Here is a 54011-nt window from a genome sequence, read left to right on the forward strand (position 1 = left end):
GGGTGAGCAGGAACGTGCGCAGCGCGCTGGGCAGGTGGGTGCTGATCACCGCCAGGACGGCGAGCGCGAAGGCGATGTCGGTGGCCGACGGGATCGCCCAGCCCCGCAGTGCGCCTTCGGCCCCGCCCAGGTTGAGCAGCACGAAGAACAGGGCGGGTACCGCCATCCCACCGACGGCCGCGGCGATCGGCAGCGCCGCGCGGCGTGGCTCGCGCAGGTCACCGGCCACGAACTCGCGCTTGAGTTCCAGGCCGGCGACGAAGAAGAAGATCGCCAGCAGGCCGTCGGCGGCCCACGTGCCCAGCGTCAGGTCCAGGTGCAGGGCGGACGGCCCGACACGCGCGTCGCGCAGCGCCTCGTAGGACTCCCCCCAGGGCGAGTTGGCCCAGATCAGCGCGATCGCCGCGCCGATCAGCAGCAGGGCGCCGCCGACGGTCTCCTTGCGGAGGACCGAGGCGACCCGCTGCGCTTCGGCCCAGGAGCCGCGACCGAAGAGGCGGGCGGGGGCGGGAGGGGTCACAGTGCGGCTCCGGTGATAGGGGTCGGCGAAAAGACTGCCGACCAGACTTCCCGGCTCACCTGGTTCCCAAAGCTACCGGGCCAGCAGCTCCCGGACCCGTCGGGACAGGCCACCCTCCCCGCGGCGGACGCCGTCGACGGTGTGCACGACGGCCACACCGCGCACCCCGGAGAGCAGCCAGACGGCGTCCGCGGCGTGCAGGTCGCCGACCGTGCCGGGCGTGACCGACGTCGACCAGCCGTCGTCCTCGGCCTGCGCGAACAGCCGTGCCTGCGTGGTACCGGGGAGGATCCCGGATTCGACCGGGGGAGTGTGCAGCGTGCCGCCGGCCGCCCAGACCACCGTGGAGGTCGGGCCCTCCAGCAGGCGCCCCTCCAGGCTGGTGAAGACGACGTCGTCGGCGCCGAGGTCGTGCGCGTGCCGCTGGGCCGCCATGTTCACCGCGTACGAGAGGGTCTTCGCGCCCCCGAGCAGCCAGGGCGCGCCGGCCCGGAAGTCGGCGGGCACACCGAGGCCCAGGGTGACCACCGAGATCCCCTCGGCGCGCTGGCGGAGCGTGTCGGCGGGGACGGGGGCGAGCAGCGCGAGCGCGGTCGGCGGCGTCCCGTCCCCCAGCCCGCGGGTGAGGAAGAGCCGGCAGACCCCCTCGAGCGCGGCCGGCCAGTCGGCGAGGACCGCCGCCACCATCTCCATCCAGGCCTGGTCGCCGGGAGCGGGCAGCCCGAGCAGGGCCGCCGAGCGGGTGAGCCGGGTCAGGTGGGCCGCCAGGTGCGGTGTGCGGCCGGCGACGACGGCGACGGACTCGAAGACGCCGTCGCCGCGCCCCAGACCGAGGTCGAAGGCGGTCACCACCGGCTGGTCGGCAGGGACGATCACGGCCGCCCCGTCCCGCCAGATGGCCACGCTGCGCTGCTCGCTCACGGATCCTCCTCGCTGTCCCCCGCAAGCGGGAGGTGCCCCAGCTGGTCGTCCGCGTTCGCGGCGCTGCTGTGCTCCTGGTGAGCTCGCGAGCTCGCTGACGGGCCCAGCCTGCCGCACGCCCGGCATAGGCTCCTCCCATGGGCCCCCACGACATCGCGGCGCCGCTCGCCGAGCAGTTGCGGGCCCGCGGTCTCCGGCTGACACCGCAGCGGGCCCGGGTGCTGGCCGCGGTCGCTGCGCTGGCCCACGCGACGCCGGAGGCGATCGGTGCGCGGCTGCGCGAGGAGGCCGGGCCCGGCGGCAGCGCGCCTGACACCTCGACCGTCTACCGCACGCTGGAGCTGCTGGAACGGCTCGGGCTCGTCTGGCACACCCACCTGGACCGCGGCGCGCCGGTCTACCACGCCGCCGAGCGGCCGCACCTGCACGTCGTCTGCGCGTCCTGCGGGCAGATCTCCTCCGTGGCGCCGGACCTCCTCGACCAGGCGGCGGAACGTCTGGCGGCGGATCTGGGTTTCACCGTCGACGTCGGTCACGTCGCCCTCTCCGGCACGTGCCGCGCCTGCCGAGAACGCGCCGGAACGGAGTCCTCATGACCACGCCCTCGCCCCTCCTCTCCCGTCCGGGGGCGGTGCCCGTCGAGGTCGCGCCGGACGTCGTGCGCGTCGTGGCCGCCCACTACGGCGATCCGCTGCGCGAGCAGCGGGCGCTCGCCGAGGGCGCCGGTCTGGTCGACCGCAGCGACCGCGACGTCCTCGCAGTGCCTGGTGCCGACCGGCTGTCGTGGTTGCACAGCATCACCAGCCAGCACTTCGAGCGGCTGGGCGACGGCTCCGGCAGCGAGGCCCTGGTGCTCAGCCCGAACGGCCACGTCGAGCACCACCTGGTCGTGACCGAACTGGGCGGCACCACGTGGGCCGACGTCGAGCCGGGCACCGGCGCGGCGCTGCACGCGTTCCTCGAGCAGATGCGCTTCATGCTCCGGGTGGCGCCTGAGCTGTCGACCGGCACCTGGGCGGTGCTCACCCTCGCCGGGCCGCAGGCTCCCGGGGTGCTCGCGAGCGCCGGCCTGCCGGTGCCCGGCAGCCCCTACGCCGTCGCGGCCGCCGACGGCGGTTGGGTGCGGCGGATGCCGCCGATCGGGGACGGCGGTGCCGCCGTGTTCGATCTCCTGGTTGCGCGCGCTGGGATCGCGGCCACCGCCGACCGCCTGCTGGCGGCGGGTGCGAGCCCGAGCGGCTTCTCGGCGTACGAGGCGTTGCGCGTGGAGGCCCGGCGTCCGCGGATCGGCGTGGACAGCGACCACCGCACGATCCCGAACGAGCTGGAGTGGCTGCGCACCGCCGTGCACCTGGAGAAGGGGTGCTACCGCGGTCAGGAGACCGTGGCCCGGGTGCACAACCTCGGCCGTCCGCCGCGGCGGCTGGTGCTGCTGCACCTCGACGGCGTCAGCGAGGACCTGCCCGCTCCCGGCGAGCCGGTCCTGGTCGGGACCCGCACGGTCGGCCGGGTGGGCAGCGTCGTCCGGCACCACGAGCTGGGTGTGGTCGCGCTGGCGCTGGTCAAGCAGTCCGTGGCGCCGGACGCGGCGCTGACCGTGGGGGGCTCGACGGCCGCGATCGATACCGACGACGCCCCCGCCGGGCCGGACGACACCCAGGCCGCGGTGCGCGACCGGGTCCGGGCGGTCCGGTCTGCGACGATCGGGTGAGCACGCCGGTCACCCGGCTCCGGCTGGGCAGGCCGGACCTGCTGACCTACGCTCCGCCCAGCGCCCGTCGATGACCACCGCCGATGCCCGGATGCCGGGCGTCCCGCACCTGGAGGCCACTTTCGTGAGTACCCAGCCGTCCCCCGCCGGGGGTGCCGCCGTCGATGCGCTGCTGGACCCGTCCTTCCTCGAGGACGCCGTGCGGCGGCCCATGGCCGACGTGCGGCGGCTGCGTCGTGAGGCGGAGCAGGAGGAGGTCAACCTCTCCTACACCCGCCGGCTGCTGCAGGGGCGGCTGGACATCGTGAAGCGGGAGCTGCAGCGGCGGGCCGAGCACGACGGGCGGTCGCTGGTCGACCTGCTGCCGGAGATCCTGGCGGAGAAGGGGCGCGGGCCGGCGCACGGCCTCGGTCGGCACCAGACGGTGCAGCCCGCGCGCCCGGAGGAGTACGAGTCCTGGGTGAACTCACTGACCCGTGGGGCAGACCTGTCGGCCATCACCGAGCTGTCGGACGAGCTGCTGGAGAGCGCCGCGCGGTCGCTGGCCGAGGCCGAGAAGGGCCTGTCGGAGCGGCGGCGGGGCGTGCAGCAGGTGATGGACGGGCTGGCCGCGGAGCTCGGCCGGCGCTACCGCGACGGCGAGGCCGACGTGGCCGCGCTCCTGGCGGACGAGGGACGATGACGGGAGAAGGACCCCGTCCTCCTCACCACTCGCAGGCTCGTGGCGAGCCTCGGGACGGGGCCCTCGAGCACTCGCAGGCTCGCGGTGGGGCCCTGCAAGGGGGCCGTTCCAGTGCGTCACCATGGCCGGACAACCCCGTCCTGGTCGAGGTCTGGCGGTCGGGGTTCCTGGAGTCGGTGCACCGGGGCGCGCTCGTGGTCCTCGGCGCCGACGGCGCGGTGCAGTTCGCCCTGGGCGACGTCGATCGGCCGGTGCTGCCGCGCTCGGCGAACAAGCCGGTGCAGGCCACCGCCATGCTGGCGGCGGGCTGGGAACCCCGGTCGGGTGCGGAGCTGGCCATCGGTGCCGGCTCGCACAGCGGTGAGGACGGCCACCGCGAACTGGTCGCGGGGATGCTCGCGGCCGTCGGCCTCGGCCCGGACGACCTGGGCTGCCCGGCGGCGCTCCCGCAGCACGAGGCCACCCGGGCCAGCTGGCTCGCGGGCGCCCGGGCGGCCGAGCGGCTGGCGATGAACTGCTCCGGCAAGCACGCCGCGATGCTGTCGGCCTGCGTGGCGGCGGGCTGGCCGACTTCGGGGTACCTGGACCGGCAGCACCCCCTCCAGCAGGCGGTCGAGACCCGGCTGGCAGAGGCGGCGGGGGAGCCGGTGCGCGCCGTCGTCGTCGACGGGTGCGGCGCGCCGCAGCACGCGCTGTCGCTGACCGGGCTGGCGCGCGGTGTCCTCTCCCTGGTCGAGGCGCCCGAGGGGTCCCGCGAGCGGGCCGTCGCCGATGCCGCGCGCGCCCATCCCTGGTTCGTCGCCGGCACCGGCCGCGAGGACACCGACCTCATGGGCGCGGTGCCCGGGCTGCTGGTGAAGGCCGGGGCCGACGGCGTGCACGTGGCGGCGCTCCCGGGCGCCGGGGCCGTGGCGCTGAAGCTCGACGACGGCGGGGACCGGGGCCGGACCCCGGCGCTCAGCGCCGGGCTGCGCCGGCTCGCTGTTCCGGCCGAGGTGCTTGCTCCGTGGGCGCGTCCGGGGGTGCCCGGCGGTGACGGCGTCGTGGGTGAGGTCCGGGAAGCAGCAGCGCTAAACCTCTGAGCTGCATCTACGCACTGTGAGGGGGTTCACGCCCGGGTGCTAACCGATCCGCTTGCAACAGCTAGCACCCAGGGTTAGCGTCGTACCCGTGCAGACCCCTGGTGAGTTCGTCCGCGAGCAGGTGACCACGGTCCGGGAAACGGTGGACCGGGTCGCCGGCAGCGTGGCGGAGTCGGTCGCCGAGGCGCCCCGCGTCTCGTCGGTCGGCTCCTCGGTGGGCGACTTCATCCGCGAGCAGCGCAGCGCCGCGCGTGTCTCGCTGCGCGAGCTGGCCCGCACGGCCGGCGTCAGCAACCCCTACCTGTCCCAGGTGGAGCGGGGCCTCCGCAAGCCGTCGGCGGAGATTCTCGCGTCGATCGCCCGGGGCCTGAAGATCTCGGCCGAGACGCTCTACGAGCAGGCAGGGATCCTCGAGCGGCGTACCGGGAACCCGGACACCGTGGCGGCGATCCGCAACGACGACGCACTGTCCGAGCGGCACAAGGCCGTCCTGCTCGAGCTCTACGAGACCTACGTCCGTGAGCACCGGACCGCTCCCCCGGCCGCCAGCTGAACCTCCCCCCACCCCCCACCCCCCACTCCGAAGGAGTCGGCATGACCCCCACCCAGACCGTGAAGCAGTACGGCGAGTTCGCCGTGGCCCAGGGCCGCACGTTCGCCGAGCAGGCCCGCACCCCTCTGCTGGCCTTCGTCGGCGCCGGTGACCTGGCCGTCGAGCGGACCCGCACCGCCGTCGCCTCGTTCCGCTCCAAGGCCGAGGCGCTGCCGGGCGAGGCGACCGTGCAGGCCGATCTGGCCGTCAAGGAGGCCCGGACCCGGGCCACCGAGGCCGCCGGCGCCGCGCGCACCGCGGCCCAGCAGCTCTCGACCGTCGTCCGCCCCGAGACGCTGCGCAGCACCGTGACCGGGCTGGTCGGGACCGCCCGCACCCAGGCGGCCACCACCGTGGAGACCCTCGCCGGTCGCGGCGCGGAGGTCGTCGAGGAGCTGCGTCGCCAGCCGGGCTTCCGGCGGGTCGCGCGGCGCGCCGAGCAGGCCGTCGACACCGTCGAGGAGACGCTCGAGGAGGCCATCGAGGACGCTGCCGGAGCCGTCTCCGAGGCGTCGGACGAGGTCACCTCGGTGGCGCAGAAGACCGCGGCCAAGGCCGGCAAGGCTGCCGCCAAGGCCGAGGAGACCGTGCGGGAGACCGCCGACTCCACCAAGGCCACCGTGGGCGAGGTCGCCGAGCAGCCGGCGCCGGCCCCCAAGGCCAAGTCGGCGGCCAAGAAGAACAGCGCCGCCGCCAAGAAGTCCCCGACGACCTCGGTGCGGGTCACCCGCGCCCGCACCGCCCGCCGGTCGGACCCCACCGCTGTGCCGGCGAAGAAGAACTGACGGCACAGCCTTCGACCAGGGCCCCGGAGCTGCGACCAGCGCTCCGGGGCCCTGTCGCGTCCGGGCAGCTGCCCCGTCCGGGCGAGTCGGCCGGCGAGCGGGTCGGTGTGCCGCCCGGCGCGGGTAGGCTGGCCCCATGGGCGTGTTCGACGGGTGGCTGCTGTTCATCCTGTACGTGGCGTCCCAGGCGTTGACCGTCTGGGCGTTCGCGGACGCCCTCATCCGGCCCGCCGCCGGGTACGTGGCGGCGGGCAAGCTGACCAAGCCCGGCTGGGCGGCCATCACCGGACTGGCCGTGCTGATCATCTTCTGGATGAGGACCCCGATGTCGCTGCTGGGCCTGCCCGCGGTGATCGCCGCGACCGTCTACCTGGTCGATGTGCGCCCCGCCGTCCGCGGCCTGCCCCGCGGCAACAGCTGGTAGCCAGGCGTCCCACACGTCCGAGCCGCCCGGCGCCGACCGGGTCAGCGGCTGAAGACGCCCTCGGGAGGCTCGGGCGAGGGCGTTGCCTCGGCATCGTGCACCGGCTGCGCCGTGCCGGTGAAGCGGTCGAGCTCCGCCCCGTCGACGACCCGCGAGGGCATCGGGTCGCGGGCGCATGCGCGGCTGAGCGCGGCCAGCGGCAGCTCGGCGTCGGAGGCGACCGCCACCAGGTTGCCGAAGCGGCGGCCGCGCAGGATGCCCGGCTCCGCGAGCAGGCAGACGTGCCGGAACGCCGTCCGCAACGTGGCGGCCTGCGCACGGGCGAAGCGCAGCGGCGGGCCGTCGGCGACGTTGGCGGCGTAGACACCGCCCGGTCGCAGCACGTGCGCGACTTCGGCGGCGAACTCGACGGTCGTCAGGTGGCCGGGCGTGCGGGCGCCGGCGAAGACGTCGGTGACGACGGCGTCCGCGCTCGCCCCGCGCATCGACTCCAGCGCCTCGCGGGCGTCGGCGGCCCGTACCCGGATGCGGGCGTTGCGGGGCAGCGGCAGGTGGTCGCGGACCAGGTCGGTGAGCGGCTGGTCGATCTCGACGACCCGCTGACGTGATCCGGGCCGGGTGGTGGCCACGTAGCGGGGCAGGGTCAGCGCGCCGCCGCCGAGGTGGACGACGTCGAGCGGGATGCCCGGCTCGGCGGCGAGGTCGAGCACGTGACCCATCCGGCGGACGTACTCGAACTCCAGGTGCGCCGGGTCCTCGAGATCGACGTGCGACTGCGGGGTGTCGTTCACCAGGAGCACCCAGGAGCCGTCGCGGTCGGCGTCGGCGAGCAGCTCGGCGGTGCCGCCGGCGACGGGTACCGGCCCGGGCGGCGTCCTCATCGCTGCACCGGCGCGACCGCCGACCAGCGCACCGTGACCTCCCCGTGCCGCCACCGTCGGCTCGACCCGACCAGCGGCCAGCCCTGCTCGCCGAGGGATCCCACCGCCGCGGTCCACCGCTGGCGCGGTCCGAAGGCGCTCATCCCGGCCGCGGCGGCCCACGCGGCGTCGAAGGCGCGCAGGAACTCGTGCACCGGCTGGCCGGGGACGTTGTGGTGGATCAGCGCCTTCGGCAGGCGCTCGGCCAGGTCCGACGGCGTCGCGATGTCGGAGACCCGCGCGGCGAGCGTGAGGGTGAGCGGGCCGCCCGCGTCCAGAGCCACCCACGCCGAGCGCCGTCCCCACTCGTCGCAGGTGCCCTCGACGATCAGCCCGCCGGGCGCCAGCGCCGCGCGCATGGTGTCCCAGGCCCGGGCGGCGGACTCCTCGTCGTACTGGCGCAGCACGTTGAAGGCGCGCACCAGCACCGGCCGGAGATCGGCCAGCTCGAAACCGCCCACCCGGAAGTCCACGCGGGGCGGATCGCGGTCGGCCTCGACCGCCGTCACCCGCTCGGGGTCGATCTCGAGCCCGACCACCTCGAGCCCGTTCACCTCCGGGCCCAGGCGGCCCACCAGCTCCAGCGTGGTCACCGCCGAGGAGCCGTAGCCGAGGTCGACGACCAGCGGGCGCGCGGCGTCCCGCAGCCGCGGCACCTGGGTGGCCAGCAGCCAGCGGTCCACCCGGCGCAGGCGGTTGGCGTTCGTGGTGCCCCGGGTGGGCAGGCCCAGCGCCCGGGCCCGTCCGGCGGCCAGCCGGGGTGCCTTGCGCTGCGGCTGGGGGGACAGCGACGCCCGCCGCTTGTGCTCGCTGCCAGGCTCGCTCACCGGGGCGAAGCGTAGTCCCGGCTACCGTCGACCCGTGCAGCTGCGATCCGACGTCCCGCTCGCGGAGCTCACCACCCTCGCCGTCGGCGGGCCGGCCGAGCGGCTGATCGAGGTGGAGACCGCCGCGGAGCTGGTGGCGGCGGTCCGCGACGCCGACGAGGCCGGCCGCCCGCTCCTGCTCCTCGGCGGGGGGTCCAACCTGATCGCCCCGGACGGGGGCTGGCCCGGTGACGTGGTCGCCGTCCGCAGTCGCGGCATCGAGCGGCACGGCGACGCCGAGCTGACCGTGCAGGCAGGGGAGAACTGGGACGAGCTGGTCGCCTACACGGTCGCGAACCGGCTGGCCGGCATGGAGGCGCTGTCGGGCATCCCCGGCTCGACCGGAGCCACACCCGTGCAGAACGTCGGCGCGTACGGGCAGGAGGTCGCCCAGACGATCACCGCCGTCCGCGTGTACGACCGCGCGGAGAAGGCCGAGCGCACCCTGACGCCCGACGAATGCGGGTTCGCGTACCGCGACAGCCGGCTCAAGCGCGAACCCGGCCGCTTCGTCGTCCTCGAGGTGGGCTTCGCGCTGCACCCGGGGCGGCTGTCCCGGCCGGTGGGTTACGCCGAGCTGGCGCGCTCGCTGGGCGTGGAGGTCGGCGGGACGGCGCCGCTGACGGCGGTCCGCGAGGCCGTGCTGGCGCTGCGCCGCGGCAAGGGCATGGTCTGGGGCCCGGCCGACCCCGATTCCCGCAGCGCCGGGTCCTTCTTCACCAACCCCATCGTGCCGGCCGGGCGTGCCGTCGAGGGCTGTCCCAGCTGGCCGGCCGGTGAGGGGCGGGTCAAGCTCAGCGCCGCCTGGCTGGTGCAGCACGCCGGTTTCGGCCGCGGCACCCGCGAGGGGCGCGTCGGGACGTCGTCGCGGCACAGCCTCGCCCTCACCACCGAGGACGGCGCCACCGCGGCCGAACTGCTGGCCTTCGCCGAGAAGGTCGTCGCCACCGTGCAGGAGAAGTTCGGCGTCACCCTCGACCCGGAGCCGACAACACCGTCGCCCTACCGGGCGACACCGCCTCCAGCTGCCGTCCCCCCATTGCCCTGAGCCGCTGAGTCGCGCTTGCCCGGGACCCTCCGGGCCCCACTCGGCGCGACCGCGCGGTCAGCCGGTGCGCAGGTCCAGGTACATGACGTGCAGCCCGACGAAGTCGTGCTCGGGGTCGGCCACCGATGGACCCGGCGAGATCCTCGAGACGGTCGAGCGCCGCGCGCCGATCACGACGTCGAAGCCCTCGGCCGCGAGGCGGGCCGCCGTGGCGGCGCCGATCCCGCTCGAGGCCCCCGTGACGACGGCGGTGCGACCGGCACCGGGCAACGGGCGGGAGCCGGTCTGGGCAGGGTCGGGCATGCGGGCCAGCCTCGCGCTGTTGCAGGATGATGACCAGACGGGGGTGCCGGTCCGCACCCAGCCAGTGCAGCGCAGAGCGGAGGTTCACGTGCCCGCTCGTCGCTTCCCGAGCTCCGGGCTGCCCTCCCGGGTGGCCACGCTCTCGGTGCACACCAGCCCGCTGGACCAGCCCGGGGCCGGTGACGCCGGGGGCATGAACGTCTACGTCGTCGAGGTCTCCCGCCGGCTGGCCGCCCGTGGCATCGCCGTCGACGTCTTCACCCGCGCGACCTCCAGCGATCTGCCGCCGGTGGTCGAGATGAGCCCGGGGGTCACCGTCCGACACGTCAGCGCCGGCCCGTTCGAGGGCCTGGGCAAGGAGGAGCTGCCCGCGCAGCTGTGCGCCTTCACCGCCGCGGTGCTGCGCGAGGAGGCCCAGCACGAGCCCGGTTACTACGACGTCGTCCATTCGCACTACTGGCTCTCCGGCCAGGTGGGGTACCTCGCCCGCGACCGGTGGAGCGTGCCGCTGGTGCACACCGCGCACACCCTCGCGAAGGTCAAGAACGAGGCGCTGGCCGCCGGTGACCGCCCCGAGCCCCGGTCCCGCGTGATCGGCGAGGAGCAGGTGGTCGCGGAGGCCGACCGGCTGATCGCCAACACCGACGAGGAGGCGCGCCAGCTGGTGCGCCTCTACGGCGCCGACCCGGCCCGCACGCTCGTCGTCCCGCCCGGTGTCGACCTGGACCGGTTCACCCCCGGCAGCCGGGGCGCGGCCCGTCGCGCGGTCGGGGTGCCCGACGACGCCGTCGTCCTGCTGTTCGTCGGACGGATCCAGCCGCTCAAGGCGCCCGACGTCCTGCTGGGGACCGCTGCGCGGATGGTCGCCGACGATCCGGCGTTGCGCGCTCGCTTGCAGGTGCACGTCGTCGGCGCCCCCAGCGGCACCGGTCTGGACGCGCCCCGTCAGCTCGAGCAGCTGGCGGCCACCCTGGGCATCGCCGAGCTCGTCCGGTTCCACCCGCCGCAGCCGCCCGACCGGCTGGCCGACTTCTACCGGGCCGCCGACGTCACCGTGGTGCCCAGCCACAACGAGTCCTTCGGACTGGTCGCGCTCGAGTCGCAGGCCTGCGGGACCCCCGTGGTGGCGGCGGCCGTGGGCGGGCTGCCGACGGCGGTGCGCGACGGCGTCTCCGGCGTCCTGGTGGACGGTCACGGCCCGGCGGACTACGCGGCCGCGGTGCGTGCCGTCCTCGCCCGTCGGGAACTGCTCGCCGCCGGCGCACGCCGGCACGCCGCCCGGTTCTCCTGGGACCGGACCGCCGACGCCCTGGTCGATGCCTACGTCGCCGCCGCGGGGGAGATGGCGGCCGCACCGCCTCGGCCGGCCCGCGAGCGCCGGGGAGGCCCGCTGCGTGCTCTCCCCGGGATCTCGGTGGCCCGATGAGCCGACCGGACGGGGCCAGGGCGACGGCGGAGCTCGACGCGGTCATCGAGCAGACGCTGCGCGACAGCGAGCTGGTGCACGAGCACCCGCGGCCGGGCACCTGGGTGGTGGACCTGCCGGGCACCAAGAAGCTCAAGACGGTGTGCGGGTTGATCGTCGGTGAGCACTCGCTGCGCGTGGAGGCCTTCGTCTGCCGCCAGCCGGACGAGAACCGCGAGCAGCTGTGGACCTACCTGCTGCAGCACAACGCCCGCATGTACGGCGTCGCCTACTCCGTCGACGGCGTCGGCGACGTCTACCTGACCGGTCGGCTGCCGCACGCCGCCGTCACCCCCGAGGAGCTCGACCGGATCCTCGGTGCGGTGCTCACCTACGCCGACGACCACTTCAACACCATGCTCGAGATCGGGTTCGGGACGTCGATCCGCCGCGAGTGGGACTGGCGGGTCAAGCGGGGGGAGTCCCTGCGCAACCTGGAGGCCTTCGCCGCCTTCGCCGACCCCACCCGCCGCCCCGGCACCGATCCCAACCCCAGGGCGTGACGGCGACCGACAAGTCCCGGCCGGGCGCGGTGCCGCCCGGCGACGAGCTGCCCCCCGGCTACGCCCGCCGCTGGTGGGTGCTGGCCACCATGACGGTCTGCCTGCTCGTGGTGATCATGGGGAACACGATCCTCAACGTCGCCATCCCGACGTTGCAACGGGAGCTCGGGGCCAGCCAGGGCGAGCTGCAGTGGGTGGTGGACGCCTACATCCTGGTCTTCGCCGGGCTGCTGTTCTCCTGGGGCGTCGTCGGTGACCGGATCGGCCGCCGGCGGGTGCTGCTGATCGGGCTGGGCATCTTCGCCGTCGGGTCGGTGTTCGCCGCGTTGAGCGACAGCCCCCTGGAGCTCATCGCCTGGCGGGCGGTGATGGGCATCGGTGGCGCGGCGGTCCAGCCGACGACGCTCGCGGTCATCACCAACGTCTTCCCGCCCCGCGAGCGCGGGCGGGCCATCGGCGTCTGGGCGGGGACGGCGGGGATCGCGGTGGCGGGCGGCCCGCTGGCCGGGGGCGCGGTCCTGGAGCACTTCTGGTGGGGCGCGGTCTTCCTCGTCGGCGTCCCCGTGGCGTTGCTCGGCATCGTTGCCGTGCTGGCCTTCGTACCGGACTCGAAGGACCCTCACCCGGGGCGGCTGGACCTGCCCGGCGTGCTGCTGTCGATCGTCGCCCTCGCCGGCCTCGTCTACGGGATCATCCACGGCGGCAGCGGCGCCGGGTGGACGACGCCCGGCGTACTCGTGCCCCTGCTGGGCGGCGTCGTCCTGCTGGCCCTGTTCGTCTGGCTGCAGCGCCGGTCGGCCCATCCGGCTCTCGACGTCTCGCTGTTCCGCAATCCGGCGTTCTCCGCGGCCGCGGGCGCGCTCGGGTTGAACTTCTTCGCCCTTCTCGGCGCCACGTTCTACCTGGTCTTCTACCTGCAGGGCGTCCGCCACTACTCGCCGCTGCAGAGCGGCGCGGCGCTGATCCCCGTCGCCCTCGGCATGGCGTTCACGGCGCCCCGGAGCTCCGGCCTGGCCGAGCGGTTCGGGGCCAAGGCCGTCTGCGCGACCGGCTTCTTGCTGATCACCCTGTCCTTCCTGGGCGTGCAGTTGCTCGACCTCACCTCGCCGGTGTGGCTGCTGCTCGCGGTGCTGTCGGTCCAGGGCGTGGGCATGGGCATGGTGATGGCGCCGGCGACCGAATCGATCATGTCCGTCGTCCCGCGGGAGAAGGCGGGTGCGGGCGCGGCGGTGAACAACTCGGTGCGCCAGGTGGGCGGGGCGCTCGGCGTCGCGATCCTCGGCTCCCTGCTCGCCGGCACCTACGCGGCCTACCTGGGTGCGGGGGTCGACGGGCTGCCCGCCGGGGCCCGGGGCGAGGCCAGCCAGTCGATCGTCGCGACGCTGGAGGCGGTGCGGCAGGTGGAGGCCGACGGGACGCCCGAGGAGGTCCGGATGGCCGCCGACGTGGTGCAGCCGGCGCGGGAGGCGTTCGTCTCGGCCATGCACACGACGGCGATCGGCACCGCGGCCGCCACCCTCGTCGCGGCCGGCGTGGTGCTGGCGTGGCTGCCCGGCCGACGCCGCGAGGCGTCCTCCGTCCCCGGGTGACCCATGGGAGCACGGAGCCGGGCCCGTGGGCACCGGCCGACGGGCGGCGCTGCCCGCGAGGGTGCCGTCGGGCAGGATGATCGCCGTGACGACCTCCCCGGGAACCCTGGTGCTGCTCCGCCACGGCGAGAGCGAGTGGAACATGGCCAACCTCTTCACCGGCTGGGTGGACGTCCCGCTCACGGAGAAGGGGCGCGAGGAGGCCGCCCGCGGCGGCCGGCTGATGGCCGAGCACGGGCTGCTGCCCGACGTCTCGCACACCTCGCTGCTGCGCCGGGCGATCATGACCGCCGAGCTGGCGCTGCACGAGGCCGACCGGCAGTGGATCCCGGTGCTGCGCTCGTGGCGGCTCAACGAGCGGCACTACGGCGCGCTGCAGGGCAAGGACAAGGCCGCCACGCTCGCCGAGTACGGCGAGGAGCAGTTCATGACCTGGCGCCGGTCCTACGACACCCCGCCGCCGCCGATCGAGCCCGGCAGCGAGTTCTCCCAGGACGGCGACGCGCGCTACTCGTTCCTGCCGCCGGAGGCCCGCCCGACGACCGAGTGCCTCAAGGACGTGGTCGTCCGGATGCTGCCGTACTGGTACGACGCGATCGTCCCCGACCTGCGGCAGGGGCGGACGGTGCTCGTCGCCGCGCACGGCAACAGCCTCCGCGCCCTGGTCAAGCACCTCGACGGCATGGGTGAGGACGAGGTCGTGGGGCTGAACATCCCCACGGGTATCCCGCTGCGCTACGACCTGGACGCCGACCTGCGACCGGTGACGCCGGGCGGGCAGTACCTCGACCCCGACGCCGCCGCAGCTGCCATCGAGGCGGTCAAGAACCAGGGGAAGAAGTAGTCACACGGTCCGGTGGGGAGCCGGAGCCTGCGGCGCGACCCCGGCGGCAGTCACACCGGGGCTGATGGTGAGCCGTGCCACGGCACGGCTCACCATCGGGTGACGCGGCGTCCCTCTACCACTCGAGCGGCTCAGCCGACCGGGGGACGGCACCTGGAGGCGGTTGGAGCCCGGAGGGCGACATCAGGCGGGGTAGCGCTCGCCGGTGACCAGGTAGACCACCCGCCGGGCGACGCTGACCGCGTGGTCGGCGAAGCGCTCGTAGTAGCGGCCGAGCAGGGTGACGTCGATGGCGGTCTCGATGCCGTGCGGCCAGTCGTCGCTCAGCAGCTGCCGGAACAGCCCGCGGTGCAACTTGTCCATGGCGTCGTCGTCGGTCTCGAGCTCCCGTGCCGCGTCCAGGTCCCGCTTGGCGATGACCGTGGCGGCTTTCGTGATCAGCAGCTCGGCGACCTGCCCGGCCTCCAGGAAGGCCGGGCGGACGTCCTGGGGTACGGCGTGGTCCGGGAACCGCATCCGCGCCACCTTGGCGATGTGCTCGGCCAGGTCCCCCATGCGCTCGAGGTCGCTGACGATCCGCATCGCGGTGGTGATGACGCGCAGGTCGCCGGCGACCGGCTGCTGGCGGGCCAGCACGGTGAAGCAGCGCTGCTCGATGCTCTCCCGGGTGGCGTCGATCTCCTCGTCCCCGGCGATCACCAGGTCGGCCAGGGAGACGTCGGCGTCGAGGAGGGCCGTCGTCGCAGTGCTCATCGCCGACCCCACCGAGTTGGCCATGGCCACCAGGCAGTCGTTGATGTCGTCGAGCTCCTCGCGGTAGCTGTCCCGCACGGTCGTCCTCTCGTCGTGATCCAGGTCGACAGTAGGCCCGTCGGGGACCGGGCCGGTCGCCACGAGGTGAACGTCGGCCCACCCGACGGTGAACACTGCCCCGTACGGGCGGTGAACCTCTCGCCGATAGCTGTTCAGGGTGGCCTGCGGACCTAGCATCTGAGCCGTGAGTCCACTGGTCGCCCTGGTGGTCGGCCTCCTCCTGGGTGGGGTGGTGGTCGCCACTGTCATCATCCGCTTCCGCTCCATGTTCGGGGAGGCCCCCGACGGGGTCGTCGCCGGGCCGCCCGAGGCTGCGCTGGCGCGGCGGCTGGTGGACCTGATGGATCCGGCGATCGTGGTGGTCGGCGTCGACGACGCGGTCATCCTGGCCAACCCGGCGGCACGGGCGCTGGGCATCGTGCGCGGCACCCGGCTGCTCGTCCCCGACCTGCTGGCCCTGGCACGCGCGTCGCGGACCGGCGGTAGCCGGCGCGGCGACATCCGCCTCCCCGGCGACCTGGTCGGCGCCGGTCCCCGGCTGGTCGGGGTCCACGCCGTCCGGCTGGAGAGCGGCACGGTCCGGCCGCCCGGTCCGGTGGCGCTCGTCCTGCAGGACATCACCGAGGCCCGGCGGGTGGAGGCGGTGCGCCGGGACTTCGTCGCCAACGTCGGCCACGAGCTGAAGACGCCGGTCGGTGCGCTCACCCTCCTCGCCGAGGCCATCGAGGGCGCGGCCGACGATCCGGAGGCGGTGCAGCGGTTCGCCGGGCGGATCGCGGTCGAGGCCGACCGGCTGGCCCGGTTGGTCCGCGAGCTGATCGACCTCTCCCGGCTGCAGGGTGGGGAGCCGCTGCCCGAGCTGGTGCCCGTGGAGGTGGACCGGGTGCTCGGCGAGGCGGTCGACCGGACGCGCACGGCGGCCCGCGCCAAGCAGCTGGAGATCGTGCTGGGTGGCCAGCACGGACTGGTCGTGCGCGGGGTGGAGAGCCAGCTGGTCACCGCCGTCACCAACCTGCTGGCCAACGCGGTGGCCTACAGCACCGGGAGCAGCCGGGTGGCCGTGGGTGCCCGCGCGCGCTCCGGCTTCGCCGAGATCGCCGTCACCGACAGCGGCATCGGCATCCCGCGCGCCGACCGGCACCGGGTCTTCGAGCGGTTCTACCGGGTGGACCAGTCGCGGGCCAGCAGCACCGGCGGCACCGGGCTGGGGCTGGCCATCGTCAAGCACGTCGCAAGCAACCACGGCGGTTCGGTGGCCGTCTGGAGCGAGGAGGGGCTGGGGTCGACGTTCACCCTCCGCATCCCGCTCGCCGGGACCGGCGGACAGCCGGTGGCCGATCCGTCCGCCGTCCCCCAGGAGAAAGTGGAGATCGAGCGCTCATGACTCGTGTGCTGGTCGTGGAGGACGAGGAGTCCTTCTCCGATGCGCTGTCCTACATGCTGCGGCGGGAGGGGTTCGACACCGTCGTGGCCGCGACCGGGCACGACGCCCTGGCGGAGTACGACCGCGGCGGGGCCGACATCGTGCTGCTCGACCTCATGCTCCCCGGCCTGCCGGGCACCGAGGTCTGCCGGGCACTGCGGTCCCGCGGCAACGTACCGATCATCATGCTCACGGCCAAGGAGGCCGAGATCGACAAGGTGGTCGGGCTGGAGCTCGGCGCCGACGACTACGTCACCAAGCCGTACTCGGCGCGCGAACTCGTCGCCCGCATCCGCGCGGTCCTGCGCCGGCGTGGCGAGGTGGCCGACGCAGCCCCGGACGACGGCGGCGTGCTGGCAGCCGGGCCGGTCCGGATGGACGTCGAGCGGCACATCGTCGCCGTCGACGGCGCTCAGGTGGCGCTTCCGCTCAAGGAGTTCGATCTCCTGGAGTTCCTGCTGCGCAATGCGGGCCGGGTGCTCACCCGGGCACAGTTGATCGACCGGGTGTGGGGTTCCGACTACGTGGGCGACACGAAGACCCTCGACGTCCACGTCAAGCGGCTGCGCGCCAAGCTCGAGCCCGACCCCGCGAACCCGAAGTACCTGCTGACGGTGCGGGGTCTGGGCTACAAGCTGGAGGCTTAGGCCCCGTTCCGGGTCCCGCCCTGGGCCTGCGAGCGGTGAGTGGGACGGGGCCCTTTCTCAGCCGTCGTTCTTGAGGTCGTCGATCTTCTTCGACGCGTCGGCCTTCGAGATGTCCTCGGAAACCTCCTCGTCCGTGCCACGTGCCAGGGTCTCCAGGTAGCTCTTCTGCGCCCCCGTGGCCGGCTCGTCGCCGGTGACCCAGTCGTCGGGATTCTTCTCGGTGGTCTGCTCGGGGGAGTTCGACTCGCTCATGTGTTCGATCCTAGGCGCGGGTGAGCTCCCGCGCCTCCGGAACGGCCGGCTGCGTGCGCGCCGCGCGCGCAGCCTCCCAGCTGCGCCCGGTGCGGTAGACGTGGACGCCTGCGCAGGCGGGGCACGCCACGTGCAGGGCGATGTGGGTCGGGTGGTTGACGACCGACCGGATCCGCCGGTCGGCGACCAGCTCCTCGGACCGGGTGACGGGGCAGGTGATCAGCAGCATGGCTGCAGCCTGCGTCCGCGGGATCGCGCAGACGAGTGGCAGGAGTGACCAGCAGCGCAGCATTTCTGCCATAGTTCCGGCATGACCGTCGCGCCCGACCCCGTCGTCGTCAGCATCGTGGTCGCCGACGGGCTGGTCGGGAGCTTCGGCCTCGGGGTGGCTGCCGAGGTCTTCGGCTACGACCGCCGGTCGATCGGGCTGCCGGCCTTCGACTTCGCCCTGGTCACCGAGCGGCCGGGCGTCCTGCGCACCGACACCGGCATCCCGATCACCGTGGAGCACGGGCTGGACCGGCTCGATCGCTCGGACATCGTGCTGATCACCGCCTGGGAGGTGTTCCACGAGCTCCCGTCCGAGGCGCTGCTCGGCGCCCTCCGGGCGGCCGCCGCGCGCGGGGCGATCCTGGTCAGCCACTGCACCGGAGCCTTCGTGCTCGCCGCCGCCGGGCTGCTCGACGGCAAGCGGGTGACGACGCACTGGAAGTACGCCGGCGAGCTCGCTGCGCGCTATCCGGAGCTGGACGTCGACCCGTCGGTCCTCTACGTCGACAACGGCCCGATCATCACCGGCGCGGGCACCGCGGCCGGCGTCGACGCGCTGCTGCACCTCCTCCGGCGGGAGTGGGGCGCCGCGGCAGCCAACGCCCTGGCCCGGGAGATGGTCGTGCCCCCGCACCGCGACGGCGGGCAGGCGCAGTTCATCGACGCACCCGTACCGGCCTGCCGGGACGACCTGCTGGGCGTCGCCCTCGACTGGGCCGCCGGTCACCTCGCCGAGGACATCAGCGTCGACGACCTGGCCCGGCGGGCCCTGATGAGCCCGCGCAGCTTCGCCCGCCGTTTCAAGGCCACCACCGGCACGACGCCGCACGCCTGGCTGCTCGCCCAGCGCCTGGCCGCGGCCGAGGAGCTGCTCGAGAGCAGCGACGCATCGATCGAGGAGGTCGCCCGCTTGGTGGGCTTCGGGACGGCGGCCGGTCTGCGCGAGCAGTTCACCCGCCGGCGGGGCGTCTCCCCCCGCACCTACCGGCAGACCTTCCGGGCCGCCGGGGGAGCGCAGCCTGCCGGGACCTCACCCGCCGGGGCGGCGCCGGTGCAGCTCGACGGGCACCGGCCGGCCGGGCAGCGGGGGACTGGCGGGATGGGGCGCGACCAGACCCTGGTCGAGGCGGGCCTCGGTCAGCCGGCGTAGCTCTGCGTACGCCGCGGCGCCCAGCAGCGCGGTCAGCTCCGCGGCGTAGGTGAGCACCAGGGGCTCGGGCGAGACGTGCGCCGTCGGCGATCCGGTGCACCACCAGTGCAGGTCGGCGCCTCCGGGGCCCCAGCCGCGCCGGTCGAACTCCCCGATGCTCGAGACCAGCACGCGGCTGCCGTCGGGGCGCTCCTCGTGCTCTTGTTCGCGCCGCACCGGGAGCTGCCAGCAGACGTCGGGCTTGGCGGTGAGCGGGTGCAGCCCGGTGCGCACCGCCATCCGGTGCAGCGCGCAGCCGCTGCCGCCGGCGAAGCCCGGCCGGTTGAGGAAGACGCAGGCGCCGTCGACGACCCGCGTGCGCAGCGACCGGACGGCGTCGGGCTCGTCGGGGGCCACCCCGTCATCTGCCCGATCCTCCTCCGTCCAGGCCGCGCGCCCCACCGGGGCCAGCTGCCAGTCCTCGTCGGTCAGGTCGGCGACCGCCGCGGTGACCCGGTGCAGGTCGTCCTCGTCGGTGAAGAAGGCCCCGTGGCTGCAGCACCCGTCGTCCGGACGCGCCTCGACGACGCCGGCGCAGCCACGCCCGAAGACGCACGTCCAGGCCGACGTCAGCCATGTCAGGTCCGCCCGGACCAGGTGCTCGGGATCGGCGGGGTCGGGGAACTCCACCCACTCCCGCGGGAAGTCCAGGCCGACCTCCTCGGGGGGCTCGTTCCGCACCGGGCCAGCCTAGTGAAAGAACCCCTGCCCGCCTCCGCTCGCAAGCTCGCGGTGGGACCCTGCAGGGGGCCGTCCGGCAGAATCGGCGCATTCACCTGGGGCTGCTGGACGTCGGCTCCCCCTCCGCTCGCAAGCTCGCGGTGGGACCCTGCAGGCGGCCGTCCGGCAGACTGACGGCATGCGACTCGGGGTGCTGGACGTCGGCTCGAACACGGTGCACCTGCTGGTCGTGGAAGCGCACCGCGGCGCGCACCCCACCCCGATGCACGACGACAGGTCCGTCCTGCGCCTGGCCGAGCACGTCGGAGCCGACGACATGCTGTCCAAGGCGGGGGAGAAGGCCCTGCTGAACGCGGTGCACGACGCCCGCAAGCAAGCCGAGAAGCGGGGCTGCGACGAGTTCATGGCCCTGGTCACCTCGGCGATCCGGGACGCGGTCAACGGCCTGGAGGTGCTCGAGCGGGTCCAGGACAAGACCGGGGTCGAGCTCCAGGTGCTCAGCGGGGAGGACGAGGCCCGGCTGACCTTCCTCGCCGTGCGTCGCTGGTTCGGCTGGAGCGCGGGCCGACTGCTCGTGCTCGACATCGGGGGTGGTTCCCTCGAGCTCGCCGCCGGCATCGACGAGGACCCCGAGGTCGCGCTCTCCCTGCCGCTCGGCGCGGGCCGGATGACGCGGCGGTTCCTCCCGGCGGCGACCGGGGGCGGGCGCCCCGACCTCGCCGCGCTGGACGACCTGGCCGCGCACGCGAGCGACCTGCTGGCGCCGGCTGCGGAGAAGATCGCGGCCGCCGGACCGCCCGACCTGGTCGCCGCCACGAGCAAGACCTTCCGCACCCTCGCCCGGCTGGCCGGCGCCGCGCCGTCGTCCGCCGGACTCCGCGTGCCGCGCGAGCTGAGCGCCACGGGGCTGGGCCAGCTGGTGGGCTTCGTCTCCCGCATCGGGTCCTCGGCGCTGGCCGAACTACCGGGCGTCTCGGCCGACCGGGCGCACCAGGTTCCCGCGGGCGCCGTGGTGGCTGCCGCAACTCTGCGTGCGCTGGACGTACCGTGCGTGCGGATGTGCCCGTGGGCGCTGCGCGAGGGAGTCATCCTCCGCAGGCTGGACTCGTTGGGAGGGGCGTGATGGCCGAGCCGGACTGGAACCCGGACACGGGAGGACGATCCCTCGCCGAGATCCTGCGCGAGGCCGGCGTCGAGTCCGCTGCCCGCACCGCCCGCCGCCGCCGTCCCGACGACGACACCGGCATCCGTCAGCGGCGGGCCGACGACGACACCGGCATCCGTCAGCGGCGGGTCGACGACGCCGCGGCCGCCGATCGCGCCGGCTTCAGCCGGCGCCGCAGCGATCAGGAGCCGGCCGTCGCCGCGCCGGTCCGCGAGCGACGCGCCCCCCGGCGCCCGGCGCCGGACCCGGTCACCGCCGCCATCCCGGGGCTGCGGCCGGACCGCAAGCCGGGGGTTCCGCACCCCTCCGCGCCGGTGCCGCCGCTGCGGCGCCCGGCCGACGCCGCCGGAGCGCAGCGCACGGCCGATCGCACCGCCGGCCGCGCCGGTGACCGCGCGGCAGCCCGGACGGCCGACCGCCCGGAGGCGCGCACCGCGACCTCCCGTACCGGCCACGCCTCCACCGGCCCGATCCCGGTGGTCCGGGCCGACGATCTCGGCGACAGCGATCTCGATGCCACTCCCCGGGAGAGCGCGCTGGCCTGGCTGCGCTTCGCCGGCGAGCTGGTCATCGCGCTCGTGGCCGGGGTCGGCATCTACTTCGCTGCCACCGTGCTGTGGGAGATGCTGCCGCACCTGGCGGTCTTCCTCGCCCCGCTGGCGGTCACCGGCCTGGTCGGCGGGGTGAACCTCTGGCGGCAGCGGCAGGGCGCCGAGCCGGCCGGGGCGCGACTGCTCGCCGTCCTCGTCTTCGCCGGCACCCTGCTGACCATCGCGCCGGCCGCCGGGCTGCTCGCCACGTCCTGACCACCGGGGTCAGGCGTCCACGGACTCCTCGTCGCGCGAGGCGGCGAACTCCTCCACGACCGTCGATCCGAAGGCGTCCAGGTCGTCGGGCTTGCGGCTGGTGATCAGGTTCCCGTCCACCACGACCTCCTCGTCGACCCACGTGGCGCCGGCGTTGCGCAGATCCGTCTGCAGCGACGGCCACGACGTCATGCGCCGGCCGCGGACCACGCCGGCCTCGATGAGCACCCACGGTGCGTGGCAGATGGCGGCCACCGGCTTGCCGGCGTCGAAGAACGCCTTGACGAAGGTCACCGCGTCGGCGTCCGCGCGGACGAAGTCTCCGTTGATGACCCCGCCGGGCAGCAGGAGGGCCGCGTAGTCGTCGGGGTCGGCAGATCCCAGGTCGGTGTCGACCGTGCGCCGATCCCCCTTGTCGATGTGGTCGTAGGCGGTGATCGTGCCCGTGCTGAACGAGACCAGCTCCGGCTCGGCGCCGGCCTCCTCGAGGGCCTGCCACGGCCGGTCCAGCTCGACCTGCTCCACTCCGTCGGTGGCCAGCACGGCCACCCTCATCCCGTCCAGTTCTCCTGCCATGAAGCGGCGCTACCCGGCCCCCGGAGCGCACACACCCGGGAGCACTACGGTTTCGGACGTGCCCGTCGGTCCGCGCTCCCGCCGCCTCCTCGGCCGGCTCGCGCGCCGCGCGCTGGGGGCGGAGGACGCCGTCCGTGCCGCCGGCGACCTCGCCGCCGCCGGGTGGCAGGTGTGCCTGGAGGTCCACGGACCGGCCGGCCGGCGGCATGTCGCCGAGCTGGCCGGCCGGGTGGCCGACGCGGGGCTGGCCGCCCGGTGCGAGGTCACGGTGCCGGTGGGGCGGGGGGACGGCGCCCTGGTCGGGGTCCTCAGCGATCTGCCCGTCGAGGTGGCCCTGGCCGGCGCGCCCGGCGACGTCGACCCGCTGGCCCGCGCGCTGCCGCGGGCGCGGGTGGTGGTCGGTGCGGGGGAGCCGTGGGCCGAGGAACGCTGCCGGGCCTCCGCCGGGCGGCGGGTACGGCTGGTCGCTGCCCGGGGTCCGGCTGCGGAGCTGGCTTTCGTGCGGTGCCTGAACGTCCTGATGGCCGGCGAGGGGCGACCCGCCGTCGCGACCGTGGATCCACGACTGATCGCCATCACCGGTGAGCGTGCGGCCTGGAACGGCCGCACGACCGAGAGCTGGGAGTACGTCATGCCCTGGGGAGAACCGACCGAGGACCAGCGCCACCTGCTGGCCGCCGGCCATGCCGTGCGCGTGCTCGTGCCCGTCGCGGGGGAGCGGGCGTGACCGCCACCGGGCGGCGCGGCCTGGCGATCATCGGCGGGGGGAAGATCGGCGAGGCGCTGTTGTCGGGCCTGATCCGGCGCGGGGGAGCCGACGGCATCCTGGTCGTCGAGCGCAGCCCCGAGCGGGCGGCGCAGCTCACCGAGCGCTACGGCGTCCCGGCGGTGGAGCTGGCCGACGCCGCCGCCCGGGCCCGTGTCCTGCTCTTCGCGGTCAAACCGCAGGACATCGACACGCTCCTCGGGCTGGTCGCCGGGCACGTGGACGACGGCCACCTGGTCGTCTCCGTCGCCGCCGGGGTGCCGACGAAGCGGATCGAGGCGGCCCTGCCGACCGGCGTGCCGGTGGTGCGGGTCATGCCGAACACCCCGGCCCTGGTGGACGAGGGGATGAGCGTGCTCTCGGCCGGGGCGCACGCCGGTGAGCAGCACCTCGACGAGGCGGAGGCGCTGCTGGCCGCGGTCGGGCAGGTCCGCCGCGTGCCCGAGGCCCAGCAGGACGCGGTCACGGCGCTGTCCGGCAGCGGCCCGGCCTACTTCTTCTACCTCGTGGAGGCGATGGTCGACGCCGGCATCCTGCTCGGCCTGCCCCGGGCGCTGGCCGCCGACCTGATCGTGCAGACCGCGCTCGGCGCGGCGGTCATGATGCGGGACACCGGCGAGCACCCCGTCCAGCTGCGCGAGGCGGTGACGAGTCCGGGAGGGACGACGATCGCCGCCATCCGGGAGCTGGAGCGGCACGGGGTGCGGGCGGCGCTGATCGCGGCGATCGAGGCGGCGCACAGCCGCTCGGTCGAGCTCGGGGGCGACGCAGCCTGACGACAGCCGAGGGAGCATCGCAGCGAGGGACGAGCGAGGAGCGGACCGAGGCGCGGAGTCGGGCCCGTGGACACAGCCTGACGTCGACACGTCGACCGCACGGACCGTGAATGGGCGAACACGCTAGCGCATTGATGGCCGAAAGTCCGCGACACAGCGTCATCGGGCGTGCACCGGGTCGCGAAACGCGCCGGGACGGATGTGCACCGTGTTGCATAGGTGTAGTTCTGCCTAGGACGGACCGGTCCGCCTGTTTGTTTCACCCATCGCTTCAGTCACGCCCGTCCCCTTACTCTCAGTACCAGCGCGTGCGTGTTCAGTTGCCGGTGGGGAAGCCGGCGCCACGACGCGCGCTAGGTACCGGAGACGAAGACATGACCATGCCCCAGCGCCACGCTGCCGCCACCGTCGTCCGTCCGGGGATGCCCATCCCCCGCCCGATGGGTCGCCCGATGAACGCCGCCGCCATGGCTCGCCCGGTGCCGGCCCAGCACCCCGCAGCCATGCCGATCGGCCGCCCGGCCGTCCCGGCCCCCCGCGCCGCCGTCACCTTCCTGACCGTCGCCGAGGTCGCCTCGATGATGCGCGTGTCGAAGATGACCGTGTACCGCCTCGTGCACGCCGGCGAGCTCGCCGCCGTCCGCGTCGGCCGCTCGTTCCGCGTGCCGGAGCGTGCCGTGCAGGACTACCTGCGCGACGCCTACACCGATATCGCCTGAGAAAGGACCCCGTCCTCCTCACCCCTCGCAGGCTCGGGGCGAGCCTCTGGACGGGGCCGACGGCCGGCTCCACCTGGCGGAGGCGGCACCTGGCCGCGGTGTCGCCCGGAGGGCGACGGTGTCATGGCCCGCGGTGTCGCCCGGAGGGCGACGGTGTCGTAGCGGCAACGTCGCCGCGGGGTGGCTCGGGTACGCTCGGTCGCCGAGCGACACCCGGGGAGATCCCCGCTGTCGCGCTCGAGCTGACATTCGTGACGACGTCGGGAGCAACACGTGGGTTCGGTCATCAAGAAGCGACGCAAGCGGATGGCGAAGAAGAAGCACCGCAAGCTGCTGAAGAAGACGCGCGTCCAGCGCCGCAACAAGAAGTGAGCTGACGCTCGTGCCGCCCGCGGTCGTCCTCGTCACCGGCGTGAGCCGGTGGCTGGGTGGTGCGCTGGCGGCCGAGCTCGCAGCAGACCGGGGCATCGGGCGGGTCATCGGGGTGGACACCGTTCCGCCGTCGCCGGAGATGCTGCGCCGGCTCGGCCGCACGGAGTTCGTGCGGGCCGACATCCGCAACCCGCTGATCGGCAAGGTCATCGCCGCGGCGTCGGTGGACACCGTCGTCCACATGAACATCAGCTCCACCCCCGCCGGGGCCGGCGGTCGGGTGCCGATGAAGGAACTCAACGTCATCGGCACCATGCAGCTGCTCGCCGCCTGCCAGCGGGCGCCGTCCGTGCGCCGGTTCGTGCTCAAGTCCACCAGCGCCGTCTACGGCGCCTCCTCCCGCGACCCTGCCGTCTTCACCGAGGCGATGCAGGCGCGGCAGGTCCCCTCCGGTGGGTTCGCGAAGGACAGCGTCGACATCGAGGGCTACGTGCGCTCGTTCGGCCGTCGGCGTCCTGATGTGGACGTCGCCGTGCTGCGCTTCACCAATTTCATCGGTCCCCGGATCGACTCGCTGCTCACCGGGTTCCTGCGCATGCCGCTGGTGCCCACCGCGCTGGGTTACGACGCCCGGGTGCAGCTGCTCCACGAGGACGACGCGCTCGCCGTGCTCAGCCGTGCCACCACCGGCGGGTTCGCCGGGACCGTCAACGTGGGCGGGGACGGGACCCTCCTGCTCTCCCAGGCCATCCGCCGGCTGGGCCGGGTCGAGGTGCCACTTCCGTCACCGACGCTGGGTTCGGTCGGGCGGCTCTCCCGCCGGTTCGGGTTCGTCGACTACTCGCCGGAGCAGATGCGCTTCCTGAACTTCGGGCGGGTCGTGGACACCACGGTCCTGCGCACCGAGTTCGGCTACACCCCCCGCTACAGCACGGAGGCGGCGCTGGCCGACTACGCCCGCACCGTGGCCCCGGTCGTCGCGCCGGAAGCGGTGCACACGGTCGCCGGGGGGCTGCGCTCCCTGCTCGGCCGGGTCGGCGACACTGCTGCGGCGGTGGAGCAGCGGTTCCGGCCGGCGCCCCCAGTCCCCGGGCTCCGGGCGGTGCGTGATGCCTGAAGCGCGTGTGATTCCCCTCCGCCCGGACGACGACGAGCCGTTCGTCTCCCCGGCGCCCGCACCGGGATGGGAGGAGCAGCTCGCCGGCGGGCTGGAATTCGTGGAACGCCGATTGACCGGCGCGTACGAGACCGACGAGTTCGGCTTCGACGCCGACCTGACCGACCACCTGCTGCTCCCCGCCCTGCGTCCTCTCTTCCAGAAGTGGTTCCGCGTGGAGACGATCGGCCTGGAGAACGTGCCGGGCGACAGCGGGGCCCTCGTGGTGGCCAACCACTCCGGCACCGTGCCGATCGACGCGCTGATGACCACGGTCGCGCTGCACGACGAGCACCCCGCGTCGCGGCGTCTCCGGCTGCTCGGGGCCGACCTGGTGTTCGACCTCCCCGTGGTCGGTGCGATGGCCCGCAAGCTGGGCGCGACCCTGGCCTGCAACGAGGACGCCGAGCGGCTGCTCACCGAGGGGGAGCTGGTCGGCGTCTTCCCGGAGGGGTTCAAGGGCATCGGCAAGCCGTTCCGCGAGCGTTACACCCTGCAGCGCTTCGGCCGGGGTGGCTTCGTGTCCGCCGCGCTGCGCACCGGGGTGCCCATCATCCCGTGCGCCATCGTCGGTGCCGAGGAGATCTACCCGATGATCGGCAACGTCAGGACGGCGGCCCGCCTGCTCGGGTTGCCGTACTTCCCGATCACCCCGACGTTTCCGCTGCTGGGTCCGCTGGGGCTGGTCCCGCTGCCGTCGAAGTGGCTGATCGCGTTCGGTACGCCGATCGAGACGGTCTCCTACGGGCCGGCGGCGGCGGAGGACCCGATGCTGGTCTTCAACCTCACCGACCAGGTCCGGGAGACGATCCAGCACTCGCTCTACCAGCTGCTGCTGCGCCGGACCGGCGTCTTCGGGCGGTGACGCAGCCGTGACCCGCCCGGCCGAGCAGTGGCGCACCGACGAGGAGCTCGCGGCAGCCGTCGCGGACTTCACCCCCCGGACGACCGGGTACGTCGTGCCCGCCGCGTACGGCGTGGCCCGGCTGGACGGAGGGACGCTGACCTTCGGCGAGGTCAACGACGTCGGGCACACCCGTCGGCTGCCCGCCGTGGTGCTGGGTCACGTCTGCGGGTACCGGGGACGGACGTCGACCTACCGGCTGAGCGCGCCCGAGTTCGAGCGCGCCGTCGAGCTGCTGGCGCCTGCCGCCGCGGCGGTCCACCTGGACCACCCGAACCTGTGGTCGTGGCGGCATCTGCTCGAGCAGGCCTCGCCGGCGAGCGCCTTCCTCGCCTTCTTCGTCGCCGATCCCCGGGACGAGCCGGTGGGCCCGCACGACGCCGTCTTCCGCACCCGTCTCTCCGGTTAGCTCAGACCGGCAGCTTGTTGCGGCGGCGCAGCGCGACGGCGCCGCCGACCAGCCCGCCGGACAGCGCCGCGGCGGCGACCGTCGGGACGCCGACCTTCGCCGCCTTCCGGCCGGTGCGGAAGTCGCGGATCGTCCAGCCGCGGGCCCGCGCGATGGCGCGCAGCTCGGTGTCGGGGTTGACCGCCACCGCCGTCCCGGTGAGCGAGAGCATCGGCAGGTCGTTGGCCGAGTCGCTGTAGGCGGTGCAGCGGGAGAGGTCGAGACCCTCGCGCTCGGCGAGGGCGAGCACCGCCTCCGCCTTGGCCGGGCCGTGCATGAGCTCGCCGACGAGCCGGCCGGTGTACCGGCCGTCGACGATCTCCGAGACGGTGCCGAGGGCTCCGGTCAACCCCAGTCGGTGGGCGATGATCGACGCCAGCTCGACCGGGGTGGCGGTCACCAGCCACACCCGCTGACCGGCGTCCAGGTGTTTCTGGGCCAGGCTGCGGGTGCCCGACCAGATCCGGTCGGCCATCAGCTCGTCGTAGATCTCCTCGCCGGCCTGCGCGATCTCCGCGACTTCGCGGCCGGCGACGAACGCCAGCGCGTTCTCCCGGATGGTGTGCATGTCGTCGGCGCTCTCGTTGCCGGCGATGCGGAACTTCGCCTGCTGCCAGGCGAAGCGGGCGATGTCGCGGCTGGAGAGGTACTTGCGGGCTGCCAGGCCACGGGCAAACCAGAAGAGCGAGGCGCCCATCATCATCGTGTTGTCCACGTCGAAGAAAGCTGCCGCGGTGAGATCGGGCCGGACCGCCGGCGGCGCCGCGACCTCGGCGGCCGCGGCCGATGCGGCTCCGGCGACGTGCGCGCGGGTGCTCTCGTCGGGCGGAACCCCGCCCGCGGCCCGGCGGCCGCGCACCGACAGTCGGGGCACAGCGACCTCCCTGCAGTCGATCGTCTCGATCCGTCGGCGATGCCGGCGACTCCGGTGGCCGGCACGAGCCACCGGAGACGTCCCCGACCCTAGCCGGACGCAGGGCCGCGCTCAGGTCGGATCAGCAGTCGCCGATGGTGGCCAGCGGCGGCAGGCAGACGTCCAGCGGAGCGGGCTCCGGGACATCGGCCACGGGCGACTCGCTCGGTGGGCTCGTCCCGGCGCTCGACCCGTCCAGCAGCGGCAGGTCGGGCAGCGGCAGGTCGGGCAGCGGGGTGAGGACGCCACCGCCGGGGGGCGGCGGCGCCATCTCGGTCGACGTACTGGGCTGCCCGGGGACCGTCGGGACGCCCACCGGGCCTCTCGTCGAGGTCGGCGGCGGCGCCGGCGTGCCCGGGCCGGCTGCCGGCGGGGTGCCGGGGGCGGTCGTCGTAGAGGGGACGGCTGGCTCGGGTGCGGGCGCCGGCGACTCCCCGGCCACCGGCGGGGCGTCGGCCAGGCAGCGCCCCGGTATCGGGCCGAGTTGGTCGCCGCCCACGGTCGCCGGTCCGGTGGCGCACTCCAGGGCGGTCCGCAGCCCGGCGGCTCGTGCGGTCAGCGCGTCGAGCAGCGCCGCGGAGCCGGCGTAGTCCTGCGCGGCGGCCTCCGGGACCTCGCCGCCGAGCGCGCCGAGGCCGGCGGACTGCTCCGCGGTCCAACCGGCGAGCGCGTCGAGGGTCTCCGTGTCGCCGGTGCGCACCGCGTCGCCGGTCAGCAACGCGGCTCCCTCGACGGTCTGGGCGTCCATCGTCTGCAGCGTCTGCCGGAACAGTGCGGCGTCCTCGTCGTCGCCGAGCGCCTCGAGCTCATCGAGCCGGGTGCCGGCCAGCTCCAGCAGGGTCTGACCGCGGCTGTCCCCGGCCAGCGCCAACTGCGTCTGCTCGGTGCCGCGCTTGAGGCCGTAGAGGGGATCGCCCGGCCCGGCCCCGGCGGCCACGGCGACCAGGGCGGCCAGGCCGGTCACCCCGACGGCCGCGCCGGCCAGCCCGGCGGTGATCCGGCCGCGCCAGCGCGACGGCGGCCGGTCGACGGCCCGGGCGGTGAGCAGGCGGTCGCGTACGGGGTGCCGGGCAGGTTCCGGCGTGCGGACGGCCGCCATGGCCACCAGGCGCGCGCGGGCGCGTGCCCGGTAGGCGGGGTCCGGCTCGCCGTCGAGCTGGGTGGAGAGGGCCTGCAGACGGGCGACGACCGCGACCTCGGGGTCGCGGACGGCGGTGGGACCGGCGGGTGTGGGGTCGTCGTCGTGTCGGATCACCTGCCACCTCCCGTCGTCGCGTCAGCGCGCGGCGCGCCGCTGCCCGGCACCCGCTGCGACCTGTGCAACGACGTGGGCGCCCGGTCGGTTACGCACCCGCACCGAGGTGCGCTCATCGCAGCCCCTCGGGCAGCAGCCCCGCCAGCCGCCGGACCGCCCGGTGCTGGAGCGCCTTGATGGCGCCTTCCTTCTTCCCCATGATCTCGGCAGTCTCGGACACCGACAGCCCGTGCATGAAGCGCAACACGATGCACTCCTGCTGCTCGCTCCCCAACTGCCGCACGCAGGCCAGCAGCTGCTCGTTGGTGAGGTGCTGGAGCACCGCGTCCTCGGGCCCGTCGGTGGCGCGGTCGGCGTCCCGCATGTCCGCGGTGCTCACCTCGAGCCGGAAGCGGCTGCTCTTCACCTGGTCGCGGATGATGTTGCGGGCGATCGTCACCAGCCAGGCCCCGACGTCGCGGCCCTGGAAGGACAGCGAGTCGATCCGCCGCAGCGCCCGCACGAAGGTCTCGCTGGTCACGTCCTCGGCCGTCGCCCGGTCACCCACCCGGTGGTAGACGTAGCGGTGCACCAGCGTCACGTAGTGGTCGTAGAGGCGGCCGAACGACTCCGCGTCACCGCCCTGCGCCCGGCGGACGAGTTCCCACACGTCGACGTCGCCGGCCGCCACCGCCCCGGGGTCGACGTCGGCCAGCTCGGCGACGACCTCGGTCGGCAGTTCGGTGGGCTCGTCAGCCCGCTCGGCCCGGACCGGCTCGGGGGTGGCGCCCGGCGTGCGGACGGGCAGCGCCTCCGAGCTGGGCCGGGGGAACGGCGTCGGGCGCGGACCCGGTCGGGGCCGGGCGGCCGCGCCGGTGGAGCGCTCGGCGTCCAACGGGTGCGGCATGCGGGCGTTCGACCTCCTCGTCGGCCCGCTGTGTGCCTGGACCGTCCTGTTTCGATCGCGCACCGGTACGGCGCGCGGGCTGCGGCGCGGCCCCCATGGTGACAACATCGCCCCAGCTCGTCCATGGCAGCATGCCCGGGCGCGTCCCACAGCGCGCGCCGGAGGCCGGTCCTGACCGCTCCGACGACAGGAGATGAAGTGTCCGAGGCAGGCACCTCGCTGGCCGCGCTGGTCCGTGCCGCCGCAGAGCGGGACCCCGGCTCCCCGGCGGTGGTGGCCGGCGACCGGCGGCTGACCTGGGGGGAGCTGGACGCGGCGGCCGACCGCGTGGCCGCCGGCTACGCCGGTCGCGGCCTGGCACCGGGGGAGCGGATCGCCGTCCAGCTGCCGAACGGGGTGGACTGGCTGCGCGCCGTGCTGGGTGCGCTGCGGGCCGGGCTGGTGGTGGTGCCGGTGAACACCGCCTACACCGACCCGGAGCTCGAGCACGTCCTCACCGACTCGGGCGCGGCGCTGCTGGTGGCCACCTCGGACCGCGACGAGCTCGCCGGGGTGCCGGTCTGCCCCGGACCGCCGGAGGCAGAGGGTCCGCCGGCCGCGGTGGCCGACGACTCCGAGGCCCTGGCCTTCCTGTGCTACACCAGCGGAACCACCGGCCGCCCGCGCGGGGCGATGCTCACCTCCGGTGCCCTGCGGGCCAACCACGAGCAGTGCCTGGCCATGACCCCGCCGCCGGTCCGGGCCGACGACCGGGTGCTGCTGGTGCTGCCGCTCTTCCACGTCTACGGCCTCAACGCCGGGTTCGGGCTGGTCGCCGCCACGGGCGCCTGCGCCGTCCTGCAGGAGAGCTTCGATCCCCGGCGGTCGCTGGCAGTCATGGCCGAGGAGCAGGTGACCGCGGTGCCCGGGGCGCCGCCGATGTACCAGGCCTGGCTCGCCGCCGCCGACGCGATCAACCTCGAAGACCCCGCCCACCCCGATGCCGAGCTGCGCCGGGGGTTCGCCGCCGTCCGGATCGCGTCGGCCGGCGCCGCCCCGCTGCCCGAGGAGGTGTGGACGGCGATGCGCGAGCGCGCCGCCGTCACGGTGTGGGAGGGCTACGGGCTGACCGAGGCGGCGCCGGTGGTGGCCAGCACGCTGGCCACCGGGCGGCCCAAGCCGGCGTGCATCGGCGGGCCGGTGCCGGGGCTCGAGCTCTCCCTGCGGGACACCGCCACGATCGGGACCGGTTCCGTCGGCCCACCCGCCACCGGCGGCGACGGCCCCGCCGTCGCGGGGCACGACGAGGACCCCGGTGACGCCGACGAGGGGCCTGGCGAGATCTGGGTGCGCGGCCCCAACCTGTTCTCCGGCTACTGGCCCGACGGTGCCGACGGGCCCGGCGCCGACGGCTGGCTGCGGACCGGCGACCTCGCCTACCGGGACGCCGACGGCGACCTGCACCTGGTCGACCGGCGCAGCGACCTGATCCTCGTGAGCGGGTTCAACGTCTACCCGGCCGAGGTGGAGCGGGTGCTCGACCAGCACCCGGCCGTCGTGGAGAGCGCGGTCATCGGCGTCCCGGACCCGCGCACGGGCGCAGCGGTGCGCGCCGTCGTCGTCCTGACGCCGGGCACACACTTGACGATCGACGAGCTGCAGGAGCACGCCGCGGAGTCGCTGGCCCGGTACAAGGTGCCGTCGACGGTGCACTTCCTGCCCTCGCTGCCGCACTCGCTGACCGGCAAGGTCAGCCGGTCCCGGCTGCGCGAGCTCGGGCTGACCGGTGCCGATGCCGCGGCGGTCCCGGCCGCGGCCGGAGGGCCGGCGGATGGCTGAGCCGCGGCTGCAGCTGCTGGGTCGCGACGGTTGCCACCTGTGCCTGACCGCCGCCGAGCAGCTCGCCCCGATCGCCGCGCAGGCCGGCCTCGACGTCCACGACGTCGACGTCGACACCGATCCGGAGCTGCAGGCCGAGTACGGTGACCGCGTGCCGGTGCTGCTCCTCGACGGCCGCGAGCACTCCTACTTCACCCTGGACGTCCCCCGCCTGCGCCGGGACCTCGGCCTGTAGAAGGACCCCGTCCCCCCTCACCGCTCGCGAGCTCGCGGCGAGCCTCTGGACGGGGCCGGGGGGCCGGGCCCCCCGGCCGGGTGGCCGGGGGCGGGCGGTTGCGGTGGTCTCTGCCACAACCGCCCGGATCCGGCCTGGTCAGCGGCGCCATGCCCTCCCGGCGACTTTGTTCCTGCGTTCACAAGCGGCTACCGTGGCGGGGGCGAGCGTCCCTGCTCGCGTTCCGATGTCGCAGGTCCGCCCCGGCGCCCGCCGGGTCCTGGGCGCGACCGCTGTGGAGAGCCCCGTGATCCAGCCGCGGCTCCGGACCATCCCGGAAGCCACCGTCGCTCGTCTGGCCGTGTACCTGCGGGTGCTCGCCGGCTTCGCCGACGGCGGCCGGACGACCGTCTCCTCCGGCGAGCTCGCCTCGGCCGCCGGCGTGAACCCCGCCGGGCTGCGCAAGGACCTGTCCCACCTCGGCTCCTGCGGGGTGCGTGGGGTGGGCTACGACGTGCGTGCGCTGCGCGAGCGGATCGCCCGGGTGCTCGGCGCCGAGCAGTCCCGCGCCTGCGTGCTGGTCGGCCTCGGCAACCTCGGCACCGCGCTCGCCGACTACGCGGGCTTCGGCAGCCGGGGCTTCCGGTTCACCGGACTGTTCGACGCCGCCCCCGACCGCGTCGGCCAGCGCATCGGTGGCCTTCCCGTGCAACCCATGACCGAGCTGGAGGCGACCGTGACCGGCACGGGGGTCTCCATCGGGGTCATCGCGACCCCGGCGGAGGTCGCGCAGCAGATCTGCGACCGGCTGACCGCGGCCGGGGTGCGCAGCATCCTCAACTTCGCGCCGATGACGCTGACCGCGCCGGCGGGGGTCGACGTCCGGCAGGTCGACCTCTCCGTCGAGCTGCAGGTGCTGGCCTTCCTCGGCCAGCAGCGAGCCGTGCCCGCCGGGGAAGTGCCGGCATGAGTCTCCTCGCGGTGGGCGTGAGCCACCAGACCGCCCCCGTGGCGCTGCTCGAGCAGTTCGCCATGGACGCCGACGACCGGGTCAAGGCGCTGCACGAGCTGCTCGAGAGCGACCACGTCACCGAGGCGCTCGTGCTCGCGACCTGCAACCGGGTCGAGGTCTTCGCCGAGGTCGAGCGCTTCCACGGCGGTGTCACCGACGTCAGCCGGGTGCTCGCCCGGCAGGCCGGCGCCACGGTCGAGGAGCTGTCCCCGTACGTCACGGTGCACTACGAGGACCAGGCCGTCGCGCACCTGTTCACGGTGGCCGCCGGGCTGGACTCGATGGTCGTCGGCGAGACGCAGGTGCTGGGCCAGCTGCGTGCGGCCTACGCGCTCGCCCGCGACGAGGGCACGGTCGGGCGCACCCTCCACCCGGTCGCCCAGCGGGCGCTGCGGGTGGGGAAGCGGGTCCACTCCGAGACGGGCATCGACCGGGCCGGGGCCTCGCTCGTCTCGGTCGCCCTCGACCGCGCCGAGTCGCGGATCGGCGCCCTCGCCGGTCGCCCGGTGCTGGTGATCGGGGCCGGCTCCATGGGGGCGCTGGCCGCCACCACGCTGGCCCGCCGCGGCGCCGACGTGGTCGTGAGCAGCCGCACCGAGGCGTCGGCGGAGCGGCTCGCCGAGGCGGTCGGGGGTCGCCCCGCACCCATGGACCGCACGGGAGCTGAGCTCGCCGCCGCCGACATCCTGCTCACCTGCACCGGCGCCTCTGGCCTGGTGATCGGCACCGACACGGTCGCCGCAGCCATGGCCGGTCGCGTCCACCGGCCGCTCGTGGTCATCGACCTGGCGCTGCCCCGGGACGTCGACCCGGGGGTCGCTGCGCTGCCGGGCGTGCACGTGGTCGACTTGGCCCTGCTGCAGGGCGAGAGGAACACGGACCTCCTGCACGGCGAGCGCGGGGACGGCGGCGCCCCGGCGAGCCCGGTCGCCGCCGACGACATCGCCGCCGCGCGCGCCATGATCGAGGCCGAGACGGCGCTGCTGCGCGCCGAGCGGCGGGCGGCCGAGGTGGCGCCGACCGTCTCCGCGCTGCGCAGCCAGGCCGCCGAGGTCGTCGACGCCGAACTGCTGCGCCTGGCCGGCCGGCTTCCCGACCTCGACGCCCGGGCGCGCGCGGAGATCGCCCGCACCGTGCGCCGGGTCGTCGACAAGCTGCTGCACGAGCCGACGGTGCGGGTGAAGGAACTGGCCGCCACCCCGGGCGGCACCGACTACGCCGGAGCGCTGCGGGCGCTGTTCGGCCTGGGCATCGACGCCGACGTCACCCCGGGGGCCGGCCGGCTGGCCGACGCCGTCACCGTCGACCCCGACCGGCCGGGAGGTACGGCATGACCGCCACCGACGTGCAGACCACCACCGCCGCCACCGCGGGCAGCTCCGCCCCGCTGCGGCTGGGCACCCGCGCCAGCGTGCTCGCCCGTACCCAGTCCCAGGCCGTCGCCGACGCGGTCACCGCGGCGACCGGGGTGCCGGTCGAGCTCGTGCTGATCAGCACCGAGGGTGACCGCTCGTCCGCCTCGATCGCCCAGCTAGGCAGCACCGGCGTCTTCGTGGCGGCCATCCGCCGGGCCCTCCTCGACGGTGAGGTCGACCTCGCCGTGCACAGCTACAAGGATCTGCCGACCGCGCCGGAGCCGGGGCTCAGCCTGGCGGCGGTGCCGGCGCGCGAGGACCCGCGCGACGCCCTCGTGGCCCGGGACGGGCTCACGCTCGGCGAGCTGCCGCCGGGGTCGCGGATCGGCACCGGCGCCCCCCGCCGCGTCGCCCAGCTGCGCGCCCTCGGGCTCGGCCTGGAGATCGTGCCGATCCGGGGCAACGTCGACACCCGGCTCGGCCGGGTGGCCGGCTCGGCCGGCGGGCCGGGCGACCTGGACGCCGTGGTCCTGGCGCGCGCCGGTCTCAGCCGCATCGACCGGGCGCACCTGATCACCGAGACCCTCGACCCGCTCCAGGTGCTGCCCGCGCCCGCGCAGGGCGCGCTGGCCGTGGAGTGCCGGAGCAGCGATGCCCGCACCCGCGAGCTGCTGGGCCGGCTCGAGGACACCGCGGTCCGCGCCTGCGTGGTGGCCGAGCGCGCCACGCTGGCCACGCTCGAGGCCGGCTGCAGCGCACCGGTCGCCGCCTACGCCGAGATCGCCGAGGGCGAGACCGGCCCGGAGCTGTTCCTCCGGGCCTCGGTGACGGCTCTCGACGGCAGCGACGCCGTCCGCGGCTCGCTCACCGGTGCGCCGGCCGACGCCGCGGCGCTCGGCCGCACCCTGGCCGCCGACCTGCTCGACCGTGGCGCGGCGTCCCTCATGGCCGTGGGTCGATGAGCGCCGCCCCTTCCCAGACCCCCGCAGACGCCCGGACGATCCGGGCCATACCAGAAGCCCGACGGAGTCGGGCCAGGATCAGGAGCACGCGATGACGCGCTTCCGCAAGACCGCAGGCCAGTCGGGCCGGGTCGTGTTCGTGGGCGCCGGACCCGGTGACCCGGGCATGCTCACCGCCCGGGCGACCGCGGCGCTCGCCGAGGCGGCGGTGATCCTCGTCGACCCCGACGTGGCCGCTGCCCTCCAGGACGCCGTGCGCGAGGCCAAGCCCGGGGTCGAGCTCACGCCGGTCTCCGGGGAGCCGGCCGACGTCGCCAAGGGAGCCGTCGCCGCCGCCAAGAACGGCTCGGTCGTGGTGCGCCTCGTGACCGGTGACCCCTACACCTCCGACGCCGTGGTCAAGGAGGTGCTGGCCGTGGGCCGCACCTCGGTGCCCTTCGACGTCGTTCCCGGTGTCGCCACCGCCACCGCGGTCCCCGCCTTCGCGGGCGTCGCCATGGGGAGCGCCGCGGTCACCGCCGACCTGCGCAGCGGCGTCGACGTCGCCGCGTTGGCGGGCGTCGCTGCCGGCATCGGCGGCACGCTGGTCCTGCAGGGCACGGCCGACGAGCTGCCCGACGCCGCGGTGCGGCTGGTCGAGGGCGGCCTCTCCGGCAGCACCCCCGTCGTGGTCACCACCGGTGGCTCCGGCACCGGCCAGAAGAGCATCGTCACCAAGCTGGCGGCCGTGGCGGAGAAGACCGCCGGCCTCGACCCGCTCAGCGGCGCGGTGGTGGCCACCGTGGGGGCCGCCGTGGACAAGCGCGCCCGCACGTCGTGGTGGGAGAGCCGCCCGCTGTTCGGCTGGCGGGTGCTGGTGCCGCGGACCAAGGACCAGGCCGGCGAGATGAGCGACCGGCTGCGGGCCTACGGCGCCGTGCCGGTCGAGGTGCCGACGATCGCCGTGGAGCCCCCGCGCAGCCCGGCCCAGATGGACCGCGCCGTCAAGGGCCTGGTCACCGGCCGCTACGGCTGGATCGTGTTCACCTCGGTCAACGCGGTGAAGGCGGTGCGGGAGAAGTTCGTCGAGCTGGGTCTGGACGCCCGCGCGTTCGCCGGGGTGAAGGTCGCCTGCGTCGGCGAGCAGACCGCCGAGGCGGTGCGCGCCTTCGGCATCCAGCCGGAGCTGGTGCCTGCCGGTGAGCAGTCCAGCCAGGGCCTGCTGGCCGACTTCCCGCCCTACGACGACGTCTTCGACCCGATCGACCGGGTGCTCCTGCCGCGGGCCGACATCGCCACCGAGACGCTCGCCGCCGGTCTGGTCGAGCGGGGCTGGGAGATCGACGACGTCACCGCCTACCGCACCGTGCGCGCCGCGCCGCCGGCCGCGTCGGTCCGCGAGGCGATCAAGGGCGGTGGTTTCGACGCCGTCTGCTTCACCTCCTCCAGCACGGTGCGCAACCTGGTCGGCATCGCCGGCAAGCCGCACGCCAAGACCGTCGTCGCGGTGATCGGCCCGGCCACGGCGGCCAGCGCCCAGGAGTTCGGCCTGCGGGTGGACGTGCAACCGGAGACCGCGGCGGTCGCACCGCTGGTCGACGCGCTCGCCGAGTACGCCCTGTCGCTGCGCGAGGCGGAGGACGGCGAGGGGAAGTGAGCGTGGACCCGGGCTTTGCGCGCGGGCGGCGGCTGCGGTCGACGCCGGCGCTGCGCCGGCTGACCGCGCAGACCCGGGTGGCCCCGGCCGACCTGGTGCTGCCGGTCTTCGTCAAGCAGGGCATCGACGAGCCGTTGCCGATCAGCTCGATGCCCGGGGTCGTGCAGCACACCCTGGACTCGCTGCGGAAGGCCGCGCACGAGGCGGCCGAGGCGGGACTCGGCGGGATGATGCTGTTCGGCATCCCGGCCGAGAAGGACCCCGTGGGCTCCCAGGCCGACGCCGCCGACGGCATCGTCAACGTGGCGCTGCAGCAGCTGCGCGCCGATCTCGGCGACGAGCTGGTGCTCATGGCCGATCTGTGCCTGTGCGAGTACACCGACCACGGACACTGCGGCGTGGTCGCCCCGGCCAGGGGCGGGGTCCGGGGGCAGGGCGGGGAATCCGTGGTCGACAACGACCCGACGCTGGACCGGTACGCCGCCGTGGCCATCGCCCAGGCCCAGGCCGGGGCCCACCTGGTCGCGCCCAGCGGGATGATGGACGGCCAGGTGGCGGCGATCCGCGCCGGGCTGGACAGCGCCGCCTTCACGGAAGTGCCGATCCTGGCCTACGCCGCCAAGTACGCCTCGGGCTTCTACGGCCCGTTCCGCGAGGCGGCCGAGGGGGCGCCGCAGTTCGGCGACCGCTCGACCTACCAGATGGACCCGCCGAACGCCGACGAGGCGCTGCGCGAGGTGGCGCAGGACCTCGCCGAGGGCGCCGACGCCGTCATGGTCAAGCCGGCGCTGCCCTACCTGGACATCGTGACCCGCGTCGCCGAGGCGGTGCAGGTGCCGGTGAGCGCCTACCAGGTGAGCGGCGAGTACGCGATGGTCGAGGCGGCCGCCGCCAACGGCTGGGTGGACCGCGAGCGGGCGATCCTCGAGACGCTGGTCGCCATCCGGCGGGCCGGGGCCGGCCAGGTGCTCACCTACTGGGCGGTCGAGGCCGCGCGCCTGGTCACTCGCTAGGGCCGGTCAGGGACACGGTGGACCCGTACGTCGAGCCGGGGGGCTCCTGGCGGCCGTTCTGGATGGTCGCCGGGGCCGTCGGGATCTTCCTCGTGTGGGACCTGGCGCTGCCGGGCCCCGACGTGCCGCCGCTGCTCTGGGCGATCGTGATCGTCGCCGTCCTCGGCGTCGTCGGGATCGGTTGCCTCTCCGCGCGGCGGGTGTGGACGGTGCGCGTCGACGCCGACGGCCTCGCGGTGGGGCGGGAGCAGGTCCCGCTCCGCGACGTCGACGCGGCCGGCCTGCGCGAGGTCGAGGCCGGTGTGGACGCCGGGGCGCCGGTGCTCGGCGGTGGCTGGTCGCTGCCCCGCGGCCGTACGGGTCTGCCGCTGCGATTCGTCGACGGCCGGACGGTCCTGGTGCCCACGCGCGATCCCGCGGCGCTGCGGGCCGCCCTCCTGGCGGGTGTGTGCGATGCCTCCGGCCGGTCTCCGGGGACAGAGGGGACACTGGGTCCGTGACCTCGCTGGACAGCCCTCTCCACCCCTACGAGGCGCCGGCCTCGGCCGGCCTCTTCGCCCGCGGCCAGCAGATCACCCCCGGCGGGGTGAACTCGCCCGTGCGCGCGTTCCGCGCCGTCGGTGGCACCCCGCGGTTCATGGTCGAGAGCTCCGGCCCCTGGATCACCGACGCCGACGGGCGGCGCTACGTCGACCTGGTGAGCTCGTGGGGTCCGATGATCCTGGGTCATGCGCACCCCGCGGTCGTCGAGGCGGTCAGCGCCGCCGCGCGCCGCGGGCTGTCCTTCGGTGCACCCACGGAGGGCGAGCTGGAGCTGGGCGAGGAGATCCGGCGACGGGTCGCGCCGGTGGAGCGGGTCCGGCTGGTCAACTCCGGCACCGAGGCAGTGCTCTCGGCGGTCCGGCTGGCCCGCGGCGCGACCGGCCGCCCGCTGCTGGTGAAGTTCGCCGGCAACTACCACGGCCACGTCGACGCGCTGCTGGCGTCGGCCGGCTCCGGCGTCGCCACCCTGGGGCTCCCGGACACACCCGGCGTCACCACCGGCGCCGCGGCCGACACGATCGTGCTGCCCTACAACGACGTCGCCGCCGTCGAGGCCGTCTTCGCCGAGCGCGGCGCGCAGATCGCCGCCGTCATCAGCGAGGCGGCCGCCGGCAACATGGGCGTCATCCCCCCGCTGGACGGGTTCAACGCGCACCTGCGCCGGATCACCGCCGAGCACGGCGCGCTGCTGGTCCTCGACGAGGTCATGACCGGCTTCCGCGTCTCCCCGTCGGGCTGGTACGGCCTGGACCCGGTCGACGCCGACCTGTTCACCTTCGGCAAGGTCATGGGCGGTGGGCTCCCCGCCGCCGCGTTCGGCGGCCGGGCCGACCTGATGGACCACCTGGCCCCCAGCGGCCCGGTGTACCAGGCCGGCACGCTGTCGGGGAACCCGGTGGCCGTGGCGGCGGGCCTGACGACGCTGCGGCACTGCACCGACGAGGTCTACGCGCACTGCGACGAGGTGTCCGCGGTCCTGCGCGGCGCCGCCAGCGCGGCGCTGTTCGCCGAGGGGGTGCCGCACCGGGTGCAGCAGGCCGGCAACATGTTCTCGGTCTTCTTCGTGCCCGACGAACGCCAGGTGCGCGACTACGACGACGCCCGCACCCAGGACGTCGCCCGCTACACGGCTTTCTTCCACGCGCTGCTGGCCCGCGGCGTCTACCTGCCGCCGTCGGCGTTCGAGGCGTGGTTCGTCAACGCCCAGCTGGCCGGGGAGGCGCTCGAGCGGGTGCTGGAGGCGCTGCCGGCGGCCGCCCGCGCCGCGGCCGAGGTCGAGCGCCACCGCACGGGTGCCCTCGAGAGCGAGCGGTCCTCGTGAGCGAGCCTGCGAGCTCACCGACGAGCACAGCACCGCCGGCAATGCGGCTGACGAGCTGGGGGCACCTCCCGCTTGCGGGGGACAGCGAGGAGGACGGATGACCGGGACGACCGTCGTCCACCTGCTGCGCCACGGCGAGGTGCACAACCCCCGGGGAGTGCTCTACGGGCGGCTGCCCGAGTACCGGCTGTCCGACGCCGGCGAGCAGATGGCGGTGCGCGCCGCCGACTGGTTCGCCGGCCGGGACGTCGTCCACCTGGTCTCCAGCCCGCTGGAGCGGGCGCAGCAGACCGCCCGCCCGCTGGCCGAGGCGTTCGGGCTCGACGTCGCCACCGACGAGCGGATCATCGAGGCCGGCAACGCCTTCGAGGGCATGGTCGTGGGCGGCGGGGGCGGCGTCTTCCGGGCCCCACGGAACTGGTGGCGGCTGCGCAACCCGTTCCAGCCGTCCTGGGGCGAGCCCTACGTCGAGATCGCCGCGCGCATGGTCGCCGCGGTGGAGGCCGCGCGCGACGCCGCCCGGGGGCACGAGGCCGTGCTGGTCAGCCACCAGCTGCCCATCTGGACGACCCGGCTGCACGTGGAGGGGCGCCGGTTCGCCCACGATCCCCGGCGCCGGCAGTGCTCGCTGGCCAGCGTCACCTCGCTCGCCTACGACAGCGACCGGTTCGTGGGAGTCACCTACGCCGAGCCGGCCGGTGCCACCGATCCGGACGCGGTGCCGGGCGCATGAGGCGGACCGTCCTGGCCCTGCTCGCGGGGGCCGCGCTGGTCTCCGGCTGCAGCACCGGCTCCGACCAGGTGCAGGCGAACAACGGCGGGGAGTTCCGCTTCGTCGCGGCCACCCCCGTCGGTGAGGTGATCCCGGAAGGCGAGCGTGCGGTGGCGCCCGAGTTCTCCGGCACGCTGCTGGGCGGCGGGGAGTTCTCGTCCGAGGAGCTGGCCGGTGACGTCGCCGTCCTGAACTTCTGGGGTTCCTGGTGCGCGCCGTGCCGGGTCGAGACGCCGGAGTTCCAGGAGGTCTACGCCGAGGTGCGGGACGAGGGCGTGGAGTTCGTGGGGCTGAACGTGAAGGAGACCAGCGAGCAGTTCGCACTCGCCTTCGTCGAGCGCTTCGGCGTCGAGTTCCCTTCCGTCTACGACCCCCGCGGTGAGGTGGCGCTGGCCTTCCGCGACTATCCGGCCAACGCCATCCCCTCCACCATCGTGCTGGACCGGCAGGGCCGGGTGGCCGCGGTGTACACCGGGGCGGTGACGCAGGAGGACCTGCGCGCGGTGCTGGACCGGCTGCTGGCGGAGGAGGTCTGACGGTGGGGGAGACCTTCGCCGGCCTGGTCACCGACGGGCCGCTGCTCGTCGCGGCCGCGGTGGCGGCCCTGGTCGGGCTGATCAGCTTCGCGTCGCCCTGCGTGCTGCCGCTGGTGCCCGGCTACCTGTCCTACGTCACCGGGCTGGTCGGCAGCGGCACGCGGACGGCGGCACCTGCGCCCGCGCCGGCCCGCGACGGACGGGGTACCGCCACGGCGGTGCTGACGGCGACCGACGAGCGGGCTCCCCGGCGCCGCATGGTCCTCGGGGCGCTGCTGTTCGTCCTGGGGTTCACCGTCGTCTTCGTGACCATCAGCACCGCGTTCGGCGGGCTGGGCCGGCTGCTCCTGGTGCACAACGAGGTCATCACCCGGGTCATGGGCGTGGTCACCGTCCTCGTCGGCCTGGCGTTCCTGGGCTGGTTGCCGATGCTGCAGCGGACCAAACGCCTCACCGTGCGGCCTGCGATGGGGCTGACCGGGGCGCCGCTCCTCGGGATGGTCTTCGGCCTCGGCTGGACGCCGTGCCTCGGGCCGACCCTCGCCGCCGTGCAGAACCTGGCGTTCGCCGAGGCCACCGCGGGCCGCGGAGCGTTGCTGGGGCTGGCCTACTGCCTGGGGCTCGGGGTGCCGTTCGTGCTGGTGGCGCTGGGCGCCCGCTGGGCCGTGGGCGCCACGACCTTCCTCCGCCGGCACGCGCGCGCGGTCACCCGGTTCGGCGGTGCGGTGCTCGTGCTCGTCGGACTGCTGCTGGTCACCGGCGCGTGGACCGAGATGATGGGCTGGCTGCGCTCCTGGCTGGCCGCCACCGGTTTCGCGGACTCGGCACTGTGACCGAGCTTGCGAGCTCGCACATGGGCAGAGCGACGACCGGAACGCTACCGACGAGCGCCGGCGGGGAGGCGCTGTGACCACCACGGCTCCGCGGCAGTCGGTCGCCGCACCGCCTCCGCCTCCACCCCCGTCGGCCGGACGGCGGCTCGGCGGTCTGCTGCTCCACTGGTGGCGGCGGCTGACCGCGATGCGCACGGCGATCATCCTGCTCTTCCTCCTGGCGCTGGCGGCGGTGCCCGGGTCGCTGCTCCCGCAGCGCTCGCTGTCGCAGAACAACGTCAACCAGTACTTCGCCGACCATCCCGACCTGGCTCCGGTGCTCGACCGGCTGTACCTGTTCGACGTCTTCAGCTCGCCGTGGTTCGCCGCGGTCTACCTGCTGCTGTTCGTCTCCCTGATCGGCTGCGTGGTGCCGCGAGCCGCGGAGCACGCCCGCGCGCTGCGGACCCCGCCGCCCCCGGCACCGCGCAACCTGCTCCGGCTGCCCGACTCCGCCGAGCTGAGCGTGCCGGTGCCCCCGGCGGCCGCCGTCGACGCCGTCGAGGAGGAGCTGCGCGTGCGCCGGTTCCGCGTCGTCCGCCGCGACGGCGGCTCCGCCGGGTCCAGCGGCACCGCGCACTCCGCCGGGTCCAGCGGCACCGGCCCCGAGCTGTCCGCCGAGAAGGGGCACCTCAAGGAGACCGGGAACCTGGTGTTCCACCTCTCGCTGCTCGCTCTGCTGCTCGGCCTGGCCGGCGGCAAGCTGTGGGGCTACGAGGGCAGCATCCTGGTGACCGAGGGGCAGGGGTTCTGCAACTCGTTCCAGCAGTACGACACCTACTCCGCCGGGCCGCTCGTGGACAGCGGCGACCTCAGCCCGCTGTGCGTGGACCTGGAGCAGTTCACCGCCGAGTACGAGGAGAACCTGACCGCCGCCTCGTTCACCGCCGACATCCGCTACGGGGCCCCGTCGGCGGAAGGGCGCCCGACCACGATCGGGGTCAACGACCCGCTGCGGATCGACGGTGACCGGGTCTACGTGACCGGGCACGGCTTCAGCCCGACGTTCTCCGTCACCCTTCCCGACGGGACGGCGTTCTCCGACCTCACCGTCCCGTTCCTGCCCAGCGACCAGCAGACGATGGCCAGCGAGGGGGCGCTCAAGCTGCCCGACCTCCCCGGCCAGGAGGAACAGCTGGCCCTCGAGGGCTTCTTCGCACCCACCGGGCTGCTGCAGGGCGGGGTGCTCACCTCGGTCGACCCCCGGCCGCTGGCCCCGCAGGTCGCGGTCGTGGCGTACCAGGGCTACCTCGGCCTGGACTCCGGCCTGCCGCAGTCGGTCTACTCCCTCGACGCCAGCCAGATCGAGCGCGGCCGGCTCAGCGAGGTCGGCTCCGCCAACCTCTCGGTGGGGGAGTCGCTGGAGCTGCCCGACGGCACCCGGATCACCTTCAGCGGGGTCAAGGAGTTCGCGGCGCTGCAGTACTCGCACGACCCCGGCCAGCTGTGGGTGCTGGCCGCGGCGATCGCGCTCCTCGCCGGGCTGCTCGGGATGCTGCTGCTCCGCCGGGAGCGGGTCTTCGCCCGGGCACGGCCCGGCGGTGAGGGCGGCGGTACCGTGCTCACGCTGGCCTCGCTGACGCGGGGCGGTGGCGAGAGCGGCACGCGGTCCACCGCACTGTTCGACGACCTGCGGGGTGCGCTGGCCACCGCCGCTCCCGCCCGCACCGCATCCGAACCGGAGGTCCCCCCGCGTGACTGACTCCTCGCTGGCCGAGCTGTCGGACAGCCTCTTCTCCGTGAGCGTCGCGCTCTACTCGGTCGCGCTGCTCGCCTTCTGCGCGCAGCTGGCCTTCGGCCGGCGGACCACCCGGGCCCGAGAGCTGGTCGGCGCCGGCGGTGCCTCCGTCGTCGAGGAGATCCCGGCACCGGACGCCGTCCGGGGCAACCGCTGGGGGATCGCCGCGGTCGGGCTGACGGTGCTGGGTGCGCTGACGCACACCGGTGTCCTGGTGACCCGGGGGATGGCCACCGATCGGCTGCCCTGGGGCAACATGTACGAGTTCGCCACGGCGGTCGTCCTCGTCGCGGTGGTCGCCTACGTGGTCCTCGCGGTCCGCTCGCCGAACCTGCGGCACATCGGCGTCTTCGTCCTCGGCCCGGCGGTCCTGGCGCTGGTCGCCATCGGCCTGGGCCTCTACACCGAGGCCGGCCCCGTCGTGGCGGCGCTCCGCTCGTCGTGGCTGGCCATCCACGTCTCCACGGCCATCCTCGGATTCGGCATCTTCATGGTCAGCGGCATCGCCAGCGTCCTGTACCTCGTGCGGTCCCGCCCCGGCGCCGACGAGGGCTCGGGCATCGTGGCGCGCCTTCCCTCGGCCGCGGCGCTGGACCGGGTCGCACACCGCACGGCGGTGCTCGGCTTCCCGATCTGGACGTTCGCGGTCATCGCCGGCGCCATCTGGGCCGAGGCGGCGTGGGGGCGCTTCTGGGGCTGGGACCCCAAGGAGACCTGGTCGTTCGTGGCGTGGGTCGTCTACGCGGCCTACCTGCACGCGCGGACGACGGCGGGCTGGCGGGGCCGCCCCGCGGCGTGGGTGAACGTCGTCGGCATGGCGGTGATGATCTTCAACCTGACGTTCGTCAACCTGGTCTCCAGCGGGCTGCACAGCTACGCCGGCGTGGAGTGACCCCGCGGCCGTACCCCGTGCGGGCGGGATCGGGTGCCGGGACGGTGACCGACGTCGGAGCCGCGTGCTTCCATGCCCCCATGGAACTGACGAGCAGGGCGCGCATCCGCCGGGAGGCGCGACGTGGGTAGGCACTCGGCCGCCGACGGGGAGTCGTCGCATCCGCTGGTCGTGGCGGCGCTCGCCGGCCGCGCGGGGGATGGCGACGGCGCCCACCGCGGCGACGTGCGGGCCGCGGGCGAGGAAGGCGAGGTCGGCTGGCCCGGGCCCCCCGCCCGCGAGGGCGGCGGCCTGGGCTGGCCCGGCGGCGACCAGACGCAGACCCAGGACCGGGCCGCGGCCGCGCCGCCGCGCCGCGGCTGGCGACGGCTGTTCGGCGCCGCACCCGCCGCCTGAGCTCAGACCGGCGTCAGGCGGGGGACCCGTCGTCCCGCCGAGCCCGGCGCTCGAGCTCCCGGAGGAACTCCGGGTCGTCGTCGGGCGCGACGAAGCGCACCGGTCCACGCGGCCGCTGCGGGCGCCGGTCGGGGCGGGTGCGCCCCTCCGGCCCGGAGTTCGCCGCGGCGCGGACCACCAGGGCCACCACCACGACCGCCATCACGAGCACCACCAGGAACACCACGCGCCCACCCCCTCGTCGGCCACCAGCGTACGTCCGCGGCGATACTCGGTGCCGAGGGTCGGACGAGCCCCCCTCGGGGACAGGACGGAGAACTCCCATCGACGCCGTGGACCGGCAGCTGATCGACCTGCTGCGCGCCAACGGCCGCGCCAGCTACGCCGAGCTCGCCCGGCAGGTCGGTCTCTCCTCACCCGCCGTCCACGAGCGTGTCGGGAAGCTGGAGGCGGCGGGGGTCATCACCGGCTACCGCGCCGTCGTCGACCCGGCGGCGGTGGGGCTGATGGTCACCGCTCTGGTGAGCGTCATCGAGAGCGACGCGGTCGACGATCCCGACGTCCAGGAGGAGCTGCGGGCGCTGCCCGTCGTCGAGGACTGCTGGCGGGTGGCCGGGAGCGAGGGCTACGTGCTCAAGGTGCGGGTGACCGACATCCCGGCACTGGAACGCACCATCGACGCGTTGAACCGGATCAGAGGGGTTGCACGCACGAGGACGACGGTCGTTCTCTCGACCAAGTGGGAGGGCCGTCATGGCTGAGCAGGACCAGACCGCCGCCGGAGCACCGGTGGGACCTGCGGGCGGCGCACCGACGCCGCCCCGGATCGCTCCCTGGGTGGTGATCTACACGGTCGGCCGGTTCGCGATCGCGGCCGCGCTGGTCCTCATCCTGTGGTGGGCCGGCCTCCCCGGGTTCCCGGGGCTGCTCTTCGGACTGCTGCTGTCGATCCCCGTGTCCTACCTGCTGCTGCGGCCCTCGCGCGACCGGCTGACCGAGGCGCTCGCCGCCCGGAGCACGGCGCGCCGCGCCGCGAAGGAGGACCTGCGCAACCGGCTCAGCGGCGACGCGACGCCGTAGCCGCGCTCAGCTCAACGCCAGCCCCAGGCCGAGCAGTACGCCGCTGACCAGCGTCAGCAGGCCGGTGGACGCCAGCACCCCGATCAGCGCCGGGCCGCGGCCGCCGGAGAGCACGGTCCGGACCGGCGCCAGTGCCAGCGGCGCCGCGGCCAGGCCCAGCAGCGCCCACGGCCGGGAGACGCCGACCGCCGCGATCACCAGGAAGGGCACCGCCAGCAGCGCCGCGAACGCCACCCGGGTGGCGCGGTCGCCCAGCAGCACGGCCAGCGTGCGCTTGCCCACCCGGCCGTCGCCCTCGATGTCGCGCAGGTTGTTCACGACCAGGATCGCCACGATGAGCAGCCCGATCGGCACCGAGACCGCGAACGCCAGGCCCGGCAGGGTGCCGGTCTGCACGAACGTCGTCCCGACGACGGCCACCGGGCCGAAGAAGACGAAGACGAAGACCTCGCCGAGTGCCCGGTAGCCGTAGGGGAGCGGCCCGCCGGTGTAGGTCCACGCCGCGGCCATGCAGACCGCCCCGACGGCGACCAGCCACCAGCTGGACAGCGCGGCCAGCGCCAGCCCGGCCACCCCGGCGACGGCGAAGGACGCGAGCGCGGCGACGAGCACCTGCCGCGGGGGAGCGGCGCCGGAGCCGACCAGCCGCATCGGGCCGACCCGGTCGGCGTCGGTGCCGCGCTTGCCGTCGGAGTGGTCGTTGGCGTAGTTCACCGCCACCTGCAGCGCCAGCGCGACGAGCAGGGCCAGCAGCGCGGGAACCAGCCGGAAGCCGTCGAGCGCGACGGCCGCACCGGTGCCCACGAGCACCGGCGCCAGGGCGGCGGGGAGCGTGCGCGGGCGGGCGCCGGCCAGCCACTGGGCGGGGGTGGCCATGGTCAGGAGGCTCCCGGGGAGATCGATGCGGCGACCGCGCGGCGATCGGGCTTGCCGGTGTGCAGGGTCGGGACGGCGGGGACCGTGTGCAGCTCCCGGGGCGCGGCCGGCGCACCCAGGCGTTCGGTGACCCACGGGCGGAGGACGGCGAGCCGCGGCGTCGCCCCGGGTGCCGGGACGACGGCGGCCACGACGCGCTGCCCCCACTCGGCGTCGGGGCGGCCGAAGACCACGGCGTCGGACACGTCGGGGTGCTCGCGGAGCGCGGCCTCGACGGCGGCGGGAGCCACGTTCACCCCGCCGCTGATCACGACGTCGTCGAGCCGGCCGTACACGGTGAGCCGGCCGTCGGCGTCGAGCGCGCCGGCGTCCCGGGTCCGGAACCAGCCGTCGGCGAACGCCGCCGCGGTGGCGACCGGATCGCCGCGGTAGCCCAGCGCCAGCGTCGGTCCGGAGAGCTCGATCTCCCCACCGCCGGGTCCTGCGGGCTCCCCACCGCCGGGTCCTGCGGGCTCCCCACCGCCGGGTCCTGCGGGCTCCCCACCGCCGGGTCCTGCGGGGCCGTCCTTCCCCACCCGGACGCCCACGCCCTCCAGCGGCCGGCCGTCGTAGACGCAGCCACCTGCGGTCTCGGTCATCCCGTAGGTGGTCACGACGGCGACCCCCTCGGCGCGGGCGCGGGCCAGCAGCGCCGGGTCGGTCGCCGCACCCCCGACGAGGATCGCGTCGAAGGCGCACAGCGCCTCGGGCTCCACGCCGAGGTAGCGGCGCAGCTGCGTGGGCACCATCGCGGTGTAGCGGCGGTCGCCGGCCGGCATGCGCGCCACTGCCTCGGTCAGGGTGCCGTCCGTCGCCAGCCGGGTGACCGGCCGGCCGGCGACCGCGCTGCGGCACACCACCTGGAGGCCGGCGATCGCGGACACCGGCAGCGCGAGCAGCCAGCTGCCGGGGCCGCCGAGGTGGTGGTGCGTCGCGGTCGCCGAGGCGCGCAGGGCTCCGGCCGACAGCAGCACGCCGTGGCCGCCGCCCGTGGAACCGGAGGTGACGACGACCAGGTCGGCGCCCGGTTCCAGCGGCTCGCCCGGCCGGAGCGCGGCGCGGGCGGTGCCGGCCACGGCCGCGGGGCCGGAGGGGAGGACGGCGAGGGGCCGCACGCCGTCGAGTGCGGCGTGGACGTCGTCGTCGGCGAGCTCGGCCGCGGGCACGAGGGTGAGGTACCGGGCCACGGCGCGCCAGCCTACGTCGGCCCTGCTGCAGGGGCCTGTCGCGAGCGTGCGAGCGGCGGAGGGCAGCGGGGTCCTTCACCTAGGCTGATCACCGTGACCGCCGCCCCCGCCGCCGCCCTGCCGGCGGGGATCAGCGAGCTCGCGGTCTACGAGGTGCCGTTGCGGGCCCGCTTCCGGGGCATCGACGTCCGCGACGGGGTGCTGCTGCGCGGCCCGGCGGGCTGGGGCGAGTTCTCCCCGTTCTGGGACTACGACGCGGCGGAGAGCCGCCGCTGGTGGGCGGCGGCGGTGGAGTCCGCCGTCGACGGCTGGCCCGCGCCGGTGCGCGACCGCGTGCCGGTCAACGTGACCGTGCCCGCCGTGGGCCCCGAGCGGGCACATGCGATCGTCGCCGCCTCGGGCTGCCGGACGGCGAAGGTGAAGGTCGCCGAGCCCGGCCAGTCGCCGGCCGACGACCTGGCCCGCGTGGAGGCGGTGCGCGACGCGCTGGGTCCGTCGGGCGCGATCCGCGTGGACGCCAACGCCGCCTGGGACGTCGACACGGCGGCCACCCGCATCGGGGAGCTGGACCGGTTCGGCCTGGAGTACGTCGAGCAGCCGTGCGCGACCCTCGGCGAGCTGGTCGCGCTGCGGCGGCGGGTCGACGTGCGGATCGCGGCCGACGAGGTGGTGCGCCGCTCGCACGACCCGCTGCGGGTGGACCTGCGCGAGGCCTGCGACGTCGTCGTCCTCAAGGTGCAGCCGCTGGGCGGGGTGCGTGCGGCGCTGCGGGTCGCCGAGGCGCACGGCCTGCCCTGCGTCGTCTCCTCGGCGCTGGAGTCCTCGGTCGGCATCGCCGCCGGCGTCGCGCTGGCCGCCGCGCTGCCCGAGCTGCCGTTCGCCTGTGGCCTGGCCACCGTGGCGTTGTTCACCCACGACGTGAGCAGCGCCCCGCTGCTGCCGGTCGACGGCGCGCTGCCGGTCGGCCGGCCCGACCCCGACCGGATCGCCGCGGTGACCGCCGGCGAGCAGACCGCCGCCCGGTGGCGGACCCGGATCGACGAGGTGCTCAGCGCGTGAACCCCGCCACCGCCTTCGCGCGGGTGCTGGTGGACGAGCTGGTCCGCGGCGGGGTCACCGACGCCGTCCTCTCGCCCGGCTCCCGGTCCGCGCCGGTCGCGCTGGCCCTGGCCGCCGCCGAGCGCGACGGCCGGCTGCGGCTCCACGTGCGGATCGACGAGCGCACCGCGGCCTTCCTCGCGCTCGGGCTGGCGAAGGCGTCGGGCCGGCCGGTGCCCGTGCTCACCACCTCGGGCACGGCGACCGCCCACCTGCACGCGGCCGTCCTGGAGGCCGACGCGAGCGGGGTGCCGCTGCTGGCGCTCACCGCCGACCGGCCCCCCGAACTGCGCGCCACCGGCGCCAACCAGACGATCGAGCAGGCCGGCCTCTACGGCGCCGCGGTGCGCTGGGCGGCCGACGTCGGCGTCCCCGAGACCGGGCGCCCGGCCGAGCAGAACCGGTACTGGCGTTCGCTGGTCGCCAAGGCGCTCACCCTGGCCACCGGGGCGCTGTCCGGGGACCCGGGCCCCGTCCAGCTGAACCTCGCGCTGCGCGAACCGCTGCTGCCCGACGACGAGGCGGGGCTCGCCGGCCCCTGGACCGGGCGGGCGGACGGCGGGCCGTGGACCGCGGCCGTGCGCCCTCCTACACCGACGCCCGGCTCCGCCGGTGTACCGCGCACGCTGGTGGTGGCCGGTGACGCGCCTCCCGCGCTCGGCCGGGCAGCCGCGGAGCTCGCCACCGCGGCGGGCTGGCCCGTGGTCGCCGAGCCCTCCAGCGGCGCCTGGTCGGCCGCCCTCCGCGGCGGGGTGCTCCTGCTCGGGGCCCCGGACTGGCTGGGCGCGCACCGGCCCGAGCGGGTGCTGGTGGTGGGCCGCCCGACGCTGTCCCGGCCGGTCAACGCGCTGCTCGCCCACCCCGCGGTGCGCGTGGAGACCGTGGCCGCCTCGCCCCGGTGGGCCGACGCCGTCCGCAGCAGCGGGCTCGTCTCGCTGGGGCTTCCCGCGGCGGCTGAGCCGGACCCTGGATGGGCCGGGGCCTGGTGGGCGGCGTCCACGGCGGTCGGCTCGGCGGTCGACGCGCTGCTCGACAGCGCGCCCGTGCTGACCGCCGCCCGGCTGGCCCGTGACGTGGTGGCCGCCCTGCCCACCGGGGCACTGTTCGTGCTCGGCTCGTCCACGCCGGTGCGCGACGTCGACCGGCTGGCCGTGCCGCGCGGCGACGTGGCGGTGCTGGCCAACCGGGGAGTGGCGGGCATCGACGGCACGATCTCGACGGCGGTCGGTGCGGCCCTGGTGCACGAGGGGCCGGCGTTCGCGCTGATGGGCGACCTGACGCTCCTGCACGACCTCACCGGTCTGCTGCTCGGTGCCGGGGAGGCGCAGCCGGACCTCACCGTCGTCGTGCCCGACAACGACGGCGGCGGGATCTTCGCCCAGCTCGAGCCGGGTCAGGACCGCTACGCCGCGGACTACCGGCGGGTCTTCGGCACCCCGCACGGGCGGGACCTGGTGGCCGTGGCGCAGTCGCTCGGCTGGGCGGCGTCCCGGGTCACGGCGGCCGACGAGCTGCCGGCCGCGCTCGCCCTCGGTGGGCCGCGGGTCGTGGTGGTCGGCACCGACCAGCGCGCCGAGGCGGCACTGGCCGGCCGGATCCGCGACGCCGCGATCGGCGCTCTCGCCGCCGGTTAGGTTCGGCAGCAAGGGGCGATCCGGTGGGTAATTCTCAACCCGGAACATGCTCCCGGAGCGGCCGCCCTGGGCCTGCGGTGGCCCTGATCCGCAGGCTGGCGCCGGTCTCTCCGCTGTGAAGCGCCCGCTCGAGACGACGCCTGGGCGGGTTGAGCCGGACTACCGGATGTGGAGCCGGGCCAGGACGCGGCTCCACATCCGGTGGACCGGCCTGACCTCTCGCCAGAGCGGGCCGGCAACGAACAACCGGGCCGCTGTCCCGGTCGAGCGGGCATCCGTGGGCGGTGGGTTGCTTCTCGCCCGTTTCACCCCTTGCTGCCGAACTCGCCTCCGGTTGAGGTCGGCCTCCTGACCGCGCCACCGCACGATGCGAGGACCCGGACGGGTGGTGCACGGCCCGGCCGGGTTGCCGTCGTCCGGTGTCCGGGGCCAGCGTCCTGACCCGTGGTGGACGAATTCCGAATCGGCCGGCCGCCGCGCCTCAGCCGGCCCGTCGCGGTTGCATACCTGACACTCGTGGGCCTGATGTACGGCAGTTGCGCCGCCGGCGTGGTCCTCGCCCTGCTGACCGGCCGGACCTCGTGGCGGACCGGCAACCCGTGGCTGGCGCTCCCCGTCCTCGGGGTGATCGCCCTGGTGTGGACCGTCCTCGTGCTCGTCGATTCTCAGCTGCATCCTGGGCGGAGCCTCGCGTCCAGGCCGCTGCGCCCGCTCGTCCTGCTCTATGGCGGCGAGGTGCCGACCGCCTGGCGTTCGGTACGTCGCTGAGCGCCGTGCATCAGCCCTCGAGGGCCGCCTGGAACGCGGCGAACTTCGACTGGGTCTCGGCCAGCTCCGCGGCCGGATCGGAGCCGGCGACGATCCCGCATCCGGCGAACAGCCGGGCGCCGTCGTCGCCGACGAGCTCCGCGCAGCGCAGCGCGAGCCCGAACTCGCCGTCACCGGCCGCGTCCAGCCAGCCGACCGGTCCGGCGTACCGGCCGCGGTCCATGCCCTCGAGCTCGCCGATCAGCGCGGCGGCGTCCGGCGTCGGCGTGCCGCACACGGCGGCCGTCGGGTGCACCGCGCCCACCAGATCGAGCAGCCCGGCGCTCGCGGCGCGGCCGGTGCGGGCCTGGGTGCCGACGACGTCGGTGGCCAGGTGCCGCACGTTCGCCAGCGTCAGCAGCTGGGGCTCGGCGGGCGCGTCGAGGCCGTCGCAGTAGGGCTCCAGCGCCTGCACCAGCGAGTCGACGGCGAGGGCGTGCTCGGCGCGGTCCTTGGCGGAGGTGAGCAGCGCCCGGGCCAGCCGGTCGTCCTCGGCGCCGGCGCCACGCGGGGCGGTGCCGGCCAGCACCCGGGCCGACAGCTGCCGGCCGGTGCGGCGGAGCAGGAGCTCCGGGGTGGCGCCGAGCAGCCCGTCGACGGCGAAGGTCCAGCAGTCGGGGAACCGCGCGGCCAGCCGGCGCAGCATGCGGCGCGGGTCCAGCGGCACGTCGGAGGAGACCAGCAGGTCGCGGGCGAGCACCACCTTGGCCAGCTCGCCGGCGTCGATCCGGGTCACCGCGGCGGCGACGGCGGCGCACCAGCTCGCCGGGTCCAGCGCGCCGTCGGCGTAGCGCAGCCGGGGCGCGGGACCGTCGTCGTGCGCGAGCGGCTCCGGGAGCACCGGCGCCGTTCCCAGGGCGGTCACCCAGCCGACGCCGTCCCGCCGCCCGACGACGACCTCGGGGACGACGAAGACCGACGTCCCGGCGACGGGGTCGAAGGCGATGCTGGCGAACAGCACCGGGCCCGAGCCCGGTACCCCGAGCTCGTCGGCGACGTCCAGGCCGGCCGTGTACTCGTCCCACCAGCGCGCTGCGTCGGCGAGTGCCGACGGCCCGGAGACCTCCAGGCGGCCCGCCTCGCCCCAGCCGACCAGGCCCTCGCCACGGCGCACCCAGGACAGGCCGCCGGTAGCGGGCAGCAGGTCCAGCAGATCGCCGGCGGGGTCGTGCCGGACCGTGGTGACGACGCGTGCGGCCGCTGCCGGGGAGGTCAGGGCCGCCATGGTCACGTCTCCAGAGTAGGAGGCCTTGTAGCGTCGCTGCCGTGGCAGACCGGCGAGAGACCCCGCTCAGGCCCCCTTCCGGGTCCCGCCCCGAGCCTGGGAGGGACGGGGAGAAGGGGGTCCTTCCACTGCGGGCCGGGCTGGACAAGCGACCGGCCGAGGTCGCGGCCATGTTCGACCGCGTCGCGAAGCGCTACGACGTCACCAACACGGTGCTGTCGGGCGGTCTGGACGCCTCCTGGCGGCGGGCCACCCGCGAAGCACTCGGTGCCCGCCCGGGGCAGACGGTGCTCGACGTCGCCGCCGGGACTGCGGTCTCCACCGTGGAGCTGGCCGCCGGGGGCGTGGCGGCGATCGCCTGCGACTTCTCCCAGGGGATGCTGCGCGCCGGGGCGGCCCGCACGGTGCCCAAGGTGGCCGGCGACGCGATGGCGCTGCCGTTGGCCGACGAGAGCGTCGACGGCGTCGTCATCTCCTTCGGCCTGCGCAACGTGGCCGACCCCGACGCCGCGCTGCGCGAGTTCTCCCGGGTCACGAAGCCGGGTGGCACGCTGATCGTCTGCGAGTTCTCCAGCCCCACCTGGGCGCCGTTCCGCACCGTCTACACCGAGTACCTGATGAAGGCGCTGCCGCGGATCGCCCGTGCGGTGAGCAGCAACCCCGAGGCCTACGTGTACCTGGCGGAGTCGATCCGCGCGTGGCCCGACCAGGCT

General features: G+C 75.1%; 62 protein-coding genes (2 of these 62 only partly in view). 45 read left to right on the forward strand and 17 right to left on the reverse strand.

All coding sequences use genetic code 11. The annotated features are described in order from the left end of the window. Together nhaA and QOZ86_RS03990 are read right to left on the reverse strand one after the other, a co-directional pair. A protein-coding gene (gene nhaA, locus QOZ86_RS03985; RefSeq protein ID WP_284490655.1) for a Na+/H+ antiporter NhaA crosses the window boundary here: on the reverse strand, positions 1-520 show its start. 980 nt of this gene lie to the left of the window's left edge; the window shows 520 of its 1500 coding nt (coding positions 1-520); the start codon lies at positions 518-520; its stop codon lies off the left edge, out of view. 72 nt (positions 521-592) lie between these two features. Beyond that, positions 593-1441 (reverse strand): aminotransferase class IV, encoded by an 849-nt coding sequence (locus QOZ86_RS03990; RefSeq protein ID WP_284490656.1) that lies wholly within the window; start codon positions 1439-1441, stop codon positions 593-595. 137 nt (positions 1442-1578) lie between these two features. On the opposite strand from QOZ86_RS03990, the gene QOZ86_RS03995 reads away from it, so the two are divergent. From QOZ86_RS03995 to QOZ86_RS04025, 7 genes are all read left to right on the forward strand, one after another. After that, the gene (locus QOZ86_RS03995) at positions 1579-2037 is read left to right on the forward strand and encodes a Fur family transcriptional regulator (protein ID WP_284490657.1); all 459 of its coding nucleotides are present in this window, start codon (positions 1579-1581) and stop codon (positions 2035-2037) included. Further along, positions 2034-3152 carry a CAF17-like 4Fe-4S cluster assembly/insertion protein YgfZ gene (gene ygfZ, locus QOZ86_RS04000; RefSeq protein ID WP_284490658.1) on the forward strand — a complete coding sequence of 373 codons (1119 nt, stop codon included), beginning with the start codon at positions 2034-2036 and terminating at the stop codon, positions 3150-3152. Before QOZ86_RS03995 ends, ygfZ begins: the two co-directional genes overlap by 4 nt. A 70-nt stretch (positions 3153-3222) precedes the next feature. After that, positions 3223-3834 (forward strand): RsiG family protein, encoded by a 612-nt coding sequence (locus QOZ86_RS04005; RefSeq protein ID WP_284490659.1) that lies wholly within the window; start codon positions 3223-3225, stop codon positions 3832-3834. Between the two features lie 140 nt (positions 3835-3974). After that, positions 3975-4916: an asparaginase gene (locus QOZ86_RS04010; protein ID WP_284490759.1), complete on the forward strand. Its 942-nt coding sequence runs from the start codon at positions 3975-3977 to the stop codon at positions 4914-4916. An 88-nt stretch (positions 4917-5004) separates the two neighbouring features. Beyond that, positions 5005-5469: a helix-turn-helix domain-containing protein gene (locus QOZ86_RS04015; protein WP_284490660.1), complete on the forward strand. Its 465-nt coding sequence runs from the start codon at positions 5005-5007 to the stop codon at positions 5467-5469. 41 nt (positions 5470-5510) lie between these two features. Further along, positions 5511-6293 carry a hypothetical protein gene (locus tag QOZ86_RS04020; protein WP_284490661.1) on the forward strand — a complete coding sequence of 261 codons (783 nt, stop codon included), beginning with the start codon at positions 5511-5513 and terminating at the stop codon, positions 6291-6293. Positions 6294-6429: 136 nt separating this feature from the next. After that, positions 6430-6717, forward strand: a complete 288-nt coding sequence (locus QOZ86_RS04025; RefSeq protein WP_284490662.1) for a DUF2516 family protein — start codon at positions 6430-6432, stop codon at positions 6715-6717. A 41-nt stretch (positions 6718-6758) separates the two neighbouring features. Here the strand turns inward: QOZ86_RS04025 and QOZ86_RS04030 are convergent, their stop codons facing one another. After that, the gene (locus tag QOZ86_RS04030; RefSeq protein WP_284490663.1) at positions 6759-7598 is read right to left on the reverse strand and encodes a spermidine synthase; all 840 of its coding nucleotides are present in this window, start codon (positions 7596-7598) and stop codon (positions 6759-6761) included. Continuing rightward, positions 7595-8464, reverse strand: a complete 870-nt coding sequence (locus QOZ86_RS04035) for a class I SAM-dependent methyltransferase (RefSeq protein ID WP_284490664.1) — start codon at positions 8462-8464, stop codon at positions 7595-7597. The genes QOZ86_RS04030 and QOZ86_RS04035 overlap by 4 nt, the downstream gene beginning before the upstream one ends. A gap of 34 nt (positions 8465-8498) precedes the next feature. Between QOZ86_RS04035 and QOZ86_RS04040 the strand changes: the two genes are divergently transcribed. Next, positions 8499-9551 carry a UDP-N-acetylmuramate dehydrogenase gene (locus QOZ86_RS04040; protein ID WP_284490665.1) on the forward strand — a complete coding sequence of 351 codons (1053 nt, stop codon included), beginning with the start codon at positions 8499-8501 and terminating at the stop codon, positions 9549-9551. Between the two features lie 57 nt (positions 9552-9608). On the opposite strand, the gene QOZ86_RS21135 is transcribed toward QOZ86_RS04040, so the two are convergent. After that, entirely contained in the window at positions 9609-9854 is a 246-nt protein-coding gene (locus QOZ86_RS21135) for an SDR family NAD(P)-dependent oxidoreductase (RefSeq protein ID WP_431521196.1), read from the reverse strand. An 88-nt stretch (positions 9855-9942) separates the two neighbouring features. Here QOZ86_RS21135 and mshA point away from each other — a divergent pair, with 88 nt between their 5' ends. From mshA to QOZ86_RS04065, 4 genes are all read left to right on the forward strand, one after another. Beyond that, complete coding sequence (mshA, locus tag QOZ86_RS04050) at positions 9943-11280, forward strand: D-inositol-3-phosphate glycosyltransferase (protein WP_284490666.1); 1338 nt, start codon at positions 9943-9945, stop codon at positions 11278-11280. After that, positions 11277-11822 carry a YbjN domain-containing protein gene (locus QOZ86_RS04055; protein WP_284490667.1) on the forward strand — a complete coding sequence of 182 codons (546 nt, stop codon included), beginning with the start codon at positions 11277-11279 and terminating at the stop codon, positions 11820-11822. The genes mshA and QOZ86_RS04055 overlap by 4 nt, the downstream gene beginning before the upstream one ends. Then, positions 11819-13411: an MFS transporter gene (locus tag QOZ86_RS04060; RefSeq protein ID WP_284490668.1), complete on the forward strand. Its 1593-nt coding sequence runs from the start codon at positions 11819-11821 to the stop codon at positions 13409-13411. Before QOZ86_RS04055 ends, QOZ86_RS04060 begins: the two co-directional genes overlap by 4 nt. A 76-nt stretch (positions 13412-13487) precedes the next feature. After that, positions 13488-14255 carry a phosphoglyceromutase gene (locus QOZ86_RS04065; RefSeq protein ID WP_284490669.1) on the forward strand — a complete coding sequence of 256 codons (768 nt, stop codon included), beginning with the start codon at positions 13488-13490 and terminating at the stop codon, positions 14253-14255. A gap of 183 nt (positions 14256-14438) precedes the next feature. On the opposite strand, the gene phoU is transcribed toward QOZ86_RS04065, so the two are convergent. After that, a complete protein-coding gene (gene phoU / locus QOZ86_RS04070) occupies positions 14439-15149 on the reverse strand; it encodes a phosphate signaling complex protein PhoU (protein WP_284490670.1) in 711 nt (236 codons plus the stop codon). A 103-nt stretch (positions 15150-15252) separates the two neighbouring features. Here phoU and QOZ86_RS04075 point away from each other — a divergent pair, with 103 nt between their 5' ends. Next, complete coding sequence (locus tag QOZ86_RS04075; RefSeq protein ID WP_284490671.1) at positions 15253-16452, forward strand: sensor histidine kinase; 1200 nt, start codon at positions 15253-15255, stop codon at positions 16450-16452. After that, entirely contained in the window at positions 16449-17138 is a 690-nt protein-coding gene (locus tag QOZ86_RS04080; RefSeq protein ID WP_284490672.1) for a response regulator transcription factor, read from the forward strand. The genes QOZ86_RS04075 and QOZ86_RS04080 overlap by 4 nt, the downstream gene beginning before the upstream one ends. 57 nt (positions 17139-17195) lie before the next feature. Here QOZ86_RS04080 and QOZ86_RS04085 read toward each other — a convergent pair whose 3' ends face one another. Together QOZ86_RS04085 and QOZ86_RS04090 are read right to left on the reverse strand one after the other, a co-directional pair. Continuing rightward, positions 17196-17390: a DUF3072 domain-containing protein gene (locus QOZ86_RS04085; protein ID WP_284490673.1), complete on the reverse strand. Its 195-nt coding sequence runs from the start codon at positions 17388-17390 to the stop codon at positions 17196-17198. A gap of 10 nt (positions 17391-17400) precedes the next feature. Further along, positions 17401-17619 (reverse strand): hypothetical protein, encoded by a 219-nt coding sequence (locus QOZ86_RS04090; protein ID WP_284490674.1) that lies wholly within the window; start codon positions 17617-17619, stop codon positions 17401-17403. A gap of 81 nt (positions 17620-17700) precedes the next feature. On the opposite strand from QOZ86_RS04090, the gene QOZ86_RS04095 reads away from it, so the two are divergent. Then, the gene (locus QOZ86_RS04095) at positions 17701-18810 is read left to right on the forward strand and encodes a GlxA family transcriptional regulator (protein WP_284490675.1); all 1110 of its coding nucleotides are present in this window, start codon (positions 17701-17703) and stop codon (positions 18808-18810) included. Here the strand turns inward: QOZ86_RS04095 and QOZ86_RS04100 are convergent. Beyond that, a complete protein-coding gene (locus QOZ86_RS04100) occupies positions 18691-19530 on the reverse strand; it encodes a DUF3109 family protein (protein WP_284490676.1) in 840 nt (279 codons plus the stop codon). The two genes, QOZ86_RS04095 and QOZ86_RS04100, sit on opposite strands and share 120 nt — an antisense overlap. 178 nt (positions 19531-19708) lie before the next feature. On the opposite strand from QOZ86_RS04100, the gene QOZ86_RS04105 reads away from it, so the two are divergent. Together QOZ86_RS04105 and QOZ86_RS04110 are read left to right on the forward strand one after the other, a co-directional pair. Continuing rightward, positions 19709-20653, forward strand: coding sequence for a Ppx/GppA family phosphatase (locus QOZ86_RS04105; protein WP_284490677.1), 945 nt, complete (start codon positions 19709-19711; stop codon positions 20651-20653). Continuing rightward, positions 20653-21501 carry a hypothetical protein gene (locus QOZ86_RS04110; RefSeq protein WP_284490678.1) on the forward strand — a complete coding sequence of 283 codons (849 nt, stop codon included), beginning with the start codon at positions 20653-20655 and terminating at the stop codon, positions 21499-21501. Before QOZ86_RS04105 ends, QOZ86_RS04110 begins: the two co-directional genes overlap by 1 nt. Positions 21502-21510: 9 nt before the next feature. On the opposite strand, the gene QOZ86_RS04115 is transcribed toward QOZ86_RS04110, so the two are convergent. Then, a complete protein-coding gene (locus tag QOZ86_RS04115; RefSeq protein WP_284490679.1) occupies positions 21511-22077 on the reverse strand; it encodes a type 1 glutamine amidotransferase domain-containing protein in 567 nt (188 codons plus the stop codon). Positions 22078-22135: 58 nt separating this feature from the next. Between QOZ86_RS04115 and QOZ86_RS04120 the strand changes: the two genes are divergently transcribed. The 7 genes from QOZ86_RS04120 to QOZ86_RS04150 all read left to right on the forward strand — a co-directional run bounded on the left by QOZ86_RS04120 (position 22136) and on the right by QOZ86_RS04150 (position 27179). Next, positions 22136-22804 carry a hypothetical protein gene (locus QOZ86_RS04120; RefSeq protein WP_284490680.1) on the forward strand — a complete coding sequence of 223 codons (669 nt, stop codon included), beginning with the start codon at positions 22136-22138 and terminating at the stop codon, positions 22802-22804. Continuing rightward, on the forward strand, positions 22801-23619 hold the full coding sequence (gene proC, locus QOZ86_RS04125; RefSeq protein ID WP_284490681.1) for a pyrroline-5-carboxylate reductase: 819 nt from the start codon (positions 22801-22803) through the stop codon (positions 23617-23619). Before QOZ86_RS04120 ends, proC begins: the two co-directional genes overlap by 4 nt. Before the next feature lie 374 nt (positions 23620-23993). After that, positions 23994-24338 (forward strand): helix-turn-helix domain-containing protein, encoded by a 345-nt coding sequence (locus QOZ86_RS04130; RefSeq protein WP_284490682.1) that lies wholly within the window; start codon positions 23994-23996, stop codon positions 24336-24338. Positions 24339-24611: 273 nt separating this feature from the next. After that, complete coding sequence (locus QOZ86_RS04135) at positions 24612-24710, forward strand: 30S ribosomal protein bS22 (protein ID WP_012854759.1); 99 nt, start codon at positions 24612-24614, stop codon at positions 24708-24710. A 10-nt stretch (positions 24711-24720) separates the two neighbouring features. Continuing rightward, complete coding sequence (locus QOZ86_RS04140; protein WP_284490683.1) at positions 24721-25827, forward strand: NAD-dependent epimerase/dehydratase family protein; 1107 nt, start codon at positions 24721-24723, stop codon at positions 25825-25827. After that, positions 25820-26731, forward strand: coding sequence for a lysophospholipid acyltransferase family protein (locus QOZ86_RS04145; protein WP_284490684.1), 912 nt, complete (start codon positions 25820-25822; stop codon positions 26729-26731). Before QOZ86_RS04140 ends, QOZ86_RS04145 begins: the two co-directional genes overlap by 8 nt. Positions 26732-26738: 7 nt before the next feature. After that, a complete protein-coding gene (locus QOZ86_RS04150) occupies positions 26739-27179 on the forward strand; it encodes a hypothetical protein (protein ID WP_284490685.1) in 441 nt (146 codons plus the stop codon). Position 27180: 1 nt separating this feature from the next. Here the strand turns inward: QOZ86_RS04150 and QOZ86_RS04155 are convergent, their stop codons facing one another. The 3 genes from QOZ86_RS04155 to QOZ86_RS04165 form a co-directional block, all read right to left on the reverse strand. Then, complete coding sequence (locus QOZ86_RS04155) at positions 27181-28092, reverse strand: HAD family hydrolase (RefSeq protein WP_284490686.1); 912 nt, start codon at positions 28090-28092, stop codon at positions 27181-27183. Between the two features lie 121 nt (positions 28093-28213). Continuing rightward, positions 28214-29386 (reverse strand): DUF5667 domain-containing protein, encoded by a 1173-nt coding sequence (locus QOZ86_RS04160; RefSeq protein ID WP_284490687.1) that lies wholly within the window; start codon positions 29384-29386, stop codon positions 28214-28216. 112 nt (positions 29387-29498) lie between these two features. Beyond that, positions 29499-30272, reverse strand: coding sequence for a sigma-70 family RNA polymerase sigma factor (locus tag QOZ86_RS04165; protein WP_284490688.1), 774 nt, complete (start codon positions 30270-30272; stop codon positions 29499-29501). A gap of 198 nt (positions 30273-30470) precedes the next feature. On the opposite strand from QOZ86_RS04165, the gene QOZ86_RS04170 reads away from it, so the two are divergent. From QOZ86_RS04170 to QOZ86_RS04240, 15 genes are all read left to right on the forward strand, one after another. Then, a complete protein-coding gene (locus QOZ86_RS04170; RefSeq protein ID WP_284490689.1) occupies positions 30471-32090 on the forward strand; it encodes an AMP-binding protein in 1620 nt (539 codons plus the stop codon). Further along, complete coding sequence (locus tag QOZ86_RS04175) at positions 32083-32325, forward strand: glutaredoxin family protein (protein ID WP_284490690.1); 243 nt, start codon at positions 32083-32085, stop codon at positions 32323-32325. The genes QOZ86_RS04170 and QOZ86_RS04175 overlap by 8 nt, the downstream gene beginning before the upstream one ends. Positions 32326-32611: 286 nt before the next feature. Beyond that, a complete protein-coding gene (locus QOZ86_RS04180) occupies positions 32612-33274 on the forward strand; it encodes a redox-sensing transcriptional repressor Rex (RefSeq protein WP_284490691.1) in 663 nt (220 codons plus the stop codon). Then, positions 33271-34650, forward strand: coding sequence for a glutamyl-tRNA reductase (locus tag QOZ86_RS04185; RefSeq protein ID WP_284490692.1), 1380 nt, complete (start codon positions 33271-33273; stop codon positions 34648-34650). Before QOZ86_RS04180 ends, QOZ86_RS04185 begins: the two co-directional genes overlap by 4 nt. Beyond that, positions 34647-35633, forward strand: a complete 987-nt coding sequence (hemC, locus tag QOZ86_RS04190) for a hydroxymethylbilane synthase (protein WP_284490693.1) — start codon at positions 34647-34649, stop codon at positions 35631-35633. Before QOZ86_RS04185 ends, hemC begins: the two co-directional genes overlap by 4 nt. Positions 35634-35724: 91 nt before the next feature. Next, complete coding sequence (locus QOZ86_RS04195; protein ID WP_284490694.1) at positions 35725-37269, forward strand: uroporphyrinogen-III synthase; 1545 nt, start codon at positions 35725-35727, stop codon at positions 37267-37269. Beyond that, positions 37266-38282 (forward strand): porphobilinogen synthase, encoded by a 1017-nt coding sequence (gene hemB, locus QOZ86_RS04200; RefSeq protein WP_284490695.1) that lies wholly within the window; start codon positions 37266-37268, stop codon positions 38280-38282. The genes QOZ86_RS04195 and hemB overlap by 4 nt, the downstream gene beginning before the upstream one ends. A 17-nt stretch (positions 38283-38299) precedes the next feature. Further along, a complete protein-coding gene (locus tag QOZ86_RS04205; protein ID WP_284490696.1) occupies positions 38300-38782 on the forward strand; it encodes a hypothetical protein in 483 nt (160 codons plus the stop codon). Then, positions 38779-40146, forward strand: a complete 1368-nt coding sequence (hemL, locus tag QOZ86_RS04210; protein WP_284490697.1) for a glutamate-1-semialdehyde 2,1-aminomutase — start codon at positions 38779-38781, stop codon at positions 40144-40146. Before QOZ86_RS04205 ends, hemL begins: the two co-directional genes overlap by 4 nt. A 97-nt stretch (positions 40147-40243) precedes the next feature. Beyond that, positions 40244-40879 carry a histidine phosphatase family protein gene (locus QOZ86_RS04215; protein WP_284490698.1) on the forward strand — a complete coding sequence of 212 codons (636 nt, stop codon included), beginning with the start codon at positions 40244-40246 and terminating at the stop codon, positions 40877-40879. Then, positions 40876-41454 (forward strand): TlpA family protein disulfide reductase, encoded by a 579-nt coding sequence (locus QOZ86_RS04220; protein ID WP_284490699.1) that lies wholly within the window; start codon positions 40876-40878, stop codon positions 41452-41454. The genes QOZ86_RS04215 and QOZ86_RS04220 overlap by 4 nt, the downstream gene beginning before the upstream one ends. Positions 41455-41456: 2 nt before the next feature. Then, entirely contained in the window at positions 41457-42287 is an 831-nt protein-coding gene (locus QOZ86_RS04225; protein ID WP_284490700.1) for a cytochrome c biogenesis CcdA family protein, read from the forward strand. A 73-nt stretch (positions 42288-42360) separates the two neighbouring features. Beyond that, positions 42361-44028 (forward strand): cytochrome c biogenesis protein ResB, encoded by a 1668-nt coding sequence (resB, locus tag QOZ86_RS04230; protein ID WP_284490701.1) that lies wholly within the window; start codon positions 42361-42363, stop codon positions 44026-44028. Next, entirely contained in the window at positions 44021-44956 is a 936-nt protein-coding gene (gene ccsB, locus QOZ86_RS04235; RefSeq protein WP_284490702.1) for a c-type cytochrome biogenesis protein CcsB, read from the forward strand. The genes resB and ccsB overlap by 8 nt, the downstream gene beginning before the upstream one ends. 123 nt (positions 44957-45079) lie before the next feature. Continuing rightward, entirely contained in the window at positions 45080-45352 is a 273-nt protein-coding gene (locus QOZ86_RS04240) for a hypothetical protein (protein ID WP_284490703.1), read from the forward strand. Positions 45353-45365: 13 nt separating this feature from the next. On the opposite strand, the gene QOZ86_RS04245 is transcribed toward QOZ86_RS04240, so the two are convergent. Next, a complete protein-coding gene (locus tag QOZ86_RS04245; protein WP_284490704.1) occupies positions 45366-45578 on the reverse strand; it encodes a hypothetical protein in 213 nt (70 codons plus the stop codon). Positions 45579-45684: 106 nt separating this feature from the next. On the opposite strand from QOZ86_RS04245, the gene QOZ86_RS04250 reads away from it, so the two are divergent. Next, a complete protein-coding gene (locus QOZ86_RS04250; protein WP_284490705.1) occupies positions 45685-46113 on the forward strand; it encodes an Lrp/AsnC family transcriptional regulator in 429 nt (142 codons plus the stop codon). Beyond that, complete coding sequence (locus QOZ86_RS04255) at positions 46106-46432, forward strand: DUF4229 domain-containing protein (protein ID WP_284490706.1); 327 nt, start codon at positions 46106-46108, stop codon at positions 46430-46432. Before QOZ86_RS04250 ends, QOZ86_RS04255 begins: the two co-directional genes overlap by 8 nt. Before the next feature lie 6 nt (positions 46433-46438). Here QOZ86_RS04255 and QOZ86_RS04260 read toward each other — a convergent pair whose 3' ends face one another. After that, positions 46439-47308: a 1,4-dihydroxy-2-naphthoate polyprenyltransferase gene (locus tag QOZ86_RS04260; RefSeq protein WP_284490707.1), complete on the reverse strand. Its 870-nt coding sequence runs from the start codon at positions 47306-47308 to the stop codon at positions 46439-46441. A gap of 2 nt (positions 47309-47310) precedes the next feature. Then, positions 47311-48534 (reverse strand): AMP-binding enzyme, encoded by a 1224-nt coding sequence (locus QOZ86_RS04265; RefSeq protein WP_284490708.1) that lies wholly within the window; start codon positions 48532-48534, stop codon positions 47311-47313. A 93-nt stretch (positions 48535-48627) separates the two neighbouring features. Here QOZ86_RS04265 and QOZ86_RS04270 point away from each other — a divergent pair, with 93 nt between their 5' ends. From QOZ86_RS04270 to QOZ86_RS04280, 3 genes are all read left to right on the forward strand, one after another. After that, positions 48628-49593, forward strand: coding sequence for an o-succinylbenzoate synthase (locus QOZ86_RS04270; RefSeq protein ID WP_284490709.1), 966 nt, complete (start codon positions 48628-48630; stop codon positions 49591-49593). Continuing rightward, positions 49590-51266: a 2-succinyl-5-enolpyruvyl-6-hydroxy-3-cyclohexene-1-carboxylic-acid synthase gene (gene menD / locus QOZ86_RS04275; RefSeq protein WP_284490710.1), complete on the forward strand. Its 1677-nt coding sequence runs from the start codon at positions 49590-49592 to the stop codon at positions 51264-51266. Before QOZ86_RS04270 ends, menD begins: the two co-directional genes overlap by 4 nt. Positions 51267-51713: 447 nt before the next feature. Continuing rightward, the gene (locus QOZ86_RS04280) at positions 51714-52034 is read left to right on the forward strand and encodes a hypothetical protein (RefSeq protein WP_284490711.1); all 321 of its coding nucleotides are present in this window, start codon (positions 51714-51716) and stop codon (positions 52032-52034) included. Between the two features lie 10 nt (positions 52035-52044). Here QOZ86_RS04280 and QOZ86_RS04285 read toward each other — a convergent pair whose 3' ends face one another. Then, a complete protein-coding gene (locus tag QOZ86_RS04285; protein ID WP_284490760.1) occupies positions 52045-53298 on the reverse strand; it encodes an isochorismate synthase in 1254 nt (417 codons plus the stop codon). A 140-nt stretch (positions 53299-53438) separates the two neighbouring features. On the opposite strand from QOZ86_RS04285, the gene QOZ86_RS04290 reads away from it, so the two are divergent. Further along, a protein-coding gene (locus QOZ86_RS04290; protein WP_284490761.1) for a demethylmenaquinone methyltransferase crosses the window boundary here: on the forward strand, positions 53439-54011 show its 5' portion. It continues 99 nt past the right edge of the window; 573 of the gene's 672 nt are visible here — the first part of the coding sequence; its start codon is at positions 53439-53441; the stop codon falls past the right edge of the window.

The sequence above is a fragment of the Blastococcus capsensis genome, assembly GCF_030165005.1.
Classification (GTDB): Bacteria; Actinomycetota; Actinomycetes; order Mycobacteriales; family Geodermatophilaceae; genus Blastococcus; species Blastococcus capsensis.

Bases quoted from the DNA above. Each gene is read 5' to 3' on its own strand.
- QOZ86_RS03995 (WP_284490657.1), top strand. From the start codon at position 1,579: ATGGGCCCCCACGACATCGCGGCGCCGCTCGCCGAGCAGTTGCGGGCC.
- ygfZ (WP_284490658.1), top strand. From the start codon at position 2,034: ATGACCACGCCCTCGCCCCTCCTCTCCCGTCCGGGGGCGGTGCCCGTC.
- QOZ86_RS04005 (WP_284490659.1), top strand. From the start codon at position 3,223: ATGACCACCGCCGATGCCCGGATGCCGGGCGTCCCGCACCTGGAGGCC.
- QOZ86_RS04020 (WP_284490661.1), top strand. From the start codon at position 5,511: ATGACCCCCACCCAGACCGTGAAGCAGTACGGCGAGTTCGCCGTGGCC.
- QOZ86_RS04025 (WP_284490662.1), top strand. From the start codon at position 6,430: ATGGGCGTGTTCGACGGGTGGCTGCTGTTCATCCTGTACGTGGCGTCC.
- QOZ86_RS04030 (WP_284490663.1), bottom strand. From the start codon at position 7,598: ATGAGGACGCCGCCCGGGCCGGTACCCGTCGCCGGCGGCACCGCCGAG.
- QOZ86_RS21135 (WP_431521196.1), bottom strand. From the start codon at position 9,854: ATGCCCGACCCTGCCCAGACCGGCTCCCGCCCGTTGCCCGGTGCCGGT.
- QOZ86_RS04055 (WP_284490667.1), top strand. From the start codon at position 11,277: ATGAGCCGACCGGACGGGGCCAGGGCGACGGCGGAGCTCGACGCGGTC.
- QOZ86_RS04065 (WP_284490669.1), top strand. From the start codon at position 13,488: ATGATCGCCGTGACGACCTCCCCGGGAACCCTGGTGCTGCTCCGCCAC.
- QOZ86_RS04080 (WP_284490672.1), top strand. From the start codon at position 16,449: ATGACTCGTGTGCTGGTCGTGGAGGACGAGGAGTCCTTCTCCGATGCG.
- QOZ86_RS04085 (WP_284490673.1), bottom strand. From the start codon at position 17,390: ATGAGCGAGTCGAACTCCCCCGAGCAGACCACCGAGAAGAATCCCGAC.
- QOZ86_RS04090 (WP_284490674.1), bottom strand. From the start codon at position 17,619: ATGCTGCTGATCACCTGCCCCGTCACCCGGTCCGAGGAGCTGGTCGCC.
- QOZ86_RS04095 (WP_284490675.1), top strand. From the start codon at position 17,701: ATGACCGTCGCGCCCGACCCCGTCGTCGTCAGCATCGTGGTCGCCGAC.
- QOZ86_RS04105 (WP_284490677.1), top strand. From the start codon at position 19,709: ATGCGACTCGGGGTGCTGGACGTCGGCTCGAACACGGTGCACCTGCTG.
- QOZ86_RS04110 (WP_284490678.1), top strand. From the start codon at position 20,653: ATGGCCGAGCCGGACTGGAACCCGGACACGGGAGGACGATCCCTCGCC.
- QOZ86_RS04115 (WP_284490679.1), bottom strand. From the start codon at position 22,077: ATGGCAGGAGAACTGGACGGGATGAGGGTGGCCGTGCTGGCCACCGAC.
- QOZ86_RS04130 (WP_284490682.1), top strand. From the start codon at position 23,994: ATGACCATGCCCCAGCGCCACGCTGCCGCCACCGTCGTCCGTCCGGGG.
- QOZ86_RS04145 (WP_284490684.1), top strand. From the start codon at position 25,820: ATGCCTGAAGCGCGTGTGATTCCCCTCCGCCCGGACGACGACGAGCCG.
- QOZ86_RS04165 (WP_284490688.1), bottom strand. From the start codon at position 30,272: ATGCCGCACCCGTTGGACGCCGAGCGCTCCACCGGCGCGGCCGCCCGG.
- QOZ86_RS04175 (WP_284490690.1), top strand. From the start codon at position 32,083: ATGGCTGAGCCGCGGCTGCAGCTGCTGGGTCGCGACGGTTGCCACCTG.
- QOZ86_RS04185 (WP_284490692.1), top strand. From the start codon at position 33,271: ATGAGTCTCCTCGCGGTGGGCGTGAGCCACCAGACCGCCCCCGTGGCG.
- hemC (WP_284490693.1), top strand. From the start codon at position 34,647: ATGACCGCCACCGACGTGCAGACCACCACCGCCGCCACCGCGGGCAGC.
- QOZ86_RS04195 (WP_284490694.1), top strand. From the start codon at position 35,725: ATGACGCGCTTCCGCAAGACCGCAGGCCAGTCGGGCCGGGTCGTGTTC.
- QOZ86_RS04215 (WP_284490698.1), top strand. From the start codon at position 40,244: ATGACCGGGACGACCGTCGTCCACCTGCTGCGCCACGGCGAGGTGCAC.
- QOZ86_RS04220 (WP_284490699.1), top strand. From the start codon at position 40,876: ATGAGGCGGACCGTCCTGGCCCTGCTCGCGGGGGCCGCGCTGGTCTCC.
- QOZ86_RS04255 (WP_284490706.1), top strand. From the start codon at position 46,106: ATGGCTGAGCAGGACCAGACCGCCGCCGGAGCACCGGTGGGACCTGCG.
- QOZ86_RS04260 (WP_284490707.1), bottom strand. From the start codon at position 47,308: ATGGCCACCCCCGCCCAGTGGCTGGCCGGCGCCCGCCCGCGCACGCTC.
- QOZ86_RS04285 (WP_284490760.1), bottom strand. From the start codon at position 53,298: ATGGCGGCCCTGACCTCCCCGGCAGCGGCCGCACGCGTCGTCACCACG.